Origin of the sequence: Rhizobium sp. CG4 (assembly GCF_023701965.1) — a bacterium.
Taxonomy (GTDB): Bacteria; Pseudomonadota; Alphaproteobacteria; order Rhizobiales; family Rhizobiaceae; genus Agrobacterium.
This window is the reverse complement of record NZ_JABAEG010000001.1, coordinates 1-56,689: the sequence shown is the minus strand read 5'-3', so window position 1 is coordinate 56,689 and position 56,689 is coordinate 1. Positions and strand designations below refer to the sequence as shown.

The following is a 56,689-nucleotide window of genomic DNA, read 5'->3' as shown; positions in this document are numbered from 1 at the left end:
TTCAATGCGTCTACGGAAATGCGGCTGCTGGTAGTGACCGGCGTGCTGGGAGGCTTCACGACCTTTTCTTCATTCTCTCTTGATGCTGTCGGCCTGTTTGAGCGCGGGGAAATGGCACTTTCGGCGGTTTATATTGTTGCCAGTGTCGTTATTTCAATTCTTGCGGTTTGCGTCGGGCTGGCCTTGGGCCGCGCTTTGTTTTAAAGGCTCGTTCTAAATAATAGAGCCTGCCGGATAATTGGTGCAGGCAGAACAAACGAGACTGGAATTTTCCCATGGCAGGTATCGAGCATATCAAGGTTGAAGCCGATGAGGCTGGTATGCGGTTGGACCGCTGGTTCAAGGTGCATTATCCCGGCCTAGGTTTCGGTCAATTGCAGAAGCTGATGCGCTCCGGCCAGGTGCGCGTTGATGGCGGACGTGTAAAGACTGATGCCCGCGTACAGCCCGGCCAGATGGTGCGCGTGCCGCCAATCGATTCTGATGCCAAGGTCAAAGGCGGGCCGATTGGCTCCAAGGACCTCAAGCACGCCGAAGACGGTGAGCTGCTGCGTCGCATGCTGCTGCATGAAGACGACAAGGTGTTCGTGTTCAACAAGCCGGCCGGCATTGCCGTGCAGGGTGGTTCGGGTGTTACCCGCCATATCGATGGCCTGCTGGAAGCCTGGGTCAGCCCGAAGGGTGAAAAACCGCGCCTCGTGCACCGTCTCGACCGTGATACGTCAGGCGTTCTCGTTGTTGCCCGTACACGCGGTGCCGCGCAGAAGCTGACGGCAGCGTTTCGTGAGCGTGACACCAAGAAGACCTACTGGGCCTTGGTCCGGGGCGTGCCGCGCAAACATCAGGACAAGATTTCAAGCTGGCTGGTGAAAGAGCAAACGCCGGATGGCGACCGCATGCGCGTTGCCACCCATGGCGAGGAAGGGGCCGACCACGCCATTTCCTATTACCGTGTGATCGATACGGCCGCGCAGACCATGGCTTGGCTTGAGATGGAGCCTTATACGGGCCGTACGCACCAGCTTCGCGTTCACGCCTTGCAGATGGGCCATCCAATCATTGGCGACCCGAAATATTACATCGATGATCCCAACTGGGATTTCCCCGGTGGTGTTCAGAAGCGCCTGCATCTTCACGCCCGCCATATCGACATTCCGCATCCATCCGGTGGTCGTCTGCGCGTCTCTGCGCCTTTGTCACCGCACATGGTGCAAACCTGGAACCTTCTCGGGTTCGACCAGGCTGATGGCGACAAGGACGACGAATGAAACTGGTACTTTTCGATTGCGACGGCACACTGGTTGACAGTGTGAAGCTCATTCATGAAGTCATGGCGCGCACGTTCGTGCACTTTGGTTATGATCGCCCGACCATCGAGCAGACCAAGTCGATTATTGGCCTGACGCTGGATATTGCAATTGCCCGTATGCAGGGCAAACCGCATGTCGATGATGAAGCAACAGCAATGACCGCGCATTACAAGGCGATCTTTGCGGAAACGCGCGCCGAAGAGGGGCTGCAAGAGCCTTTGTTCGACGGCATTTCCGAGATGATTGCCGCGCTTGCGACACGTGAAGAAATCCTGATGGGTGCGGTTACCGGCAAGTCTCGCCGTGGCCTGAACCTGATCATGGATACCCATGGTTTTCGCAAACATTTCATCGTGTCGCGTACTGCTGACGACTGCCCTTCGAAACCGCATCCGGGCATGGTCACTGAATGCTGTGACGAAACCGGCATGGTGCCAGCCGATACGATCGTGATTGGCGATGCCATCTATGATATGCAGATGGCAAAGGCTGCAGGTGCCACGGCAATTGGCGTGGCGTGGGGATATGCCAGTGAGCCTGAGCTTTGGGCGGCCGGTGCCGATGCCGTTGTTGCTCACCCCAGAGAAATACCCGGCTATATCAAGGCGAATTGACGAGGCTTAATCATGCGTGATCTGTTGAACGATCTGACCGAAGGCTTGAGCCATCCGGACCCTATTTTGCGTGCGCAAATCCAGATGCAGAAACCGCTGCCAAAGCGCTTCTACAAGGAGGTCACGGTTGGTGAGGCCGAGGACGGCCAGTTCTCGGTGTTGCTGGATGGCAAGCCAGTTCGTACGCCGGCCAAGAAGCCGCTGGTGGTGCCGACACATGCACTTGCTGACCTGCTGCGTCTGGAATGGGATGCGCAGAAAGAGGTCGTCAACCCGGCGGTGATGCCAATCACCCGCACGGTCAACACGGCGATTGACGGTGTGGCCATTGATACGCAGGCGGTGTTTGAAGATATCTTACGTTTCTCATCGAGCGATCTCTTGTGCTACCGCGCCGGTGAACCGCAGGAGCTTGTGGAGCGTCAGGGCGATCTGTGGGATCCGGTTATCGACTGGGCCGCGAACAATCTCGGCGCACGCTTCATTCTGGTGGAAGGCATTATTCATCAGGAACAGCCGCGCGAAGCCGTTGCCGCCTTTGCGGTGACGCTGCGCAAATACGATACGGCGCTTGAGTTGGCAGCATTGCACACCATGACAACCATTACCGGTTCGGCCATTCTGGCGGTGGCCTTTGCCGAGGGCGCCTGGAGCTTGGAAGACATCTGGACCTTTGCCCATCTGGACGAAGACTGGACCGCCGAACATTGGGGCGAAGACGAAGAGGCTACGCAGCGGCGTGCTCATCGTCTTGTTGATATGCAGGCCGCAGCCGATGTTTTTGCATCGCTGAGAAGCGGTTCTTAACGCTTCCGTAACCCTAACGGGAAATCATAGCGGCATATTCCCAGGGACGGGGTTGTCGTTATTATGAGACGTCAGTTGCAGCGCATCACAGCGTTCTGGTCGGTTTTCGTGTTCGGAAACCGGGCGGGAATTGCACGCGCGCATACTTCTGGTTCAACAGACGTTTTCGGTTTTTCCGTGCTGCGTTCCGGCGCGTTTCTTGTGTGTTGTCTGGCGTTGATGTCGTTTCGGCTAATGCCTGACGATGCCGATAAAAACAGGCTGGTCTATGATGTGCGCGGCGCCTTTGTTGCCGCCCAGCCGGAAATTTCTCACCGTCTGATGCAGATGGTGCATTCCTACGTTTCTGAATCGATCGATGTGACCAGCCGCGCCACTGTGCGGCCGCGTGTGGTGCTGACCATTCGTCTGGCATCGGTGAAAAAGGAACCGTTCCTGCTGGGCGCACGCTCATCGGCACGGGTCGTGGTGCGGGCCGCGTCTGTGACGACGGGGGAAGTGATTGCCGAGGCGAAGTTTACCGCCACGGTTTACGGCCTGGACAAGGATAGCCTTGAGGGTGATCTGGCGTATGGCGTTGCCTCGCGGGTCATTCAGGAGTTCCAGCTGGCCAAGCCAGCGCCGGCAACGCTGGCGACCGCACTTTTTCCAAAGTGATTTCGCGGTAGGTCATTTATAACCTTCGCGACTTTGATCACTTGCTTTTCCTCGCGCTCCCTCGTCCCTGTCCTCGGGTATGACCCGAGGGATGTCACTGGGATCCAGTCAGCCCCAGTCCTGGGGCTGGAAGGAGGCTTCCTGCCGCGCAGACGCGCGGCAACTAGATTCCCGCAACACGTGCGGGAATGAGGTGCGTGGGTGGCGCAACGGCATTCAGAAAGTCGTGAGCCAAGCAGCTATCCGCCAATCAGCCCAAACGTTCAGCATGCCATTTCAGGTGATCATCCATGAAGGTCGAGATGAAGTAATAGGAGTGGTCGTAACGCTCGTGCATGCGCAGCGTCAGGCCGATGTCCGTTCCCTGGATGGCTTCTTCAAACAGCCATGGGCGCAGGCCGGTTTCAAGGAAGCTGTCTGCCTTGCCCTGATCGATCAGGAATTCAGGGAAACGGGCGCCGTCCTTGACCAGTTCGCAGGCGTCGTATTTGCGCCATGCCGCCTTGTCCTCACCGAGATACTTTTCCAGTGCCGGTGCCGACCAGTCAGCGCTTGTTGGTGCAACGATCGGTGCGAAGGCCGAGCAGCTCTTGAAACGTTCCGGGTTTTTCAGGGCGATGGTCATCGCGCCATGGCCACCCATCGAGTGGCCGAAAATGCCCTGACGGTTCATGTCTATGCGGAAGTGCTGTGAAACGAGGGCAGGCAGTTCCTCTGTGATGTAGGTGTACATCTGGAAATGTTCGGCCCAGGGCTTTTCGGTGGCGTCAAGGTAGAAGCCAGCGCCTTTACCCATCTGCCAGTTGGTCAGTTCGTCCGGAACGTCATTGCCGCGCGGGCTGGTATCCGGGCAGATAACGATCAGGCCCAGTTCCGATGCCATGCGGCGGTACTCGCCCTTTTCCATGACGTTGGCATGGGTGCAGGTGAGGCCGGAGAGATACCAGACAACAGGGCAAGGCTCCGAGATCGCCTTCGGTGGCACATAGACTGCAAAGGTCATTTCGGATTTGCAGCTTTCGGAATCATGGGCAAATACGCCCTGCATGCCGCCGAAGGATGTGTTCTGGGAGATGATTTTCATGCAATTTTCCTTGGGGTAAACTATCAACCGGCCAGTGACACCGCAGCGTTGACGAAGGCTGCGACAAGCACGGTGTTGAAGAAAAATGAAACGATGGAATGGGCAAGCGTTGCTTTGCGCATTACCGTGGTGGTGACACCAACGTCGGAGGTTTGCGCCGTCATGCCAATGACAAAGGCAAAATAGAGAAACTCATAAACGCCGGGATCTTCCGTGTCTGGGAAATCCATGCCGCCCTTATGTTCGGTATGGCCAGCGCGACCGGCCGGGCGCCAGAACAGATGGGCGTAATGCATGGCGGCCATGGTGTGGATGGTCACCCAGCCAAGCAGCACGGAAGCAAACGCCATGGCAAGTGCCGGCACTGTTTCACCTTCTGCGTGGTTCAGGGCAAAAAACAGCGAGACAACCGACACGGCAACGGCAACCAGCGTCACGGTAATGATGGCAATGGCTGGTGCATCATCACTATCGGCATGGGCTTTAAAATGGGCTGCCGTCAACAGATGCAGGCGTCGCGCGATCTGCGCCAGATAACTTAAGAAAAAGATCAGCGCGGCAATTTCGATGGCCAGTTCGGGGATCAGGTAAAGGGAGGCGGGCAGGGAGAGCGCCGCCAGCAAAAGCGCGATCAGGAATGGGCGATGACGCCTGTCTATGCCGTGCCGTTTTCCGCCTTCACGCATGGCTTTCCCCCTGTTTGCCGGTTTATTTTTTGACCCTGCGGCAAAGACGGTCAAGTGTCTCGAGAAAAGCTGAGCGGTCACGCGGGCTGAAAACCGGGTTGTAACCCTTGCTTTCCCCGGTTTCGCGCAGGTGCTGGCCAAGGTCACGCATGGCGGTTGCCATGCCGATATTGGCAACATCAAATATCCGTCCGGTCGGGCCTGTCACCAATGCGCCTGCGGACACGCAGCGTCCGGCCAGTGGCACATCGGCGGTGACAACAATGTCACCGTCCTTGGCGCGTTCGGCAATCCAGTCATCGGCGGCGTCAAAGCCATTGGACACAATGACATTCTTGATCATTGGATCACGCGACGGGCGCAGTCCTGAATTGGCGACGAATGTCACTTCCAGACCGTGCCGTTCGGCGACTTTAAGGATTTCCGGTTTGACCGGGCAGGCATCAGCGTCAACATAGATCATGGTACAGACCGTATCATGTCGACGTGCGGAATGCCGTCCTCGACATATTCTTCCGATGTGACTGTAAAGCCGAGCGAGCCGTAAAAGCGCTGCAAATGGCTTTGCGCCGATATCTCAATGGCCTCGCCGGGATATTCGCGTTCGCAGGCGATAATGGCTTCCCGCATCAGTGCTTCGCCGAGTTTCTTGCCGCGATGATCGGGCGACACGGCAACGCGGCCAATGCGCGGCAGTACCTCATTTGAGGGGCGCCACAGCCGCGCGCAGGCCAGCAACTCGTTACCATCCATCAACCGCAAATGCAGGCAGTCGATGTCATTGCCATCCAGCTCCGGGTAGGGGCATTCCTGCTCGACAACGAACACATCCACGCGCAATTTCAGCATGGCGTAAAGTTCGATGGCGGAGAACTCGTTGAGTCTCCGCACATCGACCGTATAGGGTTGCGAGGTAATCAATAAACCACCACGCCGCGAATGCTTTCGCCGGAATGCATCAGCTCGAAGCCCTTGTTGATGTCTTCCAGCGGCATGGTGTGGGTGATCATCGGGTCGATCTGGATCTTGCCTTCCATGTACCAGTCCACGATCTTTGGAACGTCGGTACGGCCACGGGCGCCACCAAAGGCCGTGCCCATCCAGTTACGGCCGGTGACCAGCTGGAACGGACGGGTGTTGATTTCCTGGCCCGCACCAGCCACGCCGATGATGACCGACTTGCCCCAGCCGCGGTGCGAGGCTTCAAGCGCCTGCCGCATGACCTTGGTGTTGCCGGTGCAGTCGAATGTGTAGTCCGCGCCGCCAATCAGGTCGCCGTTACGCTTGGTCATGTTGACGAGGTAAGGCACGATGTCGTCGCCGACTTCCTTCGGGTTGACGAAGTGCGTCATGCCGAATTTTTCGCCCCATTGCTTGCGGTCATTGTTGATGTCAACGCCGATGATCATGTCCGCACCGGCAAGGCGCAGGCCCTGCAGCACGTTAAGACCGATGCCGCCGAGACCGAAAACGATGGCCGTCGAGCCGATTTCGACCTTGGCCGTGTTGATGACGGCGCCGATGCCGGTGGTCACGCCGCAACCGATGTAGCAGATCTTGTCGAACGGCGCGTCGGGGTTGACCTTGGCCAGCGCGATTTCCGGCAGAACCGTGTAGTTCGCAAAGGTCGAGCAGCCCATGTAGTGGTGGATCTTGTCCTTGCCGATCGAGAAACGCGAGGTGCCGTCCGGCATTACGCCCTGACCCTGGGTGGAGCGAATCGAGGTGCAGAGGTTGGTCTTGCGCGACAGGCAGGAGTAGCACTCGCGGCATTCCGGCGTGTAGAGCGGAATGACGTGGTCGCCCTTCTTGACCGAGGTCACACCCGGGCCAACGTCAACAACGATACCGGCACCTTCGTGGCCGAGGATGGCCGGGAACAGGCCTTCCGGATCAGCGCCCGACAGCGTGAAATCATCAGTGTGGCAGATACCCGTTGCCTTGACTTCGATGAGCACTTCACCGGCGCGTGGGCCGTCAAGCTGGACGGTCATGACTTCGAGCGGTTTGCCTGCCTGCACGGCGACTGCTGCGCGTACATCCATCGGGTATCTCCTTGAGCGAATTGTTATATGTCAGACTTTTGCCTGAGCTTGTTATTCTAAACAAGGCGAAAAATGCAAAAAACTAATTCGTTATAAGGCAATAGCGGGGTTTCATGCGCCCCGTGCGAAGCTGGACCAAAAGATGTCGCACGGGGGTGGGTTTCAGGCTTTGGCGGCGTCGCCAAACAGCATGTCGGAATTGAGTTGCAGCCAGCCATTGCTTTGCATGCGGGAGGACTTGCGGGCTGACAAGGTTTTGACGGTTTCCATCAGTTCCACCCAGTCGGGATGGTTGCCATCTTCTTTGACGGCGTTATCGATGTGGCGCAGCACTGCAAGCTCGGCTGCCTGGAGGGATGGTTCAGTTGTCTGCAATGGCAGATCGATCAGGCTGGCAATATAGTCCATGTCCTGTGCGGTAATGACCGCATCATCAGAACGGAAATCTGCATAGGCGCCCTTGCGGGCAATAATGGCCAGCCGCAACTGGTTGAGCGCCAGCACCCGCAGTGACACCGGTGTATAACGGGCCTTGCGGATGATGTTTTGTAACAGTGCCAGTTTCAGCTTGTTGTGAATAATGCCTTCCGGCGCAAAGGTCGCAACAAACCAGTCGGCATTGTAGGTGTCCATCGACCCTTGAGGATAGCTGTGAAAGACAATGAAGTCAGTCAGACTATCGACAAAAAATCTGGCCCAGCCGTCCGAGTCGGGAGAAATCGTCCGGTTCAACGCAATAAGTGCCGTAACGTCTGCTGTTGTCTTGATGCCGTCTGGAAATGCTCGTTTTCGTAAAAAGGTCGTATCATCAATGTAACGCTGCCCTGTTTCCTCGCCGGGCAGCGGGAAAGCAGCACCCATATTATTCATCTTTCGTCTCTCCGTTTCATCATGAAACTGGGCAAAGCGTAGATGCGAACGGTTTACGAGATGCCAATAAAGACGGCTAATGAAGCCTTCACATTTCAGATAAAATTTGAATGATCTGTTGTTCTTGTGCCAGTCCGAGACGCGGGCTTCTGTGGCCGTAAAAGACTGTTTCAATGCCTGTGACATTGAGAGATCTAGGGCAGAAATGCACAAAGATATTTGAGAGAAATAGTACCGCACCTTTCTGCTTAATAGTGCGGATCGCCAGCAAACCGGGTGATTTTTTCCGGTTTTTTCCTTGTCGAATCTTGTCCGTTATCTTGTGCAACAGCTATCTTGCTGGTGTCGGGAAATGAATTTTCCTCCCATTCATATGCCGATTTATCCGTCAGGTGGCGCGAACACGCTCCCGCCAGATGATGAAAAGGCCCGATGCAACGATGATGAGGATGCCGAGCCACTTGGACGGGCTTGGGAAATCACTGAACAGAGCGAATCCCAGCGCTGTTGCCGAGATGATTTCGAAATACTGGAAGGGCGCCAGAAGCGAGATTGGGGCGAGTCGAAATGCTTTGACGACCAGCAGATGCATGTAGCCGGAGATCGCGCCGAGCAGAATCAGCAGCAGCCACGCCTGGCTGTTACCAGGTAGTGATATTTCAAAATCCACGTCGCCAAGCGAATGGCCAATGCCAAGCGCCACCGCCATGAACAATGTGCCGCCAATGCCGGCCATGGTCTGCATGGTCAAAGGTGTGTCGCCATCACCCATGGCGCGGTTAAGGAACAGGTAGAGTGTAAAGAGGAATGCGCATGCCACGGGCAGCAGCGACTTCAGACCGAAGATTTCAAAACTTGGCTGAATGACGATCATCGCCCCGCCAAAACCGATGACGATGGCGAGCCACCGCCGCCAGCCGACCTTCTCGCCCAGAAACAGCGCCGACATCATGGTCAGCATGAAGGGTTCAACAAAGTAGATGGCAAACACGTCTGCCAGCGGCATGTATTTGACCGCCACGAAAAACATCAGGCTGGCGGCGGCATGCAACACGCCGCGTAACAGGTTGAGAAACGGCCGGCGGGTCGATAACAGCGCCTTGGGCGACACCGCCAGCAACAGCGGCAGCGTGCAAACCAGCTGGAAAAAGAAACGGTAGAAAGTGACCTGACCCGGTGACATGCCGCCATAGGTGGCCATGTATTTGGCAATGGCATCCATGGCTGGCAAGACCACCATGCACCCGGCCATGATCATCATGCCACGAAAGGAATTGCTGCTGGAATTATCCTGCGTCATTGCCATATCTGCTGCCACCACATTTGCTGTTTGTCATCACCGAACAGCAGCGGCAGAAAAAAGGGGCGCTCGTCGCGCCCCTTGTTGCTTATGCAGCCTGTTTGGGCAAACTCTTCATATCAATGACGAAGCGATAACGCACATCGCTTTTTATCATGCGTTCATAAGCATCGTTGATCTGATCGATGTTGATCATCTCGATTTCGGCGGCAATGCCCTTCTGGGCGCAGAAATCCAGCATCTCCTGCGTTTCAGGAATGCCACCGATCATCGAACCGGCAAAGGTCTTGCGGCCGGGAATGAGGCTGAAGGCATGAACCGACAGCGGTTTTTCCGGTGCACCAACCTGCACCAGCGCGCCATCGCGCTTGAGAAGCGCCAGATAGGCATTGATATCGTGGTCGGCGGCAACCGCATCGATAATCAGGTCAAGGCTAGAAGCGGCCTTTGCCATCTGGTCTGCATCACGCGACACAATCACCTCGTGGGCACCAAGCTTCTTGGCGTCATCGGCCTTGGAGGGTGAGGTGGTGATCATGACAACCGTTGCACCCATGGCATTGGCCAGTTTCACGGCCATGTGGCCAAGACCGCCCAGACCAACAACGCCAACCCGCTTGCCGGGGCCAGCCTTCCAGTGGCGCAGGGGCGAATAGGTGGTGATGCCGGCGCACAAAAGCGGTGCAGCAGCTGCTGCATCCAAAGTTTCTGGAATGCGCAGCACGTAACGTCTGTCGACAACGATATGGCCAGAATAACCGCCAAGCGTATGGGCATTGCCACCCATCGCCTTGTCCGGCGCATTATAGGTGCCGGTCATACCGTTTTCGCAATATTGCTCCAGACCTTCACGGCAGCTGTCGCAGGCGCGGCAACTGTCAACGATACAGCCAACGCCGACGCGGTCGCCCTGTTTGAGGTTGGTGACCTTGGCGCCGATGCGGCCAACACGACCGATGATTTCATGGCCGGGCACGCAGGGATAAAGGCTGCCCGCCCATTCGCCGCGTGCCGTGTGGATATCGGAGTGGCAGACGCCGCAGAATTCGATTTCAATTTCAACATCGTTCTCACCGGGATCGCGGCGTTTGATCGAGGCGAGTTTCAGAGGGGAAGAACCGTCGTCACAGGCATAGGCTGATGTTGTGAACATGATTGTCTCTTTCCTTATGGGGTTGTTGTAAAATCGAAAGGAGCGGGCCGGGTCCTCCACCCGTTATCAATCAGTTTTCAGGCCGTCTCGTTGATCGTCTCGCCAAATACTTCTTCAAAGGACTGGCGCAACAGCGGGTCGACATCGCTCACCATCAGAAGAAGACCGAGATCCACCAGGCTGGTGACGCCGAATTCCGAAATGCCACAGGGCACTATACCGGAAAAATGTGACAGGTCAGGATCGACGTTAATGGCAAGCCCATGGAAACTTACCCACTTTCTCAAGCGAATGCCAAGGGCAGCAATCTTGTCTTCGGCAATACGTCCATCCAGCAGGCGAGGGCGCTCCGGCCGCTGCACCCACACGCCAACACGATCTTCCCGGCGTTCGCCGCGCACATTCATCTTGTCCAGCGTGCGGATAATCACTTCCTCAAGACAGCTGACATAGGCACGCACATCCTGACGGCGGCGTTTCAGGTCCAGCATCACATAGGCAACACGCTGGCCGGGGCCGTGATAGGTATATTCGCCACCACGCCCGGTCTGGTAGACGGGAAAGCGGCTTGGCTCCAGCAAATCGGCTGATGTTGCGCTTGTGCCGGCCGTATAAAGAGGCGGATGCTCCAGAAGCCAGACCAGTTCGTTTGCCTTGCCCTCTGAAATGGCGCCGACACGAGCTTCCATCTCGGCCATGGCCTCTTCATAGGGCACGGGACAGTCCGAGATTCGCCACTCAACAGGCGCTGACTCGACCGTTGGCAGCATTGTTTTTTCAAAATCGGTGCGTGTGAGCATAATATGCGTCCTTTCCACAGCCTTTTCGCAGAATGATTATAGGGCTGCAAGGCCCGGTTTCCGGGCTTCTTGAATGTAGGAATTCAGCTTCCGATTTTTAATTTCAAAAAACTGTCACGACACACTTGTGTACCGGAAATGCTTTTGCTACATGCTCGTTCGTCGCCGCAAGGACGACACTCTACCACGATGCGGTCGTGGCGGAATTGGTAGACGCGCAGCGTTGAGGTCGCTGTGGGGCAACCCGTGGAAGTTCGAGTCTTCTCGACCGCACCAATTAAATCAACAACTTGTTGGTTTAAAAATAAAAATGGCGGCTCTGCCGCCTTTTTTATTGCCTAGATTTCAGAGCCTCTTTTCTCCCAGAAAATGATGATTGTGCACTGCCGAAGGGCGGGGCTTTTTGGGCTGTTATTTCGCTACTTTTCCTCAAGTCATGCCGCGATGATTGTAACGAATCAGTGCATCAACCATTCTGGCTGCGTAGGTGGGGGAGCTTCATGTCTAACGATCATCTGGATACCGAAACATCGATTTCAGCAGAATTGACTGACAGCGGGATAAAGGCTTCAGCCAAGAGCCGCACTATAGCAGCGATTGATCGACTTGGTGGTAATATCACTGATGCTGGTAATGCCTGGATCGAAGGATTTATTGCCCGTAAGCGTGCTAGAAATGATGGTGAGCGCCGTCTCATTGAAGCTGCTGCGGACTATGGGATTAAGCAGATCGAGATGGATCCAGAATTCGCGGAACGTGCGTTTGGAAATCACTTTCGCAAAGTTGCACGACAACAATTGAACAAAGATGCTGTCGTCCAAGAAGCTCTCGTCGATCTGCAAGAAAACCCGCCAAGCGAGGATGTCGATGGCCCATCATCATTGAGTGATGGCTTCATGGATAGATTCGAGTATTACGCTGAAGGTGCAACAACCGATGACTTGCGCCAACGTTGGGGTAGAATTCTCGCTGGTGAAATAAGAACGCCTGGCAGTTTTAGTCCAAAGGTTCTTCGCACAATCGATGAACTTGAGGCCAGTACAGCAATACTTTTCGAGAAACTTTGTGTCGGGCTCATTGATAACGCGATAGTGCTAAAACCACTTGTTCAAGTGCTTTCTTTTGACGAGCGGATGGATTTATCCGCAGCTGGCCTAATTAATGATCCCGGTATTGCGGGACACATGTTTTCTTATCCAGATGGCATGCTACAGGGTAGAGAACCTGTATGGATTATTGGTATTGGCGACCATGCCGTAGTACTTCGGAAGACACTTCAGTTTAGTTCTGATACTAGCAGTCCAGTTTTTTTGCATGAAGAAGGTCTTGCCACGTCCACTTATATTCTGACTGATGTTGGTCGAGCATTATCAAAAATTCTTCCTGACAAACAATTGGATGCCTTCAAAAATTTTACTGAAATACTTCGAAAAACCATCCCAAGGGATGAAGTGTTGCTATTCCGACAAAAGAAAAATGGGAGCCTTATATCCCTTTCGAAAGATTATGTGTGAAATCGTAGAACTTAATCCCCGTGTTTGAACCTGAACCACCGCCAATCTTTGATGATGTGCCGGATACCGTGCCAACCAAGCGCATGTTGTCCTGGGCCAAGAACTCGACGCTTTATCGTTTGCAGCGGCAGATCATGTCCGAGCAGCAGTTGGCCACTGCCATCAAACGCAAGGCGCAAAAGAAGTTCGAGGGCATAACGCCGGAGCAGGTGCAGGCCTTGGCGGATGCGGCGGTCAAGATCGGCTATGATCTCAAAGCGCTGGATGATGAGGTCTTTGCCGGTATTACCACCCGCAATGCAGTCAGAAACGGCAAATCCCGGCGGATGATTGCCCAGAAACTGTCGATCAAGGGCGTGGCATCAGAGACGGCAGCCGTGGCGCTGGATGAGGCGGATGATCTCTACGCTGCTGTGGTGTTTGCGCGCAAACGGGCATTTGGGCCGTTCCGGCGTGTCGATCTCGATGAAAAACGCCATGGCAAGGAAATGTCGTCCTTTGCGCGCAGCGGCTTCAGCTTCGATATTGGCAAGAAGGTATTTGCCATGAGCTTTGAGGATGCCGAAGAGGTTCTGGCCAACGGCCCGTGATCAGCCTCTCTTTATGGTTTCGGTGCCTGTTGTTCGGCAGACTGTTCTTTCAGATAGGCGATGAGGTCATCGACCTTGTCCTCGGTCCAGAAGCCGAAAAACCGCATCGACGTGCCGGGCAGGAATTTCTTCGGGCTGGCCAGGAATTGCGACAGCTGATCCTCTGACCACACTAGGCCATTGGCGCCTGCATCTTTCATCGCCTGCGAATAGGCTTTGTAGTCCTCGATTGACCCGGCAGGCCTGTCCATGATGCCGACCAGATGCGGTCCCATGCGGTTGCTTGGCTGTTCAATGGCATGGCAGGGCGCGCAGATGCTGAACACCTGTTTGCCACGGGCCGCATCACCTTCGGCATGGGCCGGTATAGAAAAACAGAGCAGACAGGCTGTTGTCACCAGCAGGGTACGGCGTGTCACGTCACGGTCTCCATTTGCGTTTCATCCTTGTCATATGAAAATTCCGGCCGGCATGTGAAGACGCTGCGGTGTCGTGCGACGTTTTACCACGAGTGGTTTTTAAAGTCGTGATGCCGTGGTGTGGCCGATATTGAAGTTCAGAAAAAATAATAGTAAGGTCGCTTCGTTCAAATTATTTTGAAGGCGCGCTTCATGACCGTTCCGTTTCGCCAGCCCTTGCCGTTGCTGGACAATGATATTCTGAGAACGTTTGTGGCCATTGCCGAAACGGGCAATTTCTCCACGGCGGCTGAGGTGGTGTTTCGCACGCCCTCGGCGGTCTCCATGCAGATCAAGAAACTTGAGGAGCAGTTGCGCACCACATTGTTCCTGCGCGACGCGCGTTCCGTAACGCTGACGGCGCATGGCGAAATGCTGCTGACCTATGCGCGGCGGATGATTGCGCTGTCCAACGAGGCGGTCTCGCGTTTCATCATGCCGGAGCTGTCAGGCGTCGTGCGGCTGGGGGCGCCCGAGGATATTGGTGAGCGTGGGCTGCTGCCGGGTATCCTCAAGAGCTTTGCGGAAGTGTTTCCCGGCATCATGGTGGATGTGACGATTGATTCCAGCTCCAGCCTTTATAAGCGTATGGATGAAAAACGTCTGGATCTGGCTCTGGTCAACTGTGCTTCACACCCGCTGCGCAACACCGGTGAGGTGATGATGCGTGAAAGGCTCGTCTGGGCCGGTGCGAAATGTGGAACGGCGCATCTGCGTGACCCGCTGCCGATTTCCATCTGGGAAGATGGCTGCATCTGGCGTTCCGACGCCATTACCGCGCTCGATAAACGCAATCGCTCCTACCGCGTTGCTTATCTGAGCGGCCACACCATGGCGCAGCATGCGGCAATTGCCGCCGATCTCGCCATTGCGCCTTTGCCGCGTTCTTATGTGCAGAATGACATGGTCATTCTGGGCGATAAGGAAGGACTGCCGGAACTTGGCTGGTTCGATATTCGTCTGCTGGTTTGCGACAAGCCATCCCGGCCGATTGAGACGGTGGCTGAAAGCATTCGCAACGCCTTTGCCGAACTGGTGAAATCGGTCTGAGTGATCAAGCATCGGTCATGACGGCGATGCGCGATCATTTTATAGAGTTGCGGCGCCCTGGGTGGGGGAGAGAGAAGGTGGCCATGTCCCGCGCTCCCGCAACCACTGCGCAGAATTGACCAGACCACCAAATGGGAAAACATGCATTTGGCGGATGGCGCTGTCAGGATTGTTGAGCCAAAAATCCTCAATCGGTTTCACAACGCCCTCAGGAGAATGGCGGGTGGCAAGGGCGGTCAGCGACAGGGCGTTCTTGCGCAGATAAGCAATGGAATTGCCGACGCCGCACAAGGCTGCATATTTAATGAGTGTGGTCACCTTCGCCGGACCTGCCACACCAATGTGGACGGGCAGGGTAATGCCCTGTTGTTTCAGCGTTTCAGACCAGTTGATGAATTTGTCTGGTGCAAAGCCGAACTGCGTCAATAGGCGCAGTTCAGTGCCGCTGGTGTCAGCATAAAGTTGTTTCTGCTGTAGAGCCTCCAACGCAACCGCGTCATTAAAGTCCGGGCTTCCCTCGGGGTGGCCGGCAACGGCAATGCGGTTGATGCCGTATTTTTCAAACAGGCGGCTGTTGATCAGATCCATGGCGCTGGTGAATTCGCCCAACGGTTTTGGCACACCGCCCCCGATGATCAGCACATCCTTGACGCCAGCTTCACTGGCAGAGCGTTTGATACGGGTTTCCAGCAGTTCGCGGGACGGCATGCGGCGCGCTGCAAAATGCGGCACCGGTTCATAGCCCAGATCGCGCAGCCGCTTTGCCGCGCCGATCATGGTGTCCAGCGGCTCGGTGCCGATATCCGTCAGATAGACCGACGTACCCTCGGGAAACAGGCCGGGCAAGTCTTTCGATTCGACTGCCTGTTTGGGGGAAACTTCGATGGAGGCTGCGATTTGTTTCAAGGTGTGCACATTCCTTTTTGTGAAACATGCCTGTTTCTATTGGATGCTTCTTTAATTAACACGACACTTCTATTGTAGAAATGCGACTGGCGACTACCAGATATTCCTTTTTATGCCGTGCCACAGCCAAATCCACACCGGTGGAGGGAAACGCAGCATGGACTTACCTGCCAGCTGATACGGTTTCAGGGTGCCCGACAGAGCATCTTCAATGGCTTTGATGGCAATACCGGTGGAGGCTGCGGTCAATAGCAGCGGGTAAGTGGCCATGGTATCGTTTTTGGCCGGCTCAACGCGCTGCTCGTACAAAGTGCCGCCGGTATCCACGCCCTTGTCGACCAGATGCACCGTTGCGCCAAAATTGCCGGAATCATTTTCGACCAACGACCAGTAACCACCCATCTGGCCACGATACATCGGGTTGATGCCCGCATGAAAATTGATGACCGGGCATGGTATCGCTGCCAGGGTTTTTTCCGAAAGAATACGGCAGGAAATGGTGAAGACCACATCGGGTCTCACTGCTACCACCGCCCTGCGACATTCGTCACTGTTGAGTGACAGGACGTTGATGACAGGAATATCAGGGTTTTCCTCAGCTTTCAGGCCGTGCTGCGCCATGATGTGTGCGGAGCGTTTGGCAGCGACGGTCTTGTAAAGTCGTGAGGCAATCATCGTTGCCAGTTGTCCAAAGGCATTGATCCAGCCAAGACGTCTGGCGCGACGTTTTACAATCTCACCTTTTGATTCCGGCTGTTCCTGGATGATGTGAATATCCGCAAAGCGATCTGACAAGGCGTTGATCATCACCTGCGGGTTAAGGCCACCTGCGGTGAATATAACGACCCGGCCATGCACGGCTGCGGGTTGCAGCTTTTGCACGTCATCTGTCTCATTATCCGGCATCCAAATGCTCCACTGTTTGGCCAGCAGATTGCGCATGTTGTTTCAAAAATGAATTAAGCGCGCAGAGGTTTTATTTTTTCTTGTCGCCGCGGGAACCAAATGCACATCGCGACGTTACGCTTCCGCAAGTTCCAACGTTCCTTTTGAACGTCCTACACGGGGAGACATCTTATGACATCACGTAAACTTACCGCCATCGTTACTGTTCTCGCTGCCGTCACCATGCTGAGCGCCTGCGGCAATACAATTCGCGGCGTTGGCAGAGACACAGCAAATGCTGTTGATGCAACGCAGGATGCCGGTCGCAGTGTAGACCGCGCAGCATCGCGCTAAAATCTCCAGGGGATGCGGCAAACAAAAGCACCGCCCGACGTCTTTCGAGGGAACGTCGGCGGCGTTTTTGAAGTCATGGTCAGGCCGTCTGAGAAATCAGGCGGCTTTTTTCGTTGTTCTGGAAACAGCAGGCACGGACTTTGCGGTGGCTTTTGGTACAAGGGCCAGGATTTCGCTGGCGAGTGCAAATGCGTTGTCCTTGGCTTTGTCCAGATTGCTGACGCGCTCCGGGTCCATGCTATCAAGCGAACCGCCGGATACAAAGATGTCGCGGTAGGCAGCACGTTCAATCAACGGAGTGTCGAGAACATGGACCTGGCGCTCGGCCAGCAGGCCCTTGACCGCCTGCATGGAGCGGGTGGTGATGATTGGGCTGATGCGCGTCAACACAACCGAATGTGGAATGTGGATGTCGCATTTTTCGGACAGGTCTTTCATCAGTTCAAGAATTTGCGCGCCGCCAATGGCGTCCATGGCGCAACCCTGAACCGGCACCATCACGTGGTTGGCAAAACCGATTGCCTTGGCCAGCAGTGGCGAGCGGCCACCGGGCAGGTCGATCAGGATATAGCCGCCGCGTTTTTTGGCGCTCTTGATGCAGTCTTCAATATTGTCGTCGGTGATACCGGATACCACTGAAAGATTCTTGGGTGCTTTTGCAAGGGCATGCCAGCGCGATACCCACTGCTGAGGGTCCGCGTCCATTAGGGTTACACGGTGGCCAAGCCGTGCAAGTTCACTGGCCACAATAACGGCAACTGTTGTTTTTCCAGCGCCACCCTTTGTATTTGCAATAGTAATGATTGGCATAATATCTGAACCCCTAGATGTGTTCGAGCCTTCTCATCGCCCGTTAAAGGCACCTTGGTCATTCATGGTGCTGAAGCGGAGTAAGCATTAATCATGGTTAACGGCGGGTTAATTTTGATGCCTCGAAACCCGCAGATTTTGCTTTTGTTAACCACTATTGACGCATTCTTACCGCCAACCCGCCAGATTTGGCGGGTATCACACACATGAAATGGGAGGTTTGGCGCGTTGGTTTGGTCGAGACTGGCAGTTGTTGCAGGGTGTTTTTTGCTGGCGGGTGGAGTGAACACGGTGGAGGCATGTGAAGATATTGAACATGCAGGCGCAAATTACACCGTCTGCACCTTTGACCCGCGCACTGATTCTATCCGCATTTTTGACCGTGACCCGATAACAGGCCAGTTTTTTGGCTCCTTTGCCAATCTGTCTTCCTCCCTTTGGGGACGTGAACTGTTCACCAGATTTGCCATGAATGGCGGCATGTACCACCGCAACCTGTCACCGGTCGGTTTATATGTGGAATATGGGCGGGAGCTGAAACGTATCAGCACCGGTTTCGGCTGGGGCAATTTCCACCTGAAACCAAACGGCGTGTTTTACCTGCAAGGCGACAAGGCAGGGGTGCTGGAAACAGATGCCTATGTGAAGAGTGGCATAAAGCCTGATTTTGCCACCCAGTCCGGACCGATGCTGCTGATAGACGGTAATGTGCATCCGCGCTTCCTGCCGGAAAGCGACAGCTTGAACCGTCGTAACGGTGTGGGTGTGTCAGGCGACGGCAAGGTGCATTTTGTCATCGTTGATGCGCTGGTGCGGTTCTATGATTTTGCAACGCTGTTCCGTGACAAGCTGAATGTAAAAAACGCGCTGTACCTGGACGGTTCTATTTCCAGTGTCGAAATACCCGAGCGCAACCGGCGCGATGATCATTCGCCGCTGGGGCCGATCATCGCGGTGGTCGAAAAGATGCCCTAAGGTTTGGGATCAGAGTGCCGATTTCGGGTAGGCTTTTTCAAGTCCGCCCGATTTGCCAAGACCTTTCTTGAAGGCGGCAAAGGCCGGATGCTGGCTGGAGCGCGAAACTTCGTTCAGGCGGATCTGCAAACGGGCGGGTGCATTGGTGCCAAGCCACTCCCCACCGGTTTCCAGTTTCAACGAGTTCAGGAAGCGGGCCGCCGACTGCTGCTCAAGGTAAAGCTGCAAACCGCCAAGCAGGCTTTCGTCCTGCTGGGCATTCTCCATCAGCAGTTTCAGCCATGCCTGATCCTCGCCCGACAGGCTGGTCAATTTCGCTGCAACGGTGTCGCGGTCTGGAAAAGAAGGGGAAGCCTGCATGGGAATGCCTCTGATGTTTAAGCCAACGAATCCGAATTAGAAAATACCGGACGCTCTGGCAAGTGCGGGAATTGGCAACGACTACAGGTGTATCACAACGATGCATTCTAAAGTCTCTGGTTGTGCAAAACTGGTCACCTGTCACAAAAAGTGGGTCGGTTGGTTACACTTTGGACCAAAATGAGACATTTCCACTCTCATAAGGCGAGCGCAAAAGCCCCTGTAACGGCTTGATTTTTTTATACCCATGCGCCAAGGGCATGGCTGCTTTTCAAAATTGCCTCCATTTCGCCTTCTTTTGCAATTGCATCTGTCGTGAGATTTTAATAAATGCTTCACCAACGGCGACCGCAGTGAATGCGGGCCGGAGAGTAAACAAGCTGGAGTAATCATGGAAGAAACCGCTCAGAAATCCTGCTGGGGTGTAACTATTCGCGCACTCGCAGGTTTTGCCGCTTTTCTCGCATTGACGTACATTTTTGGCAGCCCGTAATAGTCTCTCGTATTTTAGTTCTTTTAAAAAACAGCATGGCCCCAAGCCATGCTGTTTTTGTTTTCAGAGCCATGCTGTTTTTGTTTTCAGAGCCATGTTGTCTGCGGCCACGCCGCTTTGGCACTGATATGTCGCCACGACCACAGCGTCTGACGCTAATCGATGGCGAATGTCTTCGCTTTGCGCTAAAATGATTGCCGTCAATGCAATTGAATAAGGCGTAGCAATGTTTCTTTCGGTCTTCGACGTCTTCAAGATCGGTATCGGTCCGTCCAGTTCTCACACCATGGGCCCGATGTCGGCGGCAAACCGTTTTCTGGCGCTGCTGCTGACGGATGACTGGCCCAAACCCGCCACCGCAGTTGTCAGCCACATCAAGGTCAGCCTGCACGGCTCACTGGCCTTTACCGGTATTGGCCACGGCTCCGGTCGTGCGGTCATTCTGGGACTGGCGGGTGAAAAGCCGGATACGGTGGATCCTGACGCCATGGACGGCATCATCGCCAAGGTCGAGGAAACCGCTCAGGTCTGTCCGCCCGGTCACCCGGCCTATGGCTTCAAGCCGGATGAAGATCTGGTGTTTGACAAAAAGAACCCGCTGCCCGGCCATGCCAATGGCATGACGTTTTCGGCGCTCGACAAGCAAGGTCGTGTGCTGTTGAAGCGGATCTATTATTCGATCGGCGGCGGTTTTGTCGTCACCGACACAGAGCTTGAGGCGCTGCGCAGCGGCGGCAGTGATTCTACTAAGACCGTGCGCGTGCCGTATCCTTTCTCTTCGGCACGCGAAATGCTGGAGATGGCACGCAGTTCCGGCCGCACCATTGCCCAAATGAAACGTGCCAATGAAGAGGTCATTGTGTCGCGTGATGAGCTGAATGCCCGTCTCGACCAGATCTGGGACGCAATGAATGGCTGTATCGACCGTGGTTTGCGCAATGAGGGCATCATGCCTGGCGGCCTCAAGGTAAAACGCCGTGCCCACGACATTCATGAAAAGCTGAATGTTGAATGGCGCAGCAACCGGCCCAATCCGCTGCTCGCCAATGACTGGCTGAGCGTTTATGCCATGGCCGTGAACGAAGAAAACGCTTCCGGTGGCCGGGTGGTGACAGCCCCCACCAATGGCGCCGCCGGTGTGGTGCCGGCGACCGTGCGTTATTTCCGTCATTTCCACGAGGATGCGTCGATTGATGACGTCAGGGACTTCCTGCTGACGGCAGCGGCGATTGGCGGCATCATCAAGCACAATGCCTCTATCTCCGGTGCCGAGGTTGGTTGCCAGGGTGAGGTTGGTTCGGCATCTGCCATGGCGGCAGCTGGTTTTGCTGCTGTGCTGGGTGGTTCGCCCGAACAGGTGGAAAATGCCGCTGAAATCGCGCTTGAACACCATCTGGGCATGACCTGTGACCCGATTGCCGGTCTTGTGCAGATACCGTGTATCGAGCGCAATGCACTCGGTGCGGTGAAGGCGGTTACTGCCGCATCGCTGGCGCTCAAGGGCAATGGCGAACATTTCGTGCCACTGGATGCCTGCATTGAAACCATGCGTCAGACCGGCAACGACATGAGTGAGAAATACAAGGAAACCTCGACCGGCGGCCTCGCCGTCAATGTGGTGGAGTGCTGAGTTTAAAGGGACGGCACTGCCTACTTTCCTGTCGCACGCCATGGGGCGTGCGGCCAAAGGCTTTGTTAATAAGATGCCGACATGTCTTGACGACTGCGCCAAATAGGCATTGATGAAGACCATGGCACTTCATCTTCTCAAATTATGCGTTGGCGCAGATTCGCTTCAGGATTTGCGGGATTGGGTTTCTCAGCGGTCGCTGCTGGCCATTGCTGCCGGGCTTGAGCCGCATAGCATTCACACCACACGCATGATCCCCAAGCGCGTTGAAGAGTTGCTGGATGGCGGCTCTCTTTATTGGGTGATCAAAGGGCAGGTTCTGGCGCGCCAGCGTTTTCTCGATATCAAGACCTTCAAGGGCGATGACGGCATTTCCAGATGTGATCTGGTGCTGGGACCGGAGGTCATTGAAACATCGCCTGCACCAAAACGGCCGTTTCAGGGTTGGCGCTATCTGACATCAGAAGATGCGCCGCGTGATCTCGGTGGTTCGGATGGCGGTGCGGATGATCTGCCCTCTGATCTGAAGCGCGAACTGGCCGAACTCGGCCTACTTTAAAGCCTGTCACCAAAAGATGACATGCGGCTGAAACAGCCTGCAATCGCACTGTCGTGCCCAGATTATCCCGTGATTTCGGCCGTTTACTGACCCCAAAAAAAAGAGTGAGCCGGTTCCGGGGCAACGGAACCGGCTCATGGCTCGGTCAGGGGACGGGGTAGGGGGACGGACCGGGCCAATTCCTCTCAAGTATAGGTTTCATCCCAAACCGGCCTGCGGTCCGGGATGACATTGTTAGTTGATACCGCCTACGGCTGTTGCGCGGCCATCCTGGATCTTTTCCCAACGGGCCGGATTGCCGGCCGACTGGCGCTTCAGATAGGTGTATTCGGTCTCCGACCAGTCCATGACGCGGTTGCGCATGTTGTCGAGAATGAAGTCACCATGGTCTGTCCGGACGGTCAGCACGGCATGGCCTTCGCCATTCGGCTGCAGAACGACTGTGATCAGCAGGTTGGAGGCTTCGATGCCCTTGTTCATCAGCATCTTGCGCTTCAGAAGAACAAAGTCTTCGCAGTCGCCCACTGTCGTCGGGTAGGCCCAACGTTCTTCCACACCATAGACTTCCATATCGGTCATTGGAGTAATGGTGGTGTTGACGGTGTAGTTGACGTCCAGAATCATCTTCCAGAGGTCTTTGTTCAGTTTGAGCGGTCCGCGATCAGCCGATGTGGCGACGCATTCGCTTTTGTAGGTCTGGCAAAATTCGTAGTGGCCAATCGGCGGATTTGCTTTTCCGATAATACGCATTGCGGCGGCTGGCGAAGCATGTGCCTGAGATGTGAAGGCCATCATAAAAAGTGTAGCGGCCAAGAAACCAAGTTGTTTTTTGTTGTTCATTACCTGTCTCCCGTGTTGAGGAGACAATCGCATGCAAATTTTTAGGTCACGCAAATATTGCCGCGTAAATTTGATGTTGTTTTTCTGAAATTCTTCGACTTATTTGAATTTATATTTAAGCGTATTTGAGTTTTATTTTATGCGTATTTGACTAAAATTTTAGCGAATTTCAGAGCCTGAATTCTGCGTTTGTTTTCATTTATCTGATTGAAAATGAATGATATTTGCCTTTTTGTGGTCTTGTTGTCTAGGCGGTGATGTCTGGCCAGAATGCGCCAAAATGGGTCAGTGTGGTCTTGGGTTTTTCTGTTTTGTGCGGAAATATACTTGCAAAAACGCCCTGTGGCACAGGCAAGGTGAATTTTGACCGCAAAAAATATTTTGATGTTCTCGAAAAAAAAACATCAAAGGCCGTTGATTGGATGTGTGGGGTAAAAGCGGTCTGTTTTCTGCCAAAACTGCATCAGACTGGTACAGGCGGCCGCAGTTCTGCATCGCGCGTTAGGCAATCGGCAAAAGAAAAGGCCGCATTGCGGCGGCCTTGATGTGGTCAAATCTGGTGAGAGCGGGTCGCTTAAAGGAACTCCAGCAGCGCATCGCGCGACTGTACCCGGTCGAATTCGATCGCGACCCCTTCCATGAAGTGGCGCACGATGCGGCCCTTCATGGCGCCAAGTCTGACGATGGTGCCCATGGCGGGGCGATCGTCAACTTCGATGGCGGCGCCGGACAGTGAAAGGTCGATGATGCGGCATAAAACGACGTTGCCATCTTCCAGAGTCAGTTCGGCGCGTGATTTGCGCGGCGCCAGACGATCGTGGCGACGATCTTCCGGCAGGCCGAGCTCCTGGCGCTTGGCAATCCATGCCAGCTGCGCAGAAAGTTTTTCCCGTTTGCGTTCGGTCGCGGTAATCGAAATCGTAAAACCGGACGCGTAAATCGCAGTAATCTTGCCTTCAAGTCTACCAATGTGCTGCAGGTAGGCGATAACGCGATCGCCCTGATGTCCCATCGCCGCGCAGGTGAAGTGCGCGATTTCCGAAGTCATGTCCGTGATGGTGCAGTCATATTCCTCATAGTCCGGCAGCATGATGCGGCCCGACAGATTGACGGATACAGTCTGTACCTCGCGCACCGGGTGCGTGGGTTCTGCATGTGCAAAGCTGGTGGATTTAACTGAAAACATCAATATCGCACTATGGTGATTGAACAGTGCATCTCTACTGCTGTCGAGTTAACAGACCGTTCTACTTTTCGACATGAATGCAACTGTTATGCATTAAAACCAAAATTCTCGCTTCATGCGTGGTTTTCCAGGGCAGTTTCCGTCGAAACGCTCTCCAGAATACGACAGGTTTCCGGGATTAGCGTCGCCACTGGCCTAATATAGACATGCTTGCGATATTGCGGAAACAGGCCACCGATCAATCGTGGTTCGGAAGGCTGGGATGATCTGAGCGGTAACAGCAGCATTTCATAACTGATGTCATCATCCGGTGACTGGTTGCCGGATAGGTCGGTTGGGTCCTGCTGTTCCAAGCCGCGTACCGTGAGGATGGCAGGTATTTCCCGGTGCATCACCGTCTTGGCAATTGTCACCATGGTTTGCGCGTTTTGCGGCAGCCAGAGTTTGGAAAAGGCAGTCTTGTGCAGTTCTCGTCCGAAAATCGAATACAGACGTGTTCCAGTAAGCCGGAAAACGGGTGATGTCTCATCCGCGTCCGACAGGATGAAAAGATCCGGCAACAGATGGCGGATTTTTTCCGGTTCAATGTTTTGACGTACCGGGGCGGGTGTGTCACCGCGCAGGTCATTCCAGTACGAATATAGCTCCATGCTTGCTACAATGTTCATGGATCGCCTCCATATGTCTCATTCCAGCACAGGGGACACTGGTTTTGGTGGTCTTAAGGATAGCGATGCCAGTTTCGTGCCACGGGGAAATTAAGGTTAATGAATGGTTTAGATTGAGTTCGACTGACCGACGTGGCATTGAGATCCTGTCATTTAAGGGGAAACTCTTTCAGCACAGATTTACGGGGCGGGTTAAAACCGGGGGCTCCGAAGCCGTCCTGCCAGTCAGGGCGGCTTTTTTTTCGTCCAATGGTCCTGTATGCCGTTGATGAACCGACAGTTTTGTTGCCGACGCACCGGTTTTTGACTGGGCGGTTCGGGTAAAAGGGTGAAGTGATGACAGATAATCGCGACGATGTTCCTTCCGCAGACCAGGCGCCCGCTGAAAGACCGTCAGAACCTGTCTTCAATCTGCCGGGCTTGCTGGTCATCACCCTTGCGCTTCTGGCCGTTGTTTATCTGGTTGGTGAGTACCTGCTGTCGGATGATGGTTATGCCTGGTACCTGTTCACCTTCGGTTTTATCCCCATGCGCTACGTCGTTCCGTTTTCACAACAGGGCATGGAGTGGCTGTGGACACCGATCACCTATTCGCTGATGCATGGCAGCACCATGCATATTGTGTTCAACGGTCTGTGGTTGGCCGCCTTCGGCACGCCGGTGATGCGCCGCATCGGTGCTGTTCGCTTCATTCTTTTGTGGTGCCTCAGTGCTGCGGCGTCGGCTTTCGGCCACGCGGCCCTCAACTGGCATGACATGACCGTGCTGATTGGTGCATCGGGTGTGGTTTCTGCGCTGATGGGCGCTGCCTGCCGGTTTGCATTTCCACCGCATGGTGGCGGTTTTAATCCGGCGCTTGGCCATCTTTATCCACGCCAGAGCATCATCGCAGCCTTCAAGAACCGCACGGTGGTGATCTTCACGGTCATGTGGTTGCTGGGTAACGTGCTGGTGGCGGTTGGCGTGCCGATTTTGGGCGATGCTGCAGGCGCTATTGCCTGGGACGCGCATATTTTCGGTTTCGCGTTCGGCTTCCTGCTGTTTGACCTTTTCGATCCGCTGCCACGGCAAAAACACCGCCTCTGAGATCACAGACTGCATACGTATTGTTGGAAGTTGTGTCTTGCATTCCACCGCATGCAAGCGCAGCATTGCTGTGCCGTGGGTATGGAATAGGGGAGCTTCCATATCGGAACCGGTGGATTTTGAGGAGGAATATATGCCGATATTCGTGAAGGATTTGCTGGATGCGAAAGGTCGCGACGTTGTAACCGTATCGCCTGATGTGACGATTGCTGAAGCAGCCAAAACATTGAATCATCACAAGATCGGTGCTGTCGTGGTTGTGGATGCCAAAGGTGGCATCAAAGGCATTTTCACCGAGCGCGATATGGTGCGCGCCATTGCCGGCAAAGGTGCTGCGTCACTGGAAGAAAAGGTTTCCGGCGCGATGACCAAAAACGTGATTCGCTGTCAGGAGACATCGACCACCGACCAGCTGATGGAAATCATGACCGGTGGCCGCTTCCGCCATCTGCCGGTGGAAGACAATGGCAAGATTGCCGGAATTATCTCGATTGGTGACGTGGTCAAGGCGCGCATTGGCGAAGTCGAGGCTGAAGCTGAACAGATCAAGGCTTATATAGCCGGGTAAGTAGTGGGCCGAAACATGCTCTCGTGGTCATCCTCGGGCTTGTCCCGAGGATCTAGTCACGCCTGCGCAAGTGTAAGGTTTGTGGCTGATTGGGTTAGGTCCTCGGAACAAGCCCGAGGATGACGGGGAACACCTGAACCCAATCAACGCATCAAAACCTGCTGCATGCGTTGCAATTCTGGAATTCGGGCTCGTGTTTCCTCGTAACCACGGGTGATGGCTTCGCCGGCCCGGTGGAATTCCGACAGGCCGATATCATTGATACGGGGATGCAGTGTCAGGTCTGGCGGATCGCCTGCCAGACGAGAACGGGAAATACGGTCCTGAATGATGTTGAAGGCCTGCACCATTACGCCGGGCAGGCCTGGGCGCTGCGCGGAGGCCGGTACCGGCAGCGGCGTCGCACCGGGTGCGCCCGCACCATGTTTGACCACGGCCGAACGCCCGAAAATGTCGTAGTTGAGGTTGACGGCAATGACCAGTGGTTGCTCATGGGCGCGGCAGACTGACACTGGCACCGGATTGACCAACGCGCCATCAATCAATGTGCGACCATTACAATAGACCGGTTCGAAAATGCCGGGCAGTGCGTAGGATGAGCGCAATGCGGTGATCAGGTCGCCCTGATGGATCCATACCTCATGGCCTGTCGTCAATTCGGTGGCGACCGCCACGAAAGGACGGTCGAGGCCTTCAATCGTCAATCCCTCAAGATGTTCCTGCATACGTTTGGTCAGGCGCATGCCACCAAACAGGCCACCGCCGCCAATCGTCAGGTCGAGCAGGCCGGCAATGCGGCGCATGGTCAGGGAGCGGGCAAAACTTTCCAGCTCATCCAGTTTGCCAGCCAGATAACAGCCGCCGACCAGCGCGCCGATCGACGTGCCGGCAATCATGCCAATCTTGATGCCTGCCTCATCAAGGGCGCGCAGAACGCCAATATGCGCCCAGCCGCGGGCAGCACCGCCGCCTAGCGCCAGTGCAATACGTGTATCGCCCCGCAGTTTGGCTTCGTTTTCGGGAAATGTTGGCTCATTACCATCAATTGTGGATAATGTGCCGGTGTTGCCGCGATTGATACCCCACCCCAACATCGCTACGACACTCCTCCTGCACATTGCGAACAAGCGTCATTAAACGCTTCTGCGGTTTCAAAACGGTTATCGCATCGAAACCTGGCAGCAGAATGGAGAAATAACGTCAGGTGTTATTTGTCGCTGTAAACGGTTGCCGGATCGAAATGCCGTTCATTATCGGTAATTTTTGTGACAGCCTCGCCATTTTCAAGGGAGACGGTACGATAAAAACACGATCGGCGGCCAGTATGGCAGGTTGCATCATGACCAGCCACGGAAACCTTGAGCCAGATGGCGTCCTGATCGCAATCTGTGCGGATTTCACGCACGGTCTGCAGGTTGCCGGAGGTTTCACCCTTTTTCCAGATCTTGCCACGTGAGCGGCTGAAATAGTGGGCGACACCGGTTTCCAGTGTCAGGGCAACGGCTTGCGCATTCATGTGGGCAACCATCAGCAATTCGCCATCGGTCGCGTCGGTGACAACGGCGGTCACCAGGCCATGGGCATCAAACTTCGGGGTGAAGCTGCCTGCGCCTTCAAGAATGGTTTTGTCGCTTGCGGGCAGGGGAAATTGTGTGCCGGTCATGTTTATACCACTGTTCAGGAAGGTGGCGAAAAGCCGCGTTTAGCGGCTGCGCACCATTGTCATGAAACGAACCTGCTCGGCAGGGTCTGTCTTGAAAGTGCCGGTGAAGCTGGTGGTCAGGGTTGAAGAACCCTGCTTCTGCACACCGCGCATGGACATGCACATATGCTCTGCATCAATCATCACGGCCACGCCGCGTGGTTTCAGAATGCCATCAATCGCGCTGGTGATCTGTGCCGTCATGTTTTCCTGCGTCTGCAGGCGGCGACCAAAAATCTCGACCACGCGGGCAATCTTCGACAGACCAAGAACGCGACCGTCGGGCAGATAGGCAATATGGGCCTTGCCGACGATTGGCACCATGTGATGCTCACAGTGGGAGAAGAATGGAATGTCGCGCACCAGCACGATGTCGTCATAACCGCCGACTTCCTCGAAGGTCGTACCGAGAACCTCTTCCGGTTCCTGTGCGTAGCCCGAAAAGAGCTCGCCATAGGCTTTGGCGACACGGCGTGGGGTGTCCAGCAGGCCTTCACGGTCCGGGTTGTCACCGGCCCAGCGCAGGAGAACCTTCACTGCTTCTTCGGCCTCTGCCTGTGTCGGACGCATGATTTCAACGTCAGACGTTGCGCCGGCAGCAGGAAAATTCTTCACAATGGCATCCATCTTCTATCTCCCGATGCGGTTAAAGGCCGCACCTGAACTATGCAACGTGCGTGGCCATTTCCCACGCACTGTCTGCTATCTGGTTGTTTTGCACCGTTTTGGCAAGCGCTAACCCTGTTTTTCGATCAATTCAGCGGAATTTCACGACGGCTTGATGATGACGGGGCAAAATAACATATAATGTATTGGGTTGGGCAGAAAAGCCGTGCCAAGGGTGACGCTGTGTTTGAAAAAGATAACCGGTTTGACCTTGGGGCGTGCTGATACAGGTTGGTTGATGGACGATATTTACAACAACAAGATACTGGCTTTTGCCGGAAACATTCCGCTGACCGGCCCGATGGCCGATGCGGATGCCAGTGCGCAGAAACATTCGAAACTGTGTGGCTCCCGGGTAAAAGTGTATCTGAAAGTGGAAGATGGTGCCGTCAGTGCCTTTTCGCATGAAGTGAAAGCCTGTGCGCTTGGGCAGGCGTCTTCCTCCATCATGGCGCATCATGTGGTGGGTGCCAGTGTTGATGAACTGCGTCAGGCGCGGCTGGATATGCTGGCCATGCTGACCAATGGCGGTGATGGCCCGACCGGTCGGTTTGAAGACATGCGGGTGCTGAAGCCTGTCAAGGATTACAAGGCCCGCCACGCCTCCACCATGCTGACTTTTGATGCAGTGGTGGATTGCCTTGACCAGATCGCGGCTCAGCAGCCCGAGGCTATTTCAGCCGCCACTGTTGCGGGCTGAGCCATGTGTGGCGCGCCCGGCTGCAATCACGAACCGCAGCCAACTCCACGCAAGACTGCCTCGCGCAACTGGCAGGGACCGTTTCGCAAGACGCCTGGACGCCTGCTCGGCATGGCGTTCATCCGCTTTTATCAGCTGACCTTTTCCGGTTTCATCGGCAATTCCTGTCGCCATATCCCGACCTGTTCGGAATATGGTTATGAGGCGATTGCCCGCCACGGCTTTTGGGCCGGGGGATGGCTGACGCTGTTTCGTGTGGCGCGCTGCGGGCCGGGTGGCACCAGCGGTCTTGATCCGGTGCGCGAAACGCTTGGGGCAAACCAGCACTGGTGGGCACCCTGGCGATATTGGTCGCGTCGCCACTGATCGCATCTTTACCCTTTGCAGGAACGGCGCTAAAAGGCCTGCCAGATAAGTAAGGACTTACTTATCACACGTAAAAACCACCCGCATTGGTTGGCGGGACTGGATCAAGGAGCATTGATATCATGTCAGCAGCTATTTCCCTTACATTTCCCGATGGATCGGCCCGCGAGTTTGCGCCTGGCACCACAGGCCGTGACGTCGCAGAATCCATCTCCAAATCCCTGGTCAAGAAAGCGGTTGCCATCACCATCGATGGTGAGTTGCGCGACCTGTCTGACGTTGTGACTGCTGGCAAAATCGAGATTGTGACCCGTACCGATCCGCGTGCGCTGGAGCTTATCCGCCACGACGCTGCCCACGTGATGGCTGAAGCTGTGCAGCAGCTGTGGCCCGGCACGCAGGTGACGATTGGCCCGGTTATCGAAAACGGCTTCTATTACGACTTTGCCAAGAACGAACCTTTTACGCCTGAAGATCTGCCGAAGATCGAAGCGAAGATGAAGGAAATCATTGCGCGCAATGCTGCCTTCACCAAGCAGGTCTGGTCGCGCGACAAGGCGAAGGAAGTGTTTGCTGCCAAGGGTGAAAGCTACAAGGTTGAGCTGATCGACGCGATCCCGGAAGACCAAGATCTGAAGATCTATTACCAGGGCGATTGGTTTGACCTTTGCCGCGGCCCGCACATGGCCTCTACCGGCCAGATCGGCACGGCGTTCAAGCTGATGAAGGTTGCTGGTGCTTACTGGCGTGGTGACAGCAACAATCCAATGCTGACACGTATCTACGGCACGGCCTGGGCAACACAGGAAGAGCTCGACCGTTACCTGCACATTCTGGCCGAAGCTGAAAAGCGCGACCACCGCCGTCTTGGCCGCGAAATGGATCTGTTCCATTTCCAGGAAGAAGGTCCGGGCGTGGTGTTCTGGCATGGCAAGGGCTGGCGCATGTTCCAGGCTCTGACAAGCTACATGCGCCGTAACCTTGAAGGCACCTATCAGGAAGTCAATGCACCGCAGGTGCTGGATGCGTCGCTGTGGGAAACCTCCGGTCACTGGGGCTGGTACCAGGAAAACATGTTTGCGGTGAAGTCGGCCTATGCCTTCACGCACCCGGAAGACAAGGAAGCGGACAACCGCGTCTTTGCGCTGAAGCCGATGAACTGCCCGGGTCACGTGCAGATATTCAAACACGGCCTGAAGTCCTACCGCGAACTGCCGGTGCGTCTGGCGGAGTTTGGTACCGTTCACCGTTACGAGGCTTCTGGCGCTCTGCACGGCCTGATGCGCGTCCGCGGCTTTACGCAGGACGACGCGCACGTTTTCTGCACGGAAGAGCAGATGGCAGCGGAATGCCTGCGCATCAACGAACTCATTCTGTCGGTCTACAAGGACTTCGGCTTTGATGAAGTGGTGGTGAAGCTGTCCACACGCCCTGAAAAGCGCGTTGGTAACGATGCCCTGTGGGATCGTGCTGAAAGCGTGATGATGGATGTGTTGAAGACCATCGAGGAACAGTCGGAAGGCCGCATCAAGACTGGCATTCTGCCAGGCGAGGGCGCGTTCTATGGTCCGAAGTTCGAATATACCCTGCGCGATGCGATCGGCCGTGAATGGCAGTGCGGCACGACGCAGGTGGACTTCAACCTGCCGGAACGTTTTGGTGCTTTCTACATCGACCAGAACTCGGAAAAGACCCAGCCAGTGATGATCCACCGCGCGATCTGCGGTTCGATGGAACGCTTCCTTGGTATTCTGATCGAAAACTTCGCCGGTCACATGCCACTGTGGTTTGCACCTTTGCAGGTTGTTGTTGCGACGATTACCTCCGAGGCTGACGATTACGGCCGCGAAGTTGCCGAAGCACTGCGCGATACGGGCATGACGGTTGAAACCGACTTCCGCAACGAGAAGATCAATTACAAGGTGCGCGAACATTCGGTCACGAAGGTTCCTGTCATCATCGTTTGCGGACGGAAGGAAGCCGAGGAGCGCTCGGTCAACATTCGCCGTCTTGGCAGCCAGGCGCAGACTTCCATGTCGCTGGAAGAGGCAATCACCAGCCTCGTCGACGAGGCAACGCCGCCAGACGTCAAGCGCAAGCGCGCAGCCAAGGCTGCCCGCGTAACCAGCGCAGCATAAAACAGAAACGGCGCCGAAAGGCGCCGTTTTCATATCTGCTGTTAGTGTCTGATTTTGATGATGTCTCTGCGCGGTGATGCCACGGGAGACTTGACGTTACGTCAGGATCAGAAGTCGCCGCTGCCGTCGTCGGTGTTTTCAGGCTCCTTCATCAGCACTTCCACGTCGGTATCGTGGCTTGCCTCAACGGTGAAATTGCTCTGGTAGACCTTGTCCTTGTTGCGGGCGATGGCGGTATATTCGCCTTCAGCCAGCACCATGGTGGAGAAGGCGCTGACGCTTTCGCTGACGATATCGCCGCCGCTTGTCAGAACCGACCATGCTGTATCGGCAATGGCTTCGCCGCCTTTTTCAGACACCAGTTTCAGCGTTGCCTGTGCTGCGTGGTGCTGCAAGGTGGCTTCGGTCAGCTTGCCGGCTTCAACCTGAATATCGGCACGGACAACGGCGTTGATGCCGCCATATTCCGACACGACATGATAGGTGCCGGCATTCAGGCGGATGATGGTGTTGGGCTTGACATCGTTCATGACCAGCTTGCGCTCGCCATCGTCGCTGACGTCAGAGGAATAAACCGAAAATTTCAGCAGGTTTCCGGGGATTTTACGGTCTGTCCCGGCCGTTGCATTCAGCACGAAGCCGCCAGCATCCAGAATGAGAACCTGCTTGTCGACCTTGCCGGACATCGGAACAACCAGCTTCTTGGTGACGCCAGCGCGGCCAAAGGTAACATTGATGAAATAGTCACCGGGCAACAGGTGGAAGGTGGCGGTGCCGCCTTCGGAACTGGCCAGCATCGGCAGTTTGCCATCTTCACCGGGAATAGGGCTAAACACGCGCCAGGCAAGGCCTTGCTGCATGGCCTCACCATCACCGGTCAGCTTTGCCTCGAGAATGACATCAGATGCGGTTTGTGCTGGTTCGCTGGCCGATGGCGGCGTGAAGGCATTGAGCTTTGGCATCTTGGCGGTGCCGCCAAGCTGCTTGAAACCCTGGAACGCATCATTGGCAAAAACGGCATGAGACGGCATAACAATTGCGCCGACCGCGATTGCCAGACTTGCCGCAAATTTGATGGCTTTCATGATTGTTACCAATTGACTTCTGTATTTCCGGGGACCACTTGAAACCGAAGGTCATGGCTATTTCAAGACCCATACCCTTACATGCCACAGCAATGGAAGACCGTTATCATGAAAAGTGACATCACGCTTCTGGATTATCTCAATGTCCGTCGCTCAATTCCCGCTTTCCAGCTTTCAGAACCTGGCCCGGAAAAGGCCGAGATTGAAGAAATCTTGCGCCTTTCGGTGCGTGTGCCTGACCATGGCAAGCTGGCCCCTTGGCGTTTTATCGTTTACCGCGGCGAGCAGCGTGAGAAACTGGGACGTGAGATGCTGGAGCTGGCGCTGGCTGACAAGCCGGAGATGAGCGACGAACAGAAGCAGGTGGAACTGACACGCTTTACCCGCGCCCCGGTTGTTGTTGCTGTTATCAGCACCGCCGGTCCGCATGTGAAAATCCCTGAATGGGAGCAGATCATGTCGGCTGGTGCAGTGTGCCTTAACCTGATCATGGCGGCCAATGCCCATGGTTATGCGGCCAACTGGTTGACCGAATGGATGGCATTTGACGCCAAGGCATGGCCAGCACTCGGCATTGATGCCAGCGAAAAGGTCGCGGGCTTTATCCATATTGGTTCCACGACATTCCCGCCGGTTGAACGTCCGCGCCCCAACGTATCAGATGTAGTGACCTGGGTGGGCTAAGGGTATGTTCTACGAGACAGCAGCGAATGCCCACGGCCTGCGACATGATCCATTCAAGGCGATTGTCGCACCACGGCCGATTGGCTGGATTGGTACCAAGGGTAATGACGGGTCTTTCAACCTGTCTCCCTATTCCTTTTTTAACGTTGTCTCGGACAATCCCAAAATCGTGATGTTCTCGTCCAGCGGTCGCAAGCACAGCCTGCGCAATGCCGAGGAAACGGGTGTGTTTACCGCAAGTCTCGTCAGCAGAGATCTGGTGGAAAAGACCAATCTTTCCTCACGTGCGGTCGACTACGGCGTCGATGAGTTCCAGCTTGCTGGTCTGACCTCCAAAATGGGCCGTGTGGTGGAAGCGCCTTTTGTCGGTGAAGCCCATGCGGCGCTGGAGTGCCGTGTCACGCAAATCCTGCAGCCGGTTGGTCTTGATGGTGAGGCGGCGGATAGCTGGATGGTGTTTGGGCAGGTGGTTGCCATTCATATTGACGATTCGATCATCCGGGATGGTCGTCTCGACATGGGCCTTGCCCGGCCGATCGGCCGCATGGGTTATATGGATTATTGTGATGGCGGTTCGGATGTTTTCGAGCTGCAAAGACCATAGGATGTTCGCAATGCACTGAAACCCTTGGGGGTTCAGTCTGTTGCGCTCGATGCCTTCCATGAAATCAAGACGCCGGAATGCTTTACCGCATTGCCGGCGTTTTTGTTTTCCTGCGCAAATTCTTATGGTTTTGCAGCCGTTAACAAGCATGGTGAACCAAACGTAAACCATTTGCTCCTAGGGTGCATGAACGGGCAGAGATGAGGCGGGACCGTTTTTCGTACGCTTCTCCTGTTCGGCCTGAAATGTGGTGATGTATTCAAGAGGCTGCTGTGATCGTTAAGGCATTCCTTCGCTGGTCTGAGACGGCAAAAGTTGCAGATAGAGCTAGTGCAGCCAATGCTCTTGGTCGCGCCTATCTCGTCGAAGGCATGAACAAGGAACAGCATGAGGCCGCCTATATGGCGTTGACCTATCTGCTGGATGATCCGTCGCCACGCGTGCGTCTTTCGCTTGCGGAAGCCATTTGTGATTCTCCCGTTGCGCCACGCGCCATTGTTGTTGCGCTGGCCGAAGACCAGCCGGAGATTTCCGGCACTGTCATCATGCGCTCGCCGGTTCTGCGCGACATGGATCTGGTTGATCTTGTCGGCCGTGGTGATGTGGCAACCCGGTCCTTTATTGCAGCACGTCCTTATCTGACGCGTGGCGTGTGCGCCGCGCTGGCGGAAGTCGCCGATCTCGGTGAACTGTTCATTCTGCTGGAAAACGAGCTGATCGATATCTCGCGCATTTCTCTGCGCCGGATTGTCGAACGTTTTGGCGAACATGCCGAAATCCGCAACCTGCTTCTGGAGCGTGATGACCTGCCGGCTGACGCCCGCCATGCGCTGTTGAACCATGTCGGCAGTGCGCTTGCCTGTTCTGATCTGGTCAATGCCTTTGTTGATCGCTCGCGCATTGATTACGTCATTCGTGATGCCGGTGATACCGCAACCGTTGAAATCCTGGCTTCGGTGCCACAGGCCGATATGCCTGCCTTTGTCGACCATCTGCGCAAAAGCGGTGAGTTGAACCCGGCATTGCTGATTTATGCGCTATGTGCCGGTCGCCTGAGCTTCTTCAGCGAAGCCATGTCCAATCTGTCACAGCTGGATGAAAAGCGCGTACGCTCCATTCTGGCAACCGGCCGCGTGCCAGCGGTGCAGGTGCTGTTCCATTCTGCCGGGCTGTCGAAAGATATCTGTGCCGTGTTTGTGGATGCAACGCTGTTGTGGCGTGATGCGGCGCAGTCGATTTCCGGCGTCGCGCTGGAAGATATTTGCGGCAATCTGGTTGCCAAGTTCCGTGCGCGTCACGGGCTGCCAGCGGTCGTCGATGAACTTCTCGATATGCTGGAAAAGCTGCAGATGAACGAGCAGCGCCAGAGAGCACGCTCTTATGCCAGCGGCCTGATGATTGACGCTGCCTGATCCAGGCCTTCTGGTGAAACGCCTTATTTGGTAAAGCGTTTCGCCATCCAGGAATAACTGTCCTCGACAATTCGCACCGGTTTGACAAACAGGTTCTTGACGCCTTCCGTTGATGGAAGAATACGTCTGACGCGGGTAATGGCCTGTGCGGTCAGGGACTGTTCGTGTTCAGCCGTCATCGGTGCCTGTCCGTCAGCCTCGACATGCGCTTCTGCCGTCGTTGCGGGATCTGTGGCCTTTGGCTCGCATGTCGGGGCGCTAGCTGTCTGGGCATCCGGTGTCTGGCACACGGCAACGACAACCGGGTAGGGTGCATTGGCGTAATTGCCCAATTCCTTTTCGGAAGCGGCATCACACAGCTCGATGCTGGTCCATTGCTGCTGCAAGGTGGCCACGTGATGGCAATCGACGGCGCTGTCGTCGCAGCCAAGAATGGTCATGAGGACAAAGGCTGTTTTCATATCTCTGGCTGCCTTGAATGATGAAATCGCACCGTAGAAACTGTATTTTGGGAATTGCACGCCAATTGCAGTTACAATAGGGCAGATGAATTCTCACAAAACAGACGTGGCATAATTTTATGACGATCTCAATTCAGCTGGAACAGGCCGGTCAACCGGATATCATCACGCTGCTGGAAATGTCGGACGCCTATATGGCGTCGCTCTATCCCGCGGAAAGCAATCACCTGCTTGATGTCACCACCCTGATGAAGCCGGAGGTTTCGTTTCTGGTGGCGCGCAAGGAGGGGCAGATTGTCGGCTGCTGTGCGCTGGTGTCGCAGGATGACGGTTTTGCAGAGATCAAACGGATGTTTGTCGACCCCAATGCTCGCGGCCTGAAAATCGGGCAGAAGCTGATGGACGCTATTGAAACGCTCGGTCGTGATCTTGGCCTGCGGGCCATTCGTCTGGAAACCGGTATCAGCCAGCCAGCAGCGATTGGTCTTTACCGCAAGGCGGGCTTTGAGGATGTGCCGGCCTTTGCGCCTTACCAGCCTGACCCGCTCAGCCTTTTTATGCAAAAGACCCTCTGAATGACAAAACCCGCTAAACCAGGTTTAGCGGGTTTTCTTTTGGGTCGTTTAAGAGGCCGCTTTTCGAAGTGGCGGCGGTGGTGCTTGCGTGCCGTCAGTCGATGCGGATATGTCCACTGTCTCTGCCGGGGTGGATGACAGTTCCACCTCACGCACCCATTCACGCCAGATGGCAACCAGAAGCGCCATCAGCACCGGACCGATGAACAGGCCGAGGAAACCCATGGTTTTCACGCCGCCAACCAGACCGAAGAAGGTTGGCAGGAATGGCAGCTTGATCGGGCCACCGACCAGACGCGGACGAATGGTCTTGTCAACAATGAACAGTTCCACCGAACCCCAGACGAACAGGCCAACACCGGCTGCGACCGAACCACTGGCCACCAGATAGATCGACACCAGCGTAAAGGACAGCGGTGCGCCACCAGGAATAAGCGCCATGACGCCGGTCAGCACACCGAGCGTGACAGGCGAGGGTACACCGGCAATCCAGTAGGCGATGCCGAGAATGATACCTTCACCGATAGCGATCAGCGTCATGCCTGTGACGGTCGAGCTGATGGTGGCCGGTACAACGCGCGAAATCCGCTCCCAGCGGGTTGGCAGAATACGTTCGCCGAGCAGGTCCACCTGTTTGGAGAAGGAAGCGCCGTTGCGATAGACGAAGAACAGCGCAATCAGCAGAAACAGGAGCGTCAGGATAAGGTGGAAGGCGCCGTTACCGGCGGCCAGAACGGCGCGGTAGATGTTGCCGATGTTTGCGCCACTGACCAGTTGAATGACCTCACCGATCGCACCTGGCGTGCCGATATATTTTGTCCATTGTTCTGTCAGCCATACGCCAACACCCGGCATGCCGGAAATCCATGCCGGTACCGGTGCGCCATACCGGTTTGCCTCAACCGCCCAGCCAAACCATTCGCGAATTTCACTGGCCGTATAGGACGCGGCAATGACGATTGGCACGATCAGGAAGGTGATGATGAGTATGATGGCGATGGTAGCGCCAACGGTAGTGTTGCCGCCGACATTCTTCAGCAGCTTTCTGTACAGCGGCCAGCTTGCAAAGCCGATGACCAGTGCGGCCAGCACCGGCACTAAAAAGCCGTGAAAGAAGTAGATACCGGCAGCGACGATCAGAATTAGAAGCCAGCGAGCAGCGGATATGGAAGGTATGAGCGCCATACGGGACGGCGTGACAGGGCCGAGCCATTTCTGCTCGCTCTGTGGTCTATGGGTGTCTGCGCTGCTCACAACGAATGTCTCTTTCGCATTTCGAAATGTTTCCCTTCAGTGTCACACGGCGACGTTGTTTTGTGCAAACCTTAAAGGGTCATTCCATCGTTTTTATTGTCCTCACTTAATATAGTGAAGGATTTTGGTAAAAATAACGCAACACCCTTGGCTCAAATATATAAATATGACAATTAGCCATCACTTTTCGCATGCTGCGATGTGATTGCGGCGACTACCGGAAGTAGATGAGATGCTGAAGCGGTTCTTTTCCTATTATCGCCCTTACCGGGGTTTGTTCATAATCGACTTTTCCTGCGCCGTGTTATCCGGCGTGCTGGAACTCGGCTTTCCCATGGCCGTCAAAGCGTTCGTGGATATTCTTTTGCCGCAGGGTGACTGGCCGGTTATCTTGCTGGCGTCGATCGGATTGCTGGCGGTTTACGTGATCAATACGGGCCTGATGGCAATCGTCACCTATTGGGGACATATGCTTGGCATCAATATCGAAACCGATATGCGCCGGCTGGCCTTTGACCATTTGCAGAAACTGTCCTTCCGCTTTTTCGACAATCAGAAGACCGGCCATCTTGTTGGCCGCCTGACCAAGGATCTGGAAGAGATTGGCGAAGTGGCCCATCACGGCCCTGAAGACCTGTTCATTGCCATCATGACCTTTATCGGTGCCTTGTTGCTGATGATGTCGGTTAACGTGCATCTGGCGCTGATCACTGCCGCTGTGGTGCCAGTGACCGCCTGGGTGACCAGCCGTTACGGTGGCCGCATGACGCAGAACTTCCGCGCACTTTACGGCCGGGTTGGCGACTTCAATGCGCGTATTGAAGAAAATGTCGGCGGCATGCGCGTTGTGCAGGCTTTTGCCAATGAGGACCACGAGCGCAAGCTGTTTGAGACCGACAACCAGAACTACCGCACCACCAAGCTGAATGCCTACCGCATCATGGCGGCCAGCACGTCGCTGAGCTACATGAGCATGCGTCTGACGCAGATGATCGTCATGATTGCTGGTGCCTGGTTCGTGCTGAAGGGCGACCTGACCAATGGTGGTTTCGTTGGCTTCCTGCTGCTGGTTGGCGTGTTCTTCCGTCCGGTTGAAAAGATCAACTCGGTAATTGAAACCTATCCCAAGGGCATTGCCGGTTTCCGTCGTTTCCTGGAACTGATGGAAACTGCGCCGGATATTGAAGATGCACCCGACGCCATTGATGCACCGGCGCTGCGTGGCAATATTTCCTACAGCAATGTCGGTTTCAGCTACAGCGACAAGCGTGACATTCTTCGCGGCATCAATCTTGATATCAAGGCCGGGGAAACCGTTGCTTTTGTTGGTCCCTCGGGTGCCGGTAAAACAACGCTTTGCTCGCTGCTACCGCGTTTTTATGACGTAACGTCAGGTTCGATCTCGATCGATGGCATCGACATCAGAAAGATGAAACTATCGTCTCTGCGCAGCCAGATCGGTATCGTGCAGCAGGATGTGTTCCTGTTTGGCGGTACGGTGCGTGAAAACATCGCTTACGGACGCCTTGGTGCGACCGAGGCCGAGATCAAGAGTGCGGCGGCGCGCGCCAAGCTCGACACGGTCATTGCCGCCATGCCGAACGGGCTGGATACGGTGATTGGCGAACGCGGTGTGAAACTGTCCGGTGGCCAGAAGCAGCGTCTGGCGATTGCCCGCATGTTCCTGAAAAACCCGTCCATCCTTATTCTGGACGAAGCGACATCGGCGCTGGATACGGAAACCGAACGGGCCATCCAGCAATCGCTGGCCGAGCTTTCCAAGGGCCGCACCACACTGGTTATCGCCCACCGCCTGGCAACCATCCGTGATGCCTCGCGCATCGTGGTGGTGGATGAAACCGGCATTGCCGAAACTGGCAACCACGAACAGCTGATCGAGGCAAAAGGCCCTTACAGCCGTTTGCATGCGGCACAGTTCGGTCTGGCTGGCGCGTGACGCCTGCCTGAACCACGTGATTTGGAAATGATGAAGCCGGCGTGGTCCTGATGGAACATGCCGGTTTTGCTGTTTGGGGCTAGACGAAGTGCGCAACAACTGCACCACATCGCAGCCTGGCTTTGGCTCATGGGTGTTCTCTTGCCTCATGGTCCTATCACTGCCAAAAACGTACAACCCTGTTTTCTCAACTATGAGTCGTGCATGTTGCAGTTTTTGAAGCGATTGAGCCGATCTTCTAAACCGCGTAATGACGCCGTTGAGGCACCGGTCGATCCCAAGGCGTACCGGGTGTTTACCCGTGAGTTTGACGTGGTTACCCACGCTGGCGAATTGAGTTCAGTGATTGGGCCGATGTCTGGCGAGGAAAAGGCTGATCTCAGGCAGGCATTTGATACGTTTAAGGACGCATTGCTAGGCTGGAAGACGAAAGCGCGGATCGCCAGTCTCGAAGCGTCAAACGAGCTGAGAAACGTCAAAACGACGGAAGATCTGGAAAATACCGTCGTCACAATCCTTGTTGATCACTCCAGATCGATGGCCGGTCGCAACATGCTGCTGGCAGCTGCTGCGTGTCAGATTGCCATGGAATTTCTGGGCGCGATGAATGTCAAACTTGAAGTGCTCGGTTTCACCACGGTTGGCTGGCGGGGCGGAAAGTGCAGACGATTGTGGGAGCAACAGGGCAAGCGCGCGGCGCCTGGTCGCTTGGCTGAAACGCTTCATATCATCTACAAATCTTCTGAACTCGCCTATCGCGAGGGCAGGGCATATCTGTTGGAGCCGATGCTTCGGCTCGGCCTGCTCAAAGAAAACATCGACGGCGAGGCGATTGAATGGGCCATATCAAGGCAAATGGATATCCAAGCTGAGCGACGCATTGTCGTTGTGCTATCAGACGGGGTGCCCTGCGATGACGCGACACTCTCAGCCAATGATACAAACTACCTCAGCCGCCATCTCAAGCAGGTGATCGCCCAGACCGAGATGCAAGGTGCCGTTGAACTGGTCGGTGTCGGCGTCGGTTACGACGCCTCGCAATATTACCGCACCTCGGCCCGGATGGATGAAATCGATGATCTGGGAACTACGCTGATTGATGTGTTGCGTGATGCGCTGAAAAAGGATTTTGCTTGAAGCGGTGAGGGGCGTTCCGCCCCGCGCAGATCTGTGATGACTGGGAGTCTGACGGTAATAGGGGCTTTTACCATCATCACGTCTCGTGTTCACGTCATCCTAGGGCTTGTCCCTAGGATCTAACCACATCTCGTCAAACGAAACTGATATGGCTGGGTGGTTAGATCCTCGCCACAAGGGCGAGGATGACGCCAAGAAGATAGCACTCGTGCAAATGCAGTAGTACGCACCCGAAAAAGGGCGCGGCGGGCAGTTTTTTTACGGAAAAACGAAGTAAGCCGCAGCGGCTGTCACCCCGAAGCGGTGTCGCTTCGGGGCATATGACTTAGATGTCGAGGTTTTCGGCGAAAGCGGCGCGTTCCTGAATGAAGCGGAAGCGGGCGTCAGCCTTGGTTCCCATCAGGTTATCAACGGCCTCCCTGGTGCCTTCGAAGTCGACGTCATCGATGACGACCCGCAGCAGGGTACGCTTGGACGGATCCATGGTGGTCTCCTTCAACTGCGCAGGCAACATTTCACCAAGACCTTTAAAGCGGCTGATTTCCACTTTGCCACGGCCCTTGAACTCTGTTTCCATCAGTTCGGTACGGTGGGCGTCATCACGCGCATAGGCCGATTTTGAGCCCTGCGTGATTTTGTAAAGTGGTGGCACAGCCAGATACAGGTGATTGCCACGGATCAGTTCCGGCATTTCCTGATAGAAGAAGGTAATCAGCAGCGATGCGATATGCGCGCCGTCGACGTCGGCATCGGTCATGATGACGATACGTTCGTAACGCAGGTCTTCATCACGATATTTGGTGCGCGTGCCGCAGCCGAGCGCCTGAATGAGATCGGCAATCTGCTGGTTGGCGGACAGCTTTTCACGGCTGGCGCTACCGACGTTGAGGATTTTACCACGCAGCGGCAAGATGGCCTGATTGGCGCGGTTACGGGCCTGCTTGGCGGAACCGCCAGCCGAATCACCTTCCACGATAAACAGTTCAGCGCCTTCGGCGGTGTTTTGCGAGCAGTCTGCCAGCTTGCCGGGCAGGCGCAGCTTGCGCACGGCCGTCTTGCGGTTGACTTCCTTTTCCTTGCGGCGACGCAGGCGCTCTTCCGCACGCTCAATCACCCAGTCGAGCAGTTTTGCTGCTTCATTGGGGTTGCCAGCGAGATAATGGTCGAACGGGTCACGCAGGGCGTTTTCAACGATACGCTGTGCTTCGACGGTTGCGAGCTTATCCTTGGTCTGGCCGACAAATTCCGGTTCGCGAATGAACACCGACAACATGCCGACGGCCGAGATCATCACGTCATCGGTGGTGATCTGCGCTGCACGCTTGTTCTGCGTCAGTTCGGCATAGGCTTTCAGACCCTTGGTCAGCGCAATACGAAGACCGGCTTCGTGTGTGCCGCCCTCAGGGGTCGGAATGGTGTTACAATAGGAATGGATCTGTGTATCGCCACCATACCAGGTGACTGCCCATTCCATGGCGCCATGGCCGCCGGTCTTTTCCGTCTTGCCGGAGAAGATTTCGCGCGTAACGGTGAAGTCCTTGCCAAGCGTTGCGGACAGATAATCCTTCAGACCGCCGGGGAAGTGGAAAACAGCCTTTTCCGGGATTTCGCCACCGGCCTGCACAACGCCGGGATCGCAGCTCCAGCGAATTTCCACGCCGCCGAAAAGATAGGCTTTCGAGCGGGCCATGCGGAAAATGCGGGCCGGATCAAATCTGGCATGATCGCCAAATATCTGCGGGTCGGGGTGGAACTTGACGCGTGTGCCGCGACGGTTGTGCACATCGCCCAACTCTTCCAGCGGGCCCTGTGGCACACCGCGAGAAAAACGCTGGCGGTACAGTTTGCGGTTACGGGCAACTTCGACCTCAAGCAGGTCGGACAGTGCGTTAACAACGGAAACACCGACGCCGTGCAGACCGCCCGAGGTCTCATAGGCCTTGCCGTCGAATTTACCACCGGCGTGCAGCTTGGTCATGATGACTTCAAGCGTCGACTTGCCCGGCACCTGCGGGTGGTTTTCCACCGGGATACCACGGCCGTTATCGCTGACAGTCAGGTTGCCCTGCGTATCCAGATGCACTTCAATGAAGTTTGCATGTCCTGCAACCGCTTCGTCCATCGAGTTGTCGATGACTTCGGCAAACAGGTGGTGCAGCGCCTTTTCGTCGGTGCCGCCAATATACATGCCCGGGCGCATGCGGACCGGTTCAAGCCCTTCCAGAACACGGATCGACGATGCACCATAGTCATCGCCGGAGGACGATGCCGGAGGTGCAACGGACACGGCTGTTGGCTTGCTGTTGGTGTTAGCAGCAGGTGCAGGCGTTTCATTGACTGTAGTGCCGGTATCGGATGGCTCTGTCACCACCGGGATACTTGAGAATAGATCGTTACCGTTATCCATGTTGCCTAATCGTTGTCGTGCGCCATCTTATGGCCATCCGAATCAGCGCGATTTTGCCACAAATGCCAATCGAGCGCGATTCCGCGCAATTTATCAGGGTTTTTCCGGATGAGGATTGCGCTGCCTTACCGTCAATGGCAAGGGAGTGGCTGTCAATCAAAATGGTTTTCGCTGCATGTCCACAGTTCATTTCGCATTTTTCGTGTTTCTTGTCACGGTATTTGGGGCTTCAACCTCCTCGGCGCAAGGCTCTGATGGTCCGCTGAAACCCTATAAGGACAACCTGTTTTCGCGCCAAAGCGTGCTGGAGCAGGCCGATGGCGGTCGTTACGAAACGATCGATTACCAGGAATTGCGCGACATCAACGAGCGCGATGAAATCCCCGAACGACGCGTCAAGCGCAGCTATGTCACGCCGATTGCCAGAAAGGCGCAGGCGCTGGAAACGGTGCAGGCTGACGGCCGCACCATGGAGGTGGGACGCACCGGGCAGGCGGCGGGACAGGCCTTTACGGTAATCTTCATTCACGGTCGTGGCGGTGACCGCAGGCTTGGCATGAATGATTACAGCTTTGGCGGCAACTTCAACCGGCTGAAGAACCTGGCGCTGGACAATGGCGGCACCTATTACGCACCCAGTGTCAAAAGCTTTGACGCGCAGGGCGTGGCCGATGTTGCGGCGCTGATTTCCCATGCGCGCCAGCAATCTGGTGGTCGTCCGGTTATTCTTTCCTGCGCCTCGATGGGCAGCTTCATTTGTTATGGCATCAGCCGTGACGCGCAGGCGGTGGCCAATCTGCAGGGCATGGCACTGTTGGGTGGGGCGCCTGACCCGGAACTGCCGACCAGCGCTGCGGCAAAGGCAAAATTGCCGATCTGGTTTACGCACGGCGCCAATGACAGTGTCTATAAATCCGGCGACCAGGTGTCGATCTACCGGCAATTGCTGAAAGCCGGACAACCGGTTCGTTTCACCATGTTCCAGACGGGTTCGCATGGAACACCAGTGCGCATGAGCGACTGGCGGGCAATTCTAAACTGGATTTTGGTGCAATAAATCGCCGCAGGGCGTTTTTGACATTAATTTGAACGCGCCAGAGGCAATTTTAACCAATGTTTTGAACCAAATTTCTTATTTCCTGTACCAATTGTTTCCCGTTACAGCTAATGGGAGAGATGAGGGGGAGGCGGTACTGGATTTCATGCGCTTTACACCCCTGAATTGGTTCGTATGTGACGTTTGGTTGCCCTCGATTTTTGCTTGAGGGCGTACAAGAGCAGGAATGGAAATCTCATGACCCCTGATGTTCGCCCGCTTGTTGCGGGAAACTGGAAAATGAATGGAACTCGTTCTTCGCTGGATCAGATCAAAGCGATGGCGCAGGGCGTTAAAGGTCCGCTTTCTGACAAAGTGGAAACACTGATTTGCCCTCCCTCTACGTTACTTTACGTTGCGACAGCTCTTTGCGACGACAGCCCGCTGCTGATTGGCGCGCAGGATTGCCATGAAAAGGAATCGGGTGCCCATACCGGTGATATCTCTGCCGAGATGATTGCCGATTGCTTTGGTACACATGTCATCGTTGGCCATTCCGAGCGTCGCATCGACCACGCGGAAACTGACCATCTGGTCCGCGCCAAGGCACAAGCCGCCTATGCAGCCGAGTTGGTGGCCATTGTCTGCATCGGTGAAACCGCAGATGAGCGCAAGGGCGGCCAGACGCTCGATATCTTGAAGCGCCAGCTGTCCGGCTCTGTTCCTGACGATGCCAATGCACAAAACACGGTTATTGCCTATGAGCCTGTCTGGGCCATCGGTACCGGCCTGACGCCAACTGTGGATGATGTGCGTGACGCCCATGCCTTCATGCGCAACGAACTTGTGGCGCGCTTTGGTGACGAAGGAAAACGCGTTCGTATTCTCTATGGCGGTTCGGTAAAACCCTCCAATGCATTGCAGCTGATGGGCGTTGAAAACGTCGATGGCGCATTGATTGGTGGTGCAAGCTTGAAAGCCGATGACTTCCTCTCCATCTACGCTGCTTATGAGCAATTGACCGCCTGATGTTCTTTAAGGTGTGTTGGGGGCTTGGAATACGCGCCTAGCTCATGTAAAGAGCGGCCAACATGTTTTTGACTGTGTCCGTTAAGGGCAAGACTGGATTACCATGCAGACCGTTTTGATTGTCATCCATCTCATGATCGTGCTGGCGCTTGTTGGCGTGGTGCTGATTCAGCGTTCAGAAGGCGGCGGCCTTGGTATTGGCGGCGGTTCCGGCTTTATGTCGGCCCGCGGTACGGCCAATGCCTTGACGCGCACAACCGGCATTCTTGCTGCGTTGTTCTTCCTGACGTCTCTGGGCCTTGGCCTGTTGACCCGTTATGAAGCGCGTCCGACCGACATTCTCGATCGTATTCCTGCAACGCAGGGTCAGGGCAACGGCATTCTCGATACGCTCGGCCCGGCAACGACACCTGCCGCACCTGCACCAGCTGGTAACGGCGTTCCTAACAGTTCTGAAGGGGCAGCAACTCCGGCGCAATCGACACCAGCGCCTGCGGCACCTGCCGACCCGACAGCAGTTCCGACCGGTCAATAATCCCGGTCAGCGCATAACACTCCGGCAGGCCAAAACCTGCCGGTTTTCTTTTGTCCATATTCCGGCCGGTTGCCTCGTTTTCCACGTGTGATTTCGGGGTTCGAAAAATTTGGGCTGGCGGAATCAATAAAATGAAGGTATCCGGTGAATCCCATGGCGCGATATGTATTCATCACAGGCGGCGTGGTCTCTTCCCTTGGTAAGGGCATTGCAGCCGCAGCACTCGGAGCATTGTTGCAATCCCGTGGATATCGGGTGCGGCTTCGTAAACTCGACCCCTATCTCAATGTCGATCCCGGCACCATGAGCCCGACACAGCACGGCGAAGTGTTTGTGACGGACGACGGCGCAGAGACCGATCTTGATCTTGGTCACTATGAACGTTTTACCGGACGTTCTGCCACCAAGACCGACAACATCACCACGGGTCGCATTTATAAAAATATCATCGATAAGGAACGTCGTGGTGACTACCTCGGCGCGACAGTGCAGGTCATTCCGCACGTTACCAATGAAATCAAGAACTTCGTGATCGAAGGCAATGACGAATACGATTTCGTCATCTGTGAGATTGGCGGCACGGTGGGCGACATCGAAGCCATGCCGTTCATGGAAGCCATTCGTCAGCTTGGTAACGACTTGCCACGTGGCACCGCCATTTACGTTCACCTGACATTGATGCCGTATATTCCGGCAGCAGGCGAGTTGAAGACCAAGCCAACCCAGCATTCCGTAAAGGAACTGCAGGCGCTCGGTATTCATCCTGACATTCTGCTGGTGCGTGCAGACCGCGAAATTCCGGAAGCGGAACGTCGCAAGCTTTCCCTGTTCTGCAATGTGCGCGAATCTGCCGTTATTCAGGCGCTGGATGTAGCAAACATCTATGACGTGCCGATGGCCTACCACAAGGAAGGTCTCGACAATGAAGTGCTGGCTGCCTTTGGCATCGAGCCTGCACCAAAGCCACGCCTTGAGCAGTGGGAAGAGGTTTGCAACCGTATCAAGACGCCGGAAGGCGAAGTTACGATTGCCATCGTCGGCAAATATACCGGCCTCAAGGATGCCTATAAGTCCTTGATCGAAGCGCTGCATCACGGTGGCATTGCCAACCGGGTCAAGGTCAAGCTGGAATGGATCGAATCCGAAGTCTTCGAAAAGGAAGACCCGGCGCCATACCTCGAAAAGGTCAATGCTATCCTGGTTCCAGGCGGCTTTGGCGAGCGTGGTTCGGAAGGCAAGATCAAGGCGGCACAGTTTGCGCGTGAGCGTAACGTTCCTTATTTCGGCATCTGCTTTGGTATGCAGATGGCGGTTGTGGAAGCTGCACGTCACCTGGCTGGCATCGAAAACGCATCTTCGACCGAGTTTGGCCCGACCAAGGAGCCGGTTGTTGGCCTGATGACCGAATGGGTCAAGGGCAACGAACTTGAGAAGCGTTCGTCCAAGGGTGACCTTGGTGGCACGATGCGCCTTGGCGCATACAAGGCCGCGCTGAAAAAAGACACCAAGATTGCCGATATCTACGGTTCTACCGATATCTCCGAGCGTCACCGCCACCGTTACGAAGTGAACGTGGACTACAAGGAACGTCTGGAGAAATGCGGTCTGGTATTCTCGGGCATGTCGCCTGACGGTGTTCTGCCGGAAACGGTTGAATATCCTGACCATCCTTGGTTTATCGGCGTTCAGTACCATCCGGAACTGAAGAGCCGCCCGCTCGATCCACATCCGCTGTTTGCCAGCTTCGTTGAAGCGGCGCTGGAGCGTAGCCGTCTGGTCTGATTTTCACAGACAGATATGACATTTAAACGCCGCCCGACAGATATGCCGGGCGGCGTTTTTTTGTTTTTGATGGGGAATGAGGGAAATACATTTTCAAATGCACGCATTGATTGATTTTGTGTGTGGGTCTGATAAGTCCGAAACGATATCGGCGTGACTTATCAATGAGGGGCACAGTGGACGAATACCGAGAAATATGGACCGATGCCGACTTTGACGACATGAGGTGGTCCGACGCGACGCTATATTCCATGGATATGCCACGGGATGGAACTCTCTCCTTCGACATAGATCATCTCTTCAAATGGCACCACGTGGGGGATCGGTGCGAAGGTTGGGACATTGCTCCCTGCACTCTGAGATTTGAGAATGTATCCGGCTTGAATGCATCTTTGAATTGGATGAATTTGGGCCATACGATCTATGGTTATCCCAGCATTCATTACATCACTCGCCGCAACGCTAGGCCAACGTCCAATGGCAAGTTAACTGTCTGGGATTACGAAATCCTACTCAATTTGGGGGAAATTCATTTCAGTTCGACTGGTTATAAACAGACGCTGCGAAGCCCGGCTGTCTTTTCTGAAACACAGGATCTTCCTAGGGCCACTTGGCGCCCCTAACCTCTACCCTTGTGGGAGAGGAAGAAAAATCATGGTCTTGGCTTTAGCCAAGTCATAGATTTTTCAGGTGAGGGGTTGGTGTACCTGCACACCTTCAATTGTTTGATGCGGACGCTTCTCACCAAAATATCCCTCAACGCTGATTGTCTGGCTCCAACCGTTCCCACACGCGGCTCTCATGCCTCGTGCTTGTCACGGGGATGCAGGTCAGTCCCAGTCCTGGAAGATGTCTTTTGACGCGCAGACGCGCGTTTGCTGGATCCCTGTGACGGGCACAGGGAAGAGGGTGGTTGAGGTGACTTTCGCGGCAAATGACCCTGCCAGGCGATAAACGTCAATGCAGATGTACGACGGCCTGCAAGGCAGTAAACCTCAACGCAAATGCGCAAATGCCTGGGCGGCAAAGACCGACATGGGTTGCGGCAGGTTGTCGAGATCAAACCAGCCGATGTCAGACAGCTTGTCCGGTTCCGTCAGTATGGCGTCACCAGAGGCGTCATCGGTCACGTAGATAAACGCGACCCAGTGCTGTTTTTCGTCGGGAATGATCTGTTCGGTCACGCAGAGGAAGGAAACTTCGCCGATTTGAAGGCCGGTTTCTTCGTTGGCTTCACGCCGTGCCGCTTCAAAGGCCGGTTCGAGGTGATCCACCTTGCCACCGGGAATGCTCCAGTGGCCGGCTTCTGGTGCTTTCATGCGACGGCAAAGTAAAACCTTGCCGTCACGTCTTATAACAAGCCCACAGCCGACGCCGGGAAAATCAATGCCGGGAAGACCGTTCATGCCATTCTCACTTACATGTTTTCCAATCAGCCCTGAGGCCAACAGGATATTGCGACCAATCAGGCCTTGGCGTTGGCCACAATCAGCATGAAGGCAGGAATGTCGTCGCCGAAACCGACAGGTGTCGGGCCATCATCATTGTCACGATAGTGGCGGCGGCGGTCGCGGTTGTCATTATTGGCGTTGTCGCCATTATTCTGACGGTCAAAATGACGGGGTGCCCTGTCAGTTCTCTGTTCGGATTTCACCCTTGTCTCTCCCGTAGGTTCTGGTGTTGTAACAACGACAGCTGCCGGTTGTTCGGCTGGTGCTGCTTCGCTCGGACGGCGGGGTTTCTCGCGGCTCTTGCTGCGATCACGGTCCTTGCCACCACGGCCGCGCTTCTGGCGGTCATTGTCGTAGCTTTCCATCGGCTCGGGCAAAGCGGTCAGGTCACCGCTCATCCATTCGAGTTTTTGACCGGTCATCTTCTCGATGGCATCAAGGAACTTGGTGTCTTTTGCTGTCACAAGGCTGAATGCCTTGCCGGAACGACCGGCGCGGCCGGTTCTGCCGATACGGTGTACGTAATCTTCAGAATGGATCGGCAGGTCGAAATTGAAAACGTGGCTCACATCAGGAATGTCGAGACCGCGTGCAGCAACGTCGGATGCGACGAGCAGCTTGAGATTGCCTTCCTTGAAGCTGGCCAGCATATTGGTGCGCGAACGCTGGTCCATGTCGCCGTGCAGGGCACCCACGGAAAAACCATGACGATCCAGCGAACGGAACAGATCTGCAACGTCTTTTTTGCGGTTGCAGAAAATGATCGCGTTCTTCAGGTCGTCTTCTTCGCTCTTGATCAGATCGCGCAGCACAGCGCGCTTCTCGTAATCCTTGGCGTTGGCCGCAACGATACGCTGCGTCACCGTCGTGGCGGTCGAAGAGGGCTTTGCCACTTCGATGCGAACCGGGTTCTGCAGGAAGCGGTCGGCCAGCTTCTGGATTTCTGCCGGCATGGTGGCCGAGAAGAACAGTGTCTGGCGTGTGAACGGGATCATCTTGGCGATGCGTTCGATATCAGGGATAAAGCCCATGTCCAGCATGCGGTCGGCTTCGTCGATAACCAGAATTTCAACGCCGGTCATCAGCAGCTTGCCGCGTTCACAGTGGTCGAGCAGACGGCCGGGGGTGCAGATCAATACGTCTGCGCCGCGCTCCAGCTTGCGGTCCTGCTCTTCAAAGGAAACGCCACCAATCAGAAGCGCAATGTTGAGCTTGTGATTCTTGCCGTATTTTTCGAAGTTCTCGGCAACCTGTGCTGCCAGTTCGCGTGTCGGCTCGAGAATGAGCGTGCGCGGCATTCTTGCACGGGCGCGGCCCTTTTCAAGCAGTGTCAACATAGGTAGCACGAAAGACGCTGTCTTTCCTGTTCCTGTCTGCGCAATGCCACAGATATCGCGGCGCTCAAGCGCCGGAGGAATTGCGCCAGCCTGAATCGGCGTCGGTATTGTATAACCGGCATCCGTAACGGCGGAGAGGACTTTCGGGCTCAGGCCCAGATCAGAAAATGTTGTCAAAGGAAAATTGTTTCCATTCGAATTGGCAGAACGCTGCGTCACATCGCCGGAACGTTAACGGCGATTGGGCGCGGCATAGGCCGAAATTGGCTGAAAGTCAAGGAATTCGCCACAATTGGCGGGACTGAAGGTCACATATGTTAACGCTTCGCAACTGTATTTGTGAAAAACAATTTGTAAGCACCGCTTTTGGCGCGTTGACGGCGTTTTTCAGGCTGTCACCATGCGGAGAGATTTTGCCGGGAACCGCCAGCGTAGCCGGCGGAATAGTTAGTTCAGGTAGGATTGCAACTTCACGCCCGCGCTCAGGAAACGCATCGGGTCGATCGGGCTGTCGTTGCGACGTACTTCGTAATGTACGTGCGGGCCGGTGGAGCGGCCAGTGCTGCCAGCGCGGCCAACAATGTCGCCGGCTTCAATAGTGTCGCCAACCTTGACGAGAATGGCTGACATATGTCCGTAGCGGGTGGTGATGCCCTGGCCATGGTCGACCTCGACCATGTTGCCGTAACCGCCGGAATTGGCGGCAACCGTCACGGTGCCTGCGCCGGTCGACCGCACGTTTGCACCGGTCTCTGCCTGAAAATCAATGCCTGCATGCAGGGCCGGGCGACCAAGAAACGGGTCCATGCGGTTGCCAAAGCGGCTGGTGATGTTGCGGCCCGGGGCAGGGTTGCCAAACGGCAGCTCACCTGCAGTACTGCGCATGATCTCAAGCCGGTTGAGGGCCACATCGAGATCATTCATCGAATTTTCGAAGATGCTGCCATTGGCGTCCTGCGGTTCGACGAAGGGACCACCGATGCCGGATGGCTTGAGGTCATCGATCTTGATGCCGGTGCGCGTCATGATCGCCGCCATTTCTTCGGTCTTCTTGTCGGCGCCACGGGTAAGTTGGGTGATTCGGTGCAACTGGTCCTGTTCGATTGTCTTGAGCGATAGCGTGACCTTGGAAAATACCCGGTCGGCTCGGTCCGACGAGTTTTCGCCAACAGGGGCATAACCAAGGGCGGCAAATGCTGCAGGCGTTGCTGCCTTTTTCGATGTACCGAGAAGGTTTTCAATGGCGTTTACGCCGCCAGACAGGCTGGCCTGTTTGCCCGGTGTTGCTGTTGTAGATGGTTCTTCCGTGCTGAGGCCGGATTCTTCGGCGCGCTCCAGCAATCCGCCAAGACGGCCGTGGCGCGAGGTGAGGGCGGCCTGCTGCTCGAAAAGCTTTTCCACTTTCTGTTCAACAACTTGCTGGTCCAGCAACTGGCGTGATGTCACGCGGTCGATCTGGGCGCGCAGTGCAGAAATGCGGTCTTCATAGTCGTGTTGCATACGGGCCTGATGGGCAATGGTTGCGCCAATCAGGTCATCGCGGAAAATCAGATAAGCGGTGGCAGCGAGATAACCGATGCCGAGAACGCAGACGAAACACAGTGTCATTGCTGCCATCCACGGGCGGATGGTCAGGTGGCGCACATGGTCGCCACTGGCAAGGATCAGCACATGCTGCTTTTTTTGCTTGCCGAATGTACGGTGCTCTGCGGGATGAGCCAAAATCACGTCCTCAGCGGTTTCGTTATGCTGAAGGATGGTATTTTGTTATGGTTAATGAAGTTTTGATGCTGCCGGTATTTATGGGTTAAACACCGGCAGAAATGCTTATTCGAAAGACCTTTTAGGCGTTCAGGCCCTGTGCTGCTTCAAGCACTTGTTGGGCGTGGCCAGCCACTTTCACCTTGTTCCAGACGTGGGTAATCTTGCCGTCAGGCCCGATCAGGAATGTGGTTCTTTCCACGCCCATGTACTTTTTGCCGTACATGCTTTTTTCTTTCCACACGCCATAGGCTTCCAGCGTGGCTTTGTCCTCATCGGAGGCCAGCATCACGGTCAGCGCGTGTTTGGCGGCGAATTTGTCGTGGCTTTTGACCGAATCAGGTGAGATGCCGATAACCACGGTATTTGCGGCCTCAAACTGCGCTGCAAGGGCGCTGAAATCGATTGCTTCGACCGTGCAGCCGGATGTGTCGTCTTTGGGATAAAAGTACAGGGCCACATTTTTTCCCGAAAGAGCCGATAAAGTAACGGTTCCGGCCCCGTTTTTAGAAAGCGTGAAATCGGGTGCCTTGTCGCCGACAAGCAAATCTGCCATGAGCTTAACCTTATGTTTCGCCTTGGTGTTGAGGATTATTCCTATCAACCGTTATAGACTGCAACGAAAACCGTCCAGTGCCTGGACACGATGTTTCAGGAGACGAGCGCGGACGAATGGCTGAGATTCGCGGCGAAAAAGTAAAATTTCGCAAGCAGGATATTATTCCGCTGCACGATCTGCCTTCTGCGAAAGCGGAAGAGCCCCTTATCGTGCATTGCCCGCCGCCACGGTCCGTCAGTCGCGTCTGCCTGAAATTTGTCACCGGCATTTTTGTTGTGGTGTTTCTGTTCTTGGGCGGCGTTGTCGCCGCCATTGAAACCGGCTCGGTCGACGGCATCTTGTCCTCGCAGGCTGAAATGGCGCTGAAGCGGGCGATTGACCCGCGTTACGAGGCGCGCATCGGTTCTACCGCCATTCGTTTTGTCAAAGGGTTCCGGTTGGCGCTTGAGGCGCGTGACGTCGATATTGTCGATACGCAAGGCCAGAAACACCTCAGCCGCGCTGCCGTCATTCGTATGGCGTTAAACCCGATGGCGTTGCTGACCGGCCAGATTTCGCTTGAGAGCATCGATGCATCATCGCTGTCGCTGGATGTCGCGTCGCTGCCGGCCGGCAAACCGATCGATATCTCGACCTGGCGGGTGGATGCCATTCCTGAGGTGCTGGAAACGGCATTTGGTTCGCTGGATGGCATGTTGTCCAATTTTGAGCGGGCTGGCACCGACCGCATCAGCATTGACGGTATCTCGATCACCATTCCGAAAAAGGACGGCGGAAAACCGCTGTTGTTTGACGTTCGACAGATGGCGATGACCCGCAATCCACAAGGCGGCTACAATCTGGACGGTGAATTGGCCTTCAATGGTGAACTTGCCGCCTTCTCTTTGTCGATTGAGAGTGCGGGCGGCAAGATAACGGCGTTTGAAGCCAATCTGGACGGGCTTGATCTCAATCCGCTGACCATCCGGCGCGATCCGGAAGGTTTCATGCACGAGGGGGCCGACCTCAAGGCCGGTGTTCGCATTATCGCAAAACGCCAGAGCCCCGAGGTGGCACCGCTTTTGAGCGTGATGTTGGGTGTCGGTAATGGCAGCCTTTATATTGGCGGTGAAGAACAGCTGGTTTCCACTGGCCGCATGACCGCACAGTATGATTTTGAGAAACGCGAAATCGAAATTGCAAAGTCGCGGCTGGAGCTGGAGCGTACCGTCGTTCCGTTTGAAGGCAGTATCAAGGATACGGCAGACGATCAGGCGCAGCAGGGTTTTGATCTGGCGCTGTCTGTGACCGACGGTATTGCGGCGGCCGCTATGTCTGGCGAAGCGCCTGTACCCTTCGGGCTGACTGCAAATGGCCAATATCTCAAAGCGACCAAAGAGTTGAATGTGCCGTCGCTTTATGTGGCGGGGCCGCTGGGTGATATGGCCGGATCGCTGAAGATCCGCTTTGCCGAGCAGGGATCGCCGGAAATCAGCTTTGGCGGACAGATTCCCAAGATGGAGGCAACCGCAGTCAAGCAGCTGTGGCCGTTCTGGATGGCGCGCAAGGTGCGCCCCTGGGTGGTTGGCAATATTTTTGGTGGCACCGTTACCAATGGTTCGATTGCGGTGTTTATCCCGCAGGGCAGAATGTGCGGCATCGGTTGCCCGCTGGAACTGCATGACGACGAAATCCAGATCCAGTTCGATATCGAAAATACCCGGCTCAACATAACAGGTGATATTCCGCCGCTGCGTGATGCGGTGGCGCATTTCAATCTCAAGGGCGAGAAGGTTGATGTGACGGTTGCCAAGGCAACGTCCTACTTCCCGTCCAACCGTTCGCTGGCGGTGGAAAGTGGCCGTTTCACCATACCGTCGACCTATGCCAAACCGCTGATGGCTGATCTTGACCTGTTCGTGTCCGGCAGTGCCGATACGATTGCAGAAATGGCCAATTTCAAACCGATCAATGCCTTGAAGGATACGACCTTTAAACCCGAGGATTTCAGGGGCAATGTGAAGGCGCAGGTCAACGCAACCTTCGGTCTGCTTAGCAGCCAGAATCCGCCGCATCCGGCATGGGCGGCCAGCCTGACGCTGGACAATGTCTCGCTGGCAAAACCCTTTGCCAACCGTCAGGTGGCCGATCTGAACGGTGCGCTGAACATCGACAACAATGTTCTGCGCCTGCAGGGCAACGGCAAGGTCGATGATGTGGCGATGGACATCAACCTGATCGAACCCCTGAGGGACAGCAGCAAGATTGCCCGTGAATTTTCGTTGAAGGCGGTGATTGGCAATGATCAGATTGCCAAATTTGCGCCGGGGCTTGGCAGTATCGTCAGCGGACCGATAACGATGCAATTGGATGGCAAGGGTGAAACCGACCAGACCATCCGGCTTGATCTGACCAAATCGTCGCTGACCGTTCCCGGTATTGGCTGGAGCAAGGGTCCGGGCGTCAAGGCGGACGCGACCTTCCATATGCTGTCGGATCAGGGGCGGGTGTCGATCCGCGACTTTGAGTTGAAGGGCGATGGTTTCGGTGCCAAGGGCGATCTGGAACTGGCGCAGGGCGGGCTGGTTTCCGCTGACTTCTCGCATATGAAACTGTCGGCGTCTGATGACTATGCCGTGCAGATCAAGGCCGCCAAACGTGATTATGTGGTGACGGCCTCGGGCAAGTCGGTTGATATCCGGCCGCTGATTGCGCGTATTCGCAGTTCAGAAAAATCCGGTTCTGACGACGGTGCTGGCGACATAAAGATCAATGCGCGGTTCGACCGGGTGATCGGGTTCAACAATGAAGCCCTGTCCAACGTCACATCCAACGTCTTCCTGCGCAACGGTAAACTCAACTCCCTGCAAATGGACGGTGTTACCGACAGCCGTCAGGCAATTGTCGCGCAAACCAGTGCCGGTGGCGGACGCCAGACCATCAACCTGACCAGTAGCGATGCCGGTGCAATTATCCGTTTCGCCAACATCTACACCCGCATCAATGGCGGCCTGCTTAACATCGTGTTCAACACCGTCAATGGTGATGATTGGTTCGGCTCTGTCGATATGCGCAACTTCTCTGTGTCGAACGAGCAGAAGCTTCAGGACATTGTTGCGACACCGGTTGGTCAGGACGGACGCAGCCTCAACAAGGCGGTGCGTCGGGATATCGACGTCAGCTCGGAAAAGTTCCAGCGTGGTTTTGCGCGCGTCATTTATGGCGGCGGCGCGCTGAATGTCGAAAATGGCGTTGTGCGTGGCGAGCAGGTGGGTGCGACCTTCCAGGGCACGCTGAAGGACGCCAATGGCAATATGGACATGACCGGCACGTTCATGCCTGCCTATGGCCTCAACCGGCTGTTTGGCGAACTGCCCTTCATCGGTGTCATTCTGGGCAATGGCCGCGACCGTGGTCTGCTGGGCATCACCTTCAAATTGTCTGGCCGTTCCGACACGCCACGGCTGACGGTCAATCCGCTGTCGCTGATTGCACCTGGCGTTTTCCGGCAGATTTTCGAGTTTCAGTAAACGAGAGTTTCAGGCCTCACCCGCATTTCCAGCAGTTGGGCTTTGCTTCAAGATGTTGAAATCGCTTCCTCTCCCACGAAGGGATGATGGGCGGTGCTGCGCCGTTTTATTATCCCGTTACGCTCTCTGTCTGGCCTCGGCGGCCCAGCCCCCCACTCCTCATCAAGTCAGTCTTGATTGATTGTTTTCGTACTCTTTGAGCCTTGCATTTGCGATGACGATGATGTGGCGCATGAGGGCACCGAGCGCTGTGAGTTTGGATTTGCCTGCGGCCAGTAGACGTT

Annotated in this window: 56 protein-coding genes, 1 tRNA gene and 1 pseudogene (1 of these 58 cut by a window edge); 30 read left to right on the top strand and 28 right to left on the bottom strand. The window is 55.3% G+C overall.

Annotated elements, in window-relative coordinates:
• The 5 genes from crcB to HGO37_RS00270 form a co-directional block, all read left to right on the top strand.
• Positions 1-204: the 3' portion of a fluoride efflux transporter CrcB gene (crcB, locus tag HGO37_RS00290; RefSeq protein WP_250981688.1), read on the top strand. 174 nt of this gene lie to the left of the window's left edge; the window shows 204 of its 378 coding nt (coding positions 175-378); the start codon falls outside the window, past its left edge; the stop codon is at positions 202-204.
• 71 nt (positions 205-275) lie between these two features.
• Positions 276-1,268, top strand: coding sequence for an RluA family pseudouridine synthase (locus HGO37_RS00285; RefSeq protein ID WP_192488755.1), 993 nt, complete (start codon positions 276-278; stop codon positions 1,266-1,268).
• Positions 1,265-1,924, top strand: coding sequence for an HAD-IA family hydrolase (locus HGO37_RS00280; protein WP_250981687.1), 660 nt, complete (start codon positions 1,265-1,267; stop codon positions 1,922-1,924). Before HGO37_RS00285 ends, HGO37_RS00280 begins: the two co-directional genes overlap by 4 nt.
• Before the next feature lie 12 nt (positions 1,925-1,936).
• A complete protein-coding gene (locus tag HGO37_RS00275) occupies positions 1,937-2,731 on the top strand; it encodes an ATP12 family chaperone protein (protein ID WP_250981686.1) in 795 nt (264 codons plus the stop codon).
• A gap of 75 nt (positions 2,732-2,806) precedes the next feature.
• Positions 2,807-3,388, top strand: coding sequence for a hypothetical protein (locus HGO37_RS00270; protein WP_352230527.1), 582 nt, complete (start codon positions 2,807-2,809; stop codon positions 3,386-3,388).
• 250 nt (positions 3,389-3,638) lie between these two features.
• Here the strand turns inward: HGO37_RS00270 and fghA are convergent, their stop codons facing one another.
• The 9 genes from fghA to lipB form a co-directional block, all read right to left on the bottom strand.
• Positions 3,639-4,472 carry an S-formylglutathione hydrolase gene (gene fghA / locus HGO37_RS00265; RefSeq protein WP_250981685.1) on the bottom strand — a complete coding sequence of 278 codons (834 nt, stop codon included), beginning with the start codon at positions 4,470-4,472 and terminating at the stop codon, positions 3,639-3,641.
• 23 nt (positions 4,473-4,495) lie between these two features.
• Complete coding sequence (locus HGO37_RS00260; RefSeq protein WP_250981684.1) at positions 4,496-5,158, bottom strand: DUF1345 domain-containing protein; 663 nt, start codon at positions 5,156-5,158, stop codon at positions 4,496-4,498.
• 22 nt (positions 5,159-5,180) lie between these two features.
• Positions 5,181-5,621, bottom strand: a complete 441-nt coding sequence (locus HGO37_RS00255; RefSeq protein WP_250981683.1) for a YaiI/YqxD family protein — start codon at positions 5,619-5,621, stop codon at positions 5,181-5,183.
• Positions 5,618-6,076 (bottom strand): GNAT family N-acetyltransferase, encoded by a 459-nt coding sequence (locus HGO37_RS00250; RefSeq protein ID WP_250982373.1) that lies wholly within the window; start codon positions 6,074-6,076, stop codon positions 5,618-5,620. The genes HGO37_RS00255 and HGO37_RS00250 overlap by 4 nt, the downstream gene beginning before the upstream one ends.
• Entirely contained in the window at positions 6,076-7,203 is a 1,128-nt protein-coding gene (locus HGO37_RS00245) for an S-(hydroxymethyl)glutathione dehydrogenase/class III alcohol dehydrogenase (protein WP_250981682.1), read from the bottom strand. The genes HGO37_RS00250 and HGO37_RS00245 overlap by 1 nt, the downstream gene beginning before the upstream one ends.
• Positions 7,204-7,365: 162 nt before the next feature.
• Positions 7,366-8,073: a hypothetical protein gene (locus HGO37_RS00240; RefSeq protein ID WP_250981681.1), complete on the bottom strand. Its 708-nt coding sequence runs from the start codon at positions 8,071-8,073 to the stop codon at positions 7,366-7,368.
• Between the two features lie 388 nt (positions 8,074-8,461).
• Positions 8,462-9,373 (bottom strand): DMT family transporter, encoded by a 912-nt coding sequence (locus HGO37_RS00235; RefSeq protein ID WP_250981680.1) that lies wholly within the window; start codon positions 9,371-9,373, stop codon positions 8,462-8,464.
• 88 nt (positions 9,374-9,461) lie between these two features.
• On the bottom strand, positions 9,462-10,526 hold the full coding sequence (locus HGO37_RS00230) for an NAD(P)-dependent alcohol dehydrogenase (protein ID WP_192488763.1): 1,065 nt from the start codon (positions 10,524-10,526) through the stop codon (positions 9,462-9,464).
• A 77-nt stretch (positions 10,527-10,603) separates the two neighbouring features.
• A complete protein-coding gene (gene lipB / locus HGO37_RS00225; RefSeq protein ID WP_250981679.1) occupies positions 10,604-11,326 on the bottom strand; it encodes a lipoyl(octanoyl) transferase LipB in 723 nt (240 codons plus the stop codon).
• Positions 11,327-11,517: 191 nt separating this feature from the next.
• Here lipB and HGO37_RS00220 point away from each other — a divergent pair.
• From HGO37_RS00220 to recX, 3 genes are all read left to right on the top strand, one after another.
• Positions 11,518-11,602: transfer RNA gene (locus HGO37_RS00220), tRNA-Leu, on the top strand.
• Between the two features lie 224 nt (positions 11,603-11,826).
• Positions 11,827-12,840, top strand: coding sequence for a DUF2806 domain-containing protein (locus HGO37_RS00215; RefSeq protein ID WP_250981678.1), 1,014 nt, complete (start codon positions 11,827-11,829; stop codon positions 12,838-12,840).
• Positions 12,841-12,860: 20 nt separating this feature from the next.
• Complete coding sequence (gene recX / locus HGO37_RS00210) at positions 12,861-13,430, top strand: recombination regulator RecX (protein ID WP_502941360.1); 570 nt, start codon at positions 12,861-12,863, stop codon at positions 13,428-13,430.
• Between the two features lie 11 nt (positions 13,431-13,441).
• Here recX and HGO37_RS00205 read toward each other — a convergent pair whose 3' ends face one another.
• Positions 13,442-13,849, bottom strand: coding sequence for a c-type cytochrome (locus tag HGO37_RS00205; RefSeq protein ID WP_250981677.1), 408 nt, complete (start codon positions 13,847-13,849; stop codon positions 13,442-13,444).
• 192 nt (positions 13,850-14,041) lie between these two features.
• Here HGO37_RS00205 and HGO37_RS00200 point away from each other — a divergent pair, with 192 nt between their 5' ends.
• Positions 14,042-14,938: a LysR family transcriptional regulator gene (locus HGO37_RS00200; protein ID WP_192488767.1), complete on the top strand. Its 897-nt coding sequence runs from the start codon at positions 14,042-14,044 to the stop codon at positions 14,936-14,938.
• Positions 14,939-14,977: 39 nt separating this feature from the next.
• Here the strand turns inward: HGO37_RS00200 and HGO37_RS00195 are convergent, their stop codons facing one another.
• Positions 14,978-15,853: a methylenetetrahydrofolate reductase gene (locus HGO37_RS00195; protein WP_502941359.1), complete on the bottom strand. Its 876-nt coding sequence runs from the start codon at positions 15,851-15,853 to the stop codon at positions 14,978-14,980.
• Between the two features lie 84 nt (positions 15,854-15,937).
• A complete protein-coding gene (locus HGO37_RS00190; protein ID WP_250982371.1) occupies positions 15,938-16,750 on the bottom strand; it encodes a formyl transferase in 813 nt (270 codons plus the stop codon).
• Positions 16,751-16,921: 171 nt separating this feature from the next.
• On the opposite strand from HGO37_RS00190, the gene HGO37_RS00185 reads away from it, so the two are divergent.
• Complete coding sequence (locus HGO37_RS00185; protein ID WP_192488769.1) at positions 16,922-17,083, top strand: entericidin domain-containing protein; 162 nt, start codon at positions 16,922-16,924, stop codon at positions 17,081-17,083.
• Between the two features lie 96 nt (positions 17,084-17,179).
• On the opposite strand, the gene HGO37_RS00180 is transcribed toward HGO37_RS00185, so the two are convergent.
• Positions 17,180-17,893, bottom strand: a complete 714-nt coding sequence (locus tag HGO37_RS00180; protein ID WP_192488770.1) for an AAA family ATPase — start codon at positions 17,891-17,893, stop codon at positions 17,180-17,182.
• 243 nt (positions 17,894-18,136) lie between these two features.
• Between HGO37_RS00180 and HGO37_RS00175 the strand changes: the two genes are divergently transcribed.
• Positions 18,137-18,868: a phosphodiester glycosidase family protein gene (locus HGO37_RS00175; protein ID WP_502941376.1), complete on the top strand. Its 732-nt coding sequence runs from the start codon at positions 18,137-18,139 to the stop codon at positions 18,866-18,868.
• A gap of 9 nt (positions 18,869-18,877) precedes the next feature.
• Here the strand turns inward: HGO37_RS00175 and HGO37_RS00170 are convergent, their stop codons facing one another.
• Complete coding sequence (locus tag HGO37_RS00170) at positions 18,878-19,228, bottom strand: hypothetical protein (protein ID WP_192488771.1); 351 nt, start codon at positions 19,226-19,228, stop codon at positions 18,878-18,880.
• A gap of 719 nt (positions 19,229-19,947) precedes the next feature.
• On the opposite strand from HGO37_RS00170, the gene HGO37_RS00165 reads away from it, so the two are divergent.
• Both HGO37_RS00165 and HGO37_RS00160 read left to right on the top strand, forming a co-directional pair.
• The gene (locus HGO37_RS00165) at positions 19,948-21,351 is read left to right on the top strand and encodes an L-serine ammonia-lyase (RefSeq protein ID WP_250981675.1); all 1,404 of its coding nucleotides are present in this window, start codon (positions 19,948-19,950) and stop codon (positions 21,349-21,351) included.
• 121 nt (positions 21,352-21,472) lie between these two features.
• Positions 21,473-21,910, top strand: a complete 438-nt coding sequence (locus tag HGO37_RS00160; RefSeq protein WP_192488774.1) for a DUF1489 family protein — start codon at positions 21,473-21,475, stop codon at positions 21,908-21,910.
• Positions 21,911-22,144: 234 nt separating this feature from the next.
• Here HGO37_RS00160 and HGO37_RS00155 read toward each other — a convergent pair whose 3' ends face one another.
• Positions 22,145-22,750: a transglutaminase-like cysteine peptidase gene (locus HGO37_RS00155; protein WP_192488775.1), complete on the bottom strand. Its 606-nt coding sequence runs from the start codon at positions 22,748-22,750 to the stop codon at positions 22,145-22,147.
• A gap of 257 nt (positions 22,751-23,007) precedes the next feature.
• Between HGO37_RS00155 and HGO37_RS00150 the strand changes: the two genes are divergently transcribed.
• The gene (locus HGO37_RS00150) at positions 23,008-23,295 is read left to right on the top strand and encodes a hypothetical protein (RefSeq protein WP_250981674.1); all 288 of its coding nucleotides are present in this window, start codon (positions 23,008-23,010) and stop codon (positions 23,293-23,295) included.
• Between the two features lie 29 nt (positions 23,296-23,324).
• On the opposite strand, the gene HGO37_RS00145 is transcribed toward HGO37_RS00150, so the two are convergent.
• Positions 23,325-23,936: a PilZ domain-containing protein gene (locus HGO37_RS00145; protein ID WP_250981673.1), complete on the bottom strand. Its 612-nt coding sequence runs from the start codon at positions 23,934-23,936 to the stop codon at positions 23,325-23,327.
• 113 nt (positions 23,937-24,049) lie between these two features.
• Positions 24,050-24,604, bottom strand: coding sequence for a PAS domain-containing protein (locus tag HGO37_RS00140; protein ID WP_250981672.1), 555 nt, complete (start codon positions 24,602-24,604; stop codon positions 24,050-24,052).
• Between the two features lie 336 nt (positions 24,605-24,940).
• Here HGO37_RS00140 and HGO37_RS00135 point away from each other — a divergent pair, with 336 nt between their 5' ends.
• Entirely contained in the window at positions 24,941-25,690 is a 750-nt protein-coding gene (locus HGO37_RS00135) for a rhomboid family intramembrane serine protease (RefSeq protein WP_250981671.1), read from the top strand.
• 133 nt (positions 25,691-25,823) lie between these two features.
• Positions 25,824-26,258 (top strand): CBS domain-containing protein, encoded by a 435-nt coding sequence (locus HGO37_RS00130; RefSeq protein WP_250981670.1) that lies wholly within the window; start codon positions 25,824-25,826, stop codon positions 26,256-26,258.
• A 143-nt stretch (positions 26,259-26,401) separates the two neighbouring features.
• Here HGO37_RS00130 and HGO37_RS00125 read toward each other — a convergent pair whose 3' ends face one another.
• The 3 genes from HGO37_RS00125 to folE all read right to left on the bottom strand — a co-directional run bounded on the left by HGO37_RS00125 (position 26,402) and on the right by folE (position 28,587).
• Entirely contained in the window at positions 26,402-27,352 is a 951-nt protein-coding gene (locus HGO37_RS00125) for a patatin-like phospholipase family protein (protein WP_250981669.1), read from the bottom strand.
• Between the two features lie 113 nt (positions 27,353-27,465).
• Complete coding sequence (gene hisI, locus HGO37_RS00120) at positions 27,466-27,921, bottom strand: phosphoribosyl-AMP cyclohydrolase (RefSeq protein ID WP_250981668.1); 456 nt, start codon at positions 27,919-27,921, stop codon at positions 27,466-27,468.
• A 39-nt stretch (positions 27,922-27,960) separates the two neighbouring features.
• Positions 27,961-28,587, bottom strand: coding sequence for a GTP cyclohydrolase I FolE (folE, locus tag HGO37_RS00115; protein WP_250981667.1), 627 nt, complete (start codon positions 28,585-28,587; stop codon positions 27,961-27,963).
• Positions 28,588-28,864: 277 nt separating this feature from the next.
• Between folE and HGO37_RS00110 the strand changes: the two genes are divergently transcribed.
• From HGO37_RS00110 to thrS, 3 genes are all read left to right on the top strand, one after another.
• Positions 28,865-29,326 carry an iron-sulfur cluster assembly scaffold protein gene (locus HGO37_RS00110; RefSeq protein WP_250981666.1) on the top strand — a complete coding sequence of 154 codons (462 nt, stop codon included), beginning with the start codon at positions 28,865-28,867 and terminating at the stop codon, positions 29,324-29,326.
• 3 nt (positions 29,327-29,329) lie between these two features.
• Complete coding sequence (gene yidD, locus HGO37_RS00105) at positions 29,330-29,692, top strand: membrane protein insertion efficiency factor YidD (RefSeq protein WP_250981665.1); 363 nt, start codon at positions 29,330-29,332, stop codon at positions 29,690-29,692.
• A 122-nt stretch (positions 29,693-29,814) separates the two neighbouring features.
• Positions 29,815-31,830, top strand: a complete 2,016-nt coding sequence (gene thrS / locus HGO37_RS00100; protein WP_250981664.1) for a threonine--tRNA ligase — start codon at positions 29,815-29,817, stop codon at positions 31,828-31,830.
• A 107-nt stretch (positions 31,831-31,937) separates the two neighbouring features.
• Here thrS and HGO37_RS00095 read toward each other — a convergent pair whose 3' ends face one another.
• Positions 31,938-32,915, bottom strand: coding sequence for an RgsD C-terminal domain-containing protein (locus HGO37_RS00095; RefSeq protein ID WP_192488786.1), 978 nt, complete (start codon positions 32,913-32,915; stop codon positions 31,938-31,940).
• A 108-nt stretch (positions 32,916-33,023) separates the two neighbouring features.
• Here HGO37_RS00095 and HGO37_RS00090 point away from each other — a divergent pair, with 108 nt between their 5' ends.
• The 3 genes from HGO37_RS00090 to HGO37_RS00080 all read left to right on the top strand — a co-directional run bounded on the left by HGO37_RS00090 (position 33,024) and on the right by HGO37_RS00080 (position 35,615).
• A complete protein-coding gene (locus HGO37_RS00090) occupies positions 33,024-33,599 on the top strand; it encodes a nitroreductase family protein (RefSeq protein WP_250981663.1) in 576 nt (191 codons plus the stop codon).
• A 4-nt stretch (positions 33,600-33,603) separates the two neighbouring features.
• Entirely contained in the window at positions 33,604-34,203 is a 600-nt protein-coding gene (locus HGO37_RS00085) for a flavin reductase family protein (RefSeq protein WP_250981662.1), read from the top strand.
• A 272-nt stretch (positions 34,204-34,475) separates the two neighbouring features.
• A complete protein-coding gene (locus HGO37_RS00080; protein ID WP_250981661.1) occupies positions 34,476-35,615 on the top strand; it encodes a DUF2336 domain-containing protein in 1,140 nt (379 codons plus the stop codon).
• A 23-nt stretch (positions 35,616-35,638) separates the two neighbouring features.
• Here the strand turns inward: HGO37_RS00080 and HGO37_RS00075 are convergent, their stop codons facing one another.
• Complete coding sequence (locus tag HGO37_RS00075) at positions 35,639-36,076, bottom strand: hypothetical protein (protein ID WP_250981660.1); 438 nt, start codon at positions 36,074-36,076, stop codon at positions 35,639-35,641.
• Between the two features lie 119 nt (positions 36,077-36,195).
• Between HGO37_RS00075 and HGO37_RS00070 the strand changes: the two genes are divergently transcribed.
• Positions 36,196-36,651 carry a GNAT family N-acetyltransferase gene (locus HGO37_RS00070; RefSeq protein ID WP_250981659.1) on the top strand — a complete coding sequence of 152 codons (456 nt, stop codon included), beginning with the start codon at positions 36,196-36,198 and terminating at the stop codon, positions 36,649-36,651.
• Positions 36,652-36,699: 48 nt separating this feature from the next.
• Here the strand turns inward: HGO37_RS00070 and HGO37_RS00065 are convergent, their stop codons facing one another.
• The gene (locus HGO37_RS00065; protein WP_250981658.1) at positions 36,700-37,905 is read right to left on the bottom strand and encodes an AI-2E family transporter; all 1,206 of its coding nucleotides are present in this window, start codon (positions 37,903-37,905) and stop codon (positions 36,700-36,702) included.
• A 232-nt stretch (positions 37,906-38,137) separates the two neighbouring features.
• On the opposite strand from HGO37_RS00065, the gene HGO37_RS00060 reads away from it, so the two are divergent.
• Both HGO37_RS00060 and HGO37_RS00055 read left to right on the top strand, forming a co-directional pair.
• Positions 38,138-39,862, top strand: a complete 1,725-nt coding sequence (locus HGO37_RS00060; RefSeq protein ID WP_250981657.1) for an ABC transporter ATP-binding protein — start codon at positions 38,138-38,140, stop codon at positions 39,860-39,862.
• A 204-nt stretch (positions 39,863-40,066) separates the two neighbouring features.
• Positions 40,067-40,999 (top strand): cobaltochelatase CobT-related protein, encoded by a 933-nt coding sequence (locus tag HGO37_RS00055; RefSeq protein WP_250981656.1) that lies wholly within the window; start codon positions 40,067-40,069, stop codon positions 40,997-40,999.
• 325 nt (positions 41,000-41,324) lie between these two features.
• On the opposite strand, the gene parE is transcribed toward HGO37_RS00055, so the two are convergent.
• Positions 41,325-43,406 carry a DNA topoisomerase IV subunit B gene (parE, locus tag HGO37_RS00050; RefSeq protein ID WP_250981655.1) on the bottom strand — a complete coding sequence of 694 codons (2,082 nt, stop codon included), beginning with the start codon at positions 43,404-43,406 and terminating at the stop codon, positions 41,325-41,327.
• Between the two features lie 175 nt (positions 43,407-43,581).
• Here parE and HGO37_RS00045 point away from each other — a divergent pair, with 175 nt between their 5' ends.
• From HGO37_RS00045 to pyrG, 4 genes are all read left to right on the top strand, one after another.
• Positions 43,582-44,463 (top strand): alpha/beta fold hydrolase domain-containing protein, encoded by an 882-nt coding sequence (locus HGO37_RS00045; protein WP_250981654.1) that lies wholly within the window; start codon positions 43,582-43,584, stop codon positions 44,461-44,463.
• Between the two features lie 237 nt (positions 44,464-44,700).
• A complete protein-coding gene (tpiA, locus tag HGO37_RS00040) occupies positions 44,701-45,471 on the top strand; it encodes a triose-phosphate isomerase (protein WP_250981653.1) in 771 nt (256 codons plus the stop codon).
• 103 nt (positions 45,472-45,574) lie between these two features.
• Positions 45,575-46,006, top strand: coding sequence for a preprotein translocase subunit SecG (secG, locus tag HGO37_RS00035; RefSeq protein ID WP_250981652.1), 432 nt, complete (start codon positions 45,575-45,577; stop codon positions 46,004-46,006).
• Positions 46,007-46,150: 144 nt separating this feature from the next.
• On the top strand, positions 46,151-47,788 hold the full coding sequence (gene pyrG / locus HGO37_RS00030; RefSeq protein WP_310503186.1) for a CTP synthase: 1,638 nt from the start codon (positions 46,151-46,153) through the stop codon (positions 47,786-47,788).
• 995 nt (positions 47,789-48,783) lie between these two features.
• Here pyrG and HGO37_RS00025 read toward each other — a convergent pair.
• From HGO37_RS00025 to bcp, 4 genes and pseudogenes are all read right to left on the bottom strand, one after another.
• The gene (locus HGO37_RS00025; protein WP_250981650.1) at positions 48,784-49,194 is read right to left on the bottom strand and encodes an NUDIX hydrolase; all 411 of its coding nucleotides are present in this window, start codon (positions 49,192-49,194) and stop codon (positions 48,784-48,786) included.
• A 344-nt stretch (positions 49,195-49,538) separates the two neighbouring features.
• Positions 49,539-50,753, bottom strand: a pseudogene (locus HGO37_RS00020) (DEAD/DEAH box helicase); the annotation flags it as partial.
• Positions 50,754-51,023: 270 nt separating this feature from the next.
• Positions 51,024-52,298, bottom strand: a complete 1,275-nt coding sequence (locus HGO37_RS00015) for a M23 family metallopeptidase (RefSeq protein WP_250981648.1) — start codon at positions 52,296-52,298, stop codon at positions 51,024-51,026.
• A 121-nt stretch (positions 52,299-52,419) separates the two neighbouring features.
• Entirely contained in the window at positions 52,420-52,893 is a 474-nt protein-coding gene (gene bcp, locus HGO37_RS00010; RefSeq protein WP_250981647.1) for a thioredoxin-dependent thiol peroxidase, read from the bottom strand.
• 116 nt (positions 52,894-53,009) lie between these two features.
• Between bcp and HGO37_RS00005 the strand changes: the two genes are divergently transcribed.
• Positions 53,010-56,405: a YhdP family protein gene (locus HGO37_RS00005; protein WP_250981646.1), complete on the top strand. Its 3,396-nt coding sequence runs from the start codon at positions 53,010-53,012 to the stop codon at positions 56,403-56,405.
• Positions 56,406-56,689 lie beyond the last annotated feature (284 nt).

Bases quoted from the DNA above. Each gene is read 5' to 3' on its own strand.
- HGO37_RS00005 (WP_250981646.1), top strand. From the start codon at position 53,010: ATGGCTGAGATTCGCGGCGAAAAAGTAAAATTTCGCAAGCAGGATATT.
- secG (WP_250981652.1), top strand. From the start codon at position 45,575: ATGCAGACCGTTTTGATTGTCATCCATCTCATGATCGTGCTGGCGCTT.
- hisI (WP_250981668.1), bottom strand. From the start codon at position 27,921: ATGACCGGCACACAATTTCCCCTGCCCGCAAGCGACAAAACCATTCTT.
- HGO37_RS00150 (WP_250981674.1), top strand. From the start codon at position 23,008: ATGTCTGGCCAGAATGCGCCAAAATGGGTCAGTGTGGTCTTGGGTTTT.
- HGO37_RS00185 (WP_192488769.1), top strand. From the start codon at position 16,922: ATGACATCACGTAAACTTACCGCCATCGTTACTGTTCTCGCTGCCGTC.
- HGO37_RS00095 (WP_192488786.1), bottom strand. From the start codon at position 32,915: ATGAAAGCCATCAAATTTGCGGCAAGTCTGGCAATCGCGGTCGGCGCA.
- HGO37_RS00215 (WP_250981678.1), top strand. From the start codon at position 11,827: ATGTCTAACGATCATCTGGATACCGAAACATCGATTTCAGCAGAATTG.
- HGO37_RS00090 (WP_250981663.1), top strand. From the start codon at position 33,024: ATGAAAAGTGACATCACGCTTCTGGATTATCTCAATGTCCGTCGCTCA.
- HGO37_RS00055 (WP_250981656.1), top strand. From the start codon at position 40,067: ATGTTGCAGTTTTTGAAGCGATTGAGCCGATCTTCTAAACCGCGTAAT.
- tpiA (WP_250981653.1), top strand. From the start codon at position 44,701: ATGACCCCTGATGTTCGCCCGCTTGTTGCGGGAAACTGGAAAATGAAT.
- HGO37_RS00075 (WP_250981660.1), bottom strand. From the start codon at position 36,076: ATGAAAACAGCCTTTGTCCTCATGACCATTCTTGGCTGCGACGACAGC.
- HGO37_RS00245 (WP_250981682.1), bottom strand. From the start codon at position 7,203: ATGGATGTACGCGCAGCAGTCGCCGTGCAGGCAGGCAAACCGCTCGAA.
- HGO37_RS00200 (WP_192488767.1), top strand. From the start codon at position 14,042: ATGACCGTTCCGTTTCGCCAGCCCTTGCCGTTGCTGGACAATGATATT.
- fghA (WP_250981685.1), bottom strand. From the start codon at position 4,472: ATGAAAATCATCTCCCAGAACACATCCTTCGGCGGCATGCAGGGCGTA.
- HGO37_RS00060 (WP_250981657.1), top strand. From the start codon at position 38,138: ATGCTGAAGCGGTTCTTTTCCTATTATCGCCCTTACCGGGGTTTGTTC.
- HGO37_RS00280 (WP_250981687.1), top strand. From the start codon at position 1,265: ATGAAACTGGTACTTTTCGATTGCGACGGCACACTGGTTGACAGTGTG.
- HGO37_RS00070 (WP_250981659.1), top strand. From the start codon at position 36,196: ATGACGATCTCAATTCAGCTGGAACAGGCCGGTCAACCGGATATCATC.
- HGO37_RS00165 (WP_250981675.1), top strand. From the start codon at position 19,948: ATGTTTCTTTCGGTCTTCGACGTCTTCAAGATCGGTATCGGTCCGTCC.
- HGO37_RS00025 (WP_250981650.1), bottom strand. From the start codon at position 49,194: ATGAACGGTCTTCCCGGCATTGATTTTCCCGGCGTCGGCTGTGGGCTT.
- HGO37_RS00125 (WP_250981669.1), bottom strand. From the start codon at position 27,352: ATGTTGGGGTGGGGTATCAATCGCGGCAACACCGGCACATTATCCACA.
- HGO37_RS00110 (WP_250981666.1), top strand. From the start codon at position 28,865: ATGGACGATATTTACAACAACAAGATACTGGCTTTTGCCGGAAACATT.
- HGO37_RS00130 (WP_250981670.1), top strand. From the start codon at position 25,824: ATGCCGATATTCGTGAAGGATTTGCTGGATGCGAAAGGTCGCGACGTT.
- HGO37_RS00085 (WP_250981662.1), top strand. From the start codon at position 33,604: ATGTTCTACGAGACAGCAGCGAATGCCCACGGCCTGCGACATGATCCA.
- HGO37_RS00255 (WP_250981683.1), bottom strand. From the start codon at position 5,621: ATGATCTATGTTGACGCTGATGCCTGCCCGGTCAAACCGGAAATCCTT.
- HGO37_RS00260 (WP_250981684.1), bottom strand. From the start codon at position 5,158: ATGCGTGAAGGCGGAAAACGGCACGGCATAGACAGGCGTCATCGCCCA.
- HGO37_RS00045 (WP_250981654.1), top strand. From the start codon at position 43,582: ATGTCCACAGTTCATTTCGCATTTTTCGTGTTTCTTGTCACGGTATTT.
- HGO37_RS00275 (WP_250981686.1), top strand. From the start codon at position 1,937: ATGCGTGATCTGTTGAACGATCTGACCGAAGGCTTGAGCCATCCGGAC.
- HGO37_RS00285 (WP_192488755.1), top strand. From the start codon at position 276: ATGGCAGGTATCGAGCATATCAAGGTTGAAGCCGATGAGGCTGGTATG.
- HGO37_RS00180 (WP_192488770.1), bottom strand. From the start codon at position 17,893: ATGCCAATCATTACTATTGCAAATACAAAGGGTGGCGCTGGAAAAACA.
- HGO37_RS00170 (WP_192488771.1), bottom strand. From the start codon at position 19,228: ATGCAGGCTTCCCCTTCTTTTCCAGACCGCGACACCGTTGCAGCGAAA.
- HGO37_RS00190 (WP_250982371.1), bottom strand. From the start codon at position 16,750: ATGCCGGATAATGAGACAGATGACGTGCAAAAGCTGCAACCCGCAGCC.
- HGO37_RS00140 (WP_250981672.1), bottom strand. From the start codon at position 24,604: ATGAACATTGTAGCAAGCATGGAGCTATATTCGTACTGGAATGACCTG.
- HGO37_RS00135 (WP_250981671.1), top strand. From the start codon at position 24,941: ATGACAGATAATCGCGACGATGTTCCTTCCGCAGACCAGGCGCCCGCT.
- thrS (WP_250981664.1), top strand. From the start codon at position 29,815: ATGTCAGCAGCTATTTCCCTTACATTTCCCGATGGATCGGCCCGCGAG.
- HGO37_RS00155 (WP_192488775.1), bottom strand. From the start codon at position 22,750: ATGAACAACAAAAAACAACTTGGTTTCTTGGCCGCTACACTTTTTATG.
- HGO37_RS00230 (WP_192488763.1), bottom strand. From the start codon at position 10,526: ATGTTCACAACATCAGCCTATGCCTGTGACGACGGTTCTTCCCCTCTG.
- parE (WP_250981655.1), bottom strand. From the start codon at position 43,406: ATGGATAACGGTAACGATCTATTCTCAAGTATCCCGGTGGTGACAGAG.
- HGO37_RS00145 (WP_250981673.1), bottom strand. From the start codon at position 23,936: ATGTTTTCAGTTAAATCCACCAGCTTTGCACATGCAGAACCCACGCAC.
- lipB (WP_250981679.1), bottom strand. From the start codon at position 11,326: ATGCTCACACGCACCGATTTTGAAAAAACAATGCTGCCAACGGTCGAG.
- folE (WP_250981667.1), bottom strand. From the start codon at position 28,587: ATGGATGCCATTGTGAAGAATTTTCCTGCTGCCGGCGCAACGTCTGAC.
- HGO37_RS00235 (WP_250981680.1), bottom strand. From the start codon at position 9,373: ATGACGCAGGATAATTCCAGCAGCAATTCCTTTCGTGGCATGATGATC.
- bcp (WP_250981647.1), bottom strand. From the start codon at position 52,893: ATGGCAGATTTGCTTGTCGGCGACAAGGCACCCGATTTCACGCTTTCT.
- HGO37_RS00240 (WP_250981681.1), bottom strand. From the start codon at position 8,073: ATGAATAATATGGGTGCTGCTTTCCCGCTGCCCGGCGAGGAAACAGGG.
- yidD (WP_250981665.1), top strand. From the start codon at position 29,330: ATGTGTGGCGCGCCCGGCTGCAATCACGAACCGCAGCCAACTCCACGC.
- HGO37_RS00160 (WP_192488774.1), top strand. From the start codon at position 21,473: ATGGCACTTCATCTTCTCAAATTATGCGTTGGCGCAGATTCGCTTCAG.